The organism is Streptomyces sp. O3 (assembly GCF_054788135.1).
The window spans coordinates 1-56,171 of sequence record NZ_JBTVYK010000042.1; the positions used below are offsets into that span (position 1 = coordinate 1).

54 protein-coding genes and 1 pseudogene (1 of these 55 running past the window's edge) are annotated in these 56,171 nt (G+C 71.9%); 20 read left to right on the forward strand and 35 right to left on the reverse strand.

The window, feature by feature from the left end; genetic code table 11:
* Positions 1–1,124, reverse strand: a 1,124-nt coding sequence (locus ACX6XY_RS21080; protein ID WP_460332849.1) for a helix-turn-helix transcriptional regulator, incomplete at its 3' end; no start/stop codon positions are given.
* Positions 1,125–1,288: 164 nt separating this feature from the next.
* Between ACX6XY_RS21080 and ACX6XY_RS21085 the strand changes: the two genes are divergently transcribed.
* From ACX6XY_RS21085 to ACX6XY_RS21100, 4 genes are all read left to right on the forward strand, one after another.
* Positions 1,289–1,492, forward strand: a complete 204-nt coding sequence (locus ACX6XY_RS21085; RefSeq protein WP_460332851.1) for a hypothetical protein — start codon at positions 1,289–1,291, stop codon at positions 1,490–1,492.
* Between the two features lie 543 nt (positions 1,493–2,035).
* On the forward strand, positions 2,036–2,935 hold the full coding sequence (locus tag ACX6XY_RS21090) for a radical SAM protein (protein WP_460332854.1): 900 nt from the start codon (positions 2,036–2,038) through the stop codon (positions 2,933–2,935).
* Positions 2,936–2,961: 26 nt separating this feature from the next.
* Entirely contained in the window at positions 2,962–3,309 is a 348-nt protein-coding gene (locus ACX6XY_RS21095) for a hypothetical protein (protein WP_460332856.1), read from the forward strand.
* A 306-nt stretch (positions 3,310–3,615) separates the two neighbouring features.
* The gene (locus tag ACX6XY_RS21100) at positions 3,616–4,875 is read left to right on the forward strand and encodes a cytochrome P450 (RefSeq protein WP_460332859.1); all 1,260 of its coding nucleotides are present in this window, start codon (positions 3,616–3,618) and stop codon (positions 4,873–4,875) included.
* A 37-nt stretch (positions 4,876–4,912) separates the two neighbouring features.
* Here ACX6XY_RS21100 and ACX6XY_RS21105 read toward each other — a convergent pair whose 3' ends face one another.
* The 6 genes from ACX6XY_RS21105 to ACX6XY_RS21130 form a co-directional block, all read right to left on the reverse strand.
* A complete protein-coding gene (locus ACX6XY_RS21105; RefSeq protein ID WP_460332862.1) occupies positions 4,913–5,596 on the reverse strand; it encodes an MBL fold metallo-hydrolase in 684 nt (227 codons plus the stop codon).
* 386 nt (positions 5,597–5,982) lie between these two features.
* Positions 5,983–6,654 carry a response regulator transcription factor gene (locus tag ACX6XY_RS21110; protein WP_460332865.1) on the reverse strand — a complete coding sequence of 224 codons (672 nt, stop codon included), beginning with the start codon at positions 6,652–6,654 and terminating at the stop codon, positions 5,983–5,985.
* A complete protein-coding gene (locus tag ACX6XY_RS21115; protein ID WP_460332868.1) occupies positions 6,651–7,958 on the reverse strand; it encodes a sensor histidine kinase in 1,308 nt (435 codons plus the stop codon). Before ACX6XY_RS21115 ends, ACX6XY_RS21110 begins: the two co-directional genes overlap by 4 nt.
* Entirely contained in the window at positions 7,955–8,980 is a 1,026-nt protein-coding gene (locus tag ACX6XY_RS21120; protein ID WP_460332871.1) for a hypothetical protein, read from the reverse strand. Before ACX6XY_RS21120 ends, ACX6XY_RS21115 begins: the two co-directional genes overlap by 4 nt.
* A 123-nt stretch (positions 8,981–9,103) precedes the next feature.
* A complete protein-coding gene (locus ACX6XY_RS21125; protein WP_460332997.1) occupies positions 9,104–9,574 on the reverse strand; it encodes a GNAT family N-acetyltransferase in 471 nt (156 codons plus the stop codon).
* Positions 9,575–9,582: 8 nt separating this feature from the next.
* Complete coding sequence (locus tag ACX6XY_RS21130; protein WP_460332874.1) at positions 9,583–10,356, reverse strand: IclR family transcriptional regulator; 774 nt, start codon at positions 10,354–10,356, stop codon at positions 9,583–9,585.
* A gap of 140 nt (positions 10,357–10,496) precedes the next feature.
* On the opposite strand from ACX6XY_RS21130, the gene ACX6XY_RS21135 reads away from it, so the two are divergent.
* On the forward strand, positions 10,497–12,038 hold the full coding sequence (locus ACX6XY_RS21135; RefSeq protein ID WP_460332877.1) for an aldehyde dehydrogenase (NADP(+)): 1,542 nt from the start codon (positions 10,497–10,499) through the stop codon (positions 12,036–12,038).
* A gap of 21 nt (positions 12,039–12,059) precedes the next feature.
* Here the strand turns inward: ACX6XY_RS21135 and ACX6XY_RS21140 are convergent, their stop codons facing one another.
* The 8 genes from ACX6XY_RS21140 to ACX6XY_RS21175 form a co-directional block, all read right to left on the reverse strand.
* Positions 12,060–13,535 carry an NCS2 family permease gene (locus ACX6XY_RS21140; RefSeq protein ID WP_460332880.1) on the reverse strand — a complete coding sequence of 492 codons (1,476 nt, stop codon included), beginning with the start codon at positions 13,533–13,535 and terminating at the stop codon, positions 12,060–12,062.
* A 93-nt stretch (positions 13,536–13,628) separates the two neighbouring features.
* A complete protein-coding gene (locus tag ACX6XY_RS21145) occupies positions 13,629–14,393 on the reverse strand; it encodes an MBL fold metallo-hydrolase (RefSeq protein ID WP_460332882.1) in 765 nt (254 codons plus the stop codon).
* A 63-nt stretch (positions 14,394–14,456) separates the two neighbouring features.
* Entirely contained in the window at positions 14,457–15,089 is a 633-nt protein-coding gene (locus ACX6XY_RS21150) for a TIGR03086 family metal-binding protein (protein WP_460332885.1), read from the reverse strand.
* A gap of 147 nt (positions 15,090–15,236) precedes the next feature.
* Positions 15,237–16,535, reverse strand: coding sequence for an MFS transporter (locus tag ACX6XY_RS21155; protein WP_460332888.1), 1,299 nt, complete (start codon positions 16,533–16,535; stop codon positions 15,237–15,239).
* A complete protein-coding gene (locus ACX6XY_RS21160; protein WP_460332891.1) occupies positions 16,535–17,281 on the reverse strand; it encodes an ATP-binding cassette domain-containing protein in 747 nt (248 codons plus the stop codon). Before ACX6XY_RS21160 ends, ACX6XY_RS21155 begins: the two co-directional genes overlap by 1 nt.
* Entirely contained in the window at positions 17,278–18,417 is a 1,140-nt protein-coding gene (locus ACX6XY_RS21165; RefSeq protein WP_460332895.1) for an ABC transporter ATP-binding protein, read from the reverse strand. The genes ACX6XY_RS21160 and ACX6XY_RS21165 overlap by 4 nt, the downstream gene beginning before the upstream one ends.
* Positions 18,414–20,237 (reverse strand): ABC transporter permease subunit, encoded by a 1,824-nt coding sequence (locus tag ACX6XY_RS21170; protein ID WP_460332898.1) that lies wholly within the window; start codon positions 20,235–20,237, stop codon positions 18,414–18,416. The genes ACX6XY_RS21165 and ACX6XY_RS21170 overlap by 4 nt, the downstream gene beginning before the upstream one ends.
* Positions 20,234–21,742: an ABC transporter substrate-binding protein gene (locus ACX6XY_RS21175; protein WP_460332901.1), complete on the reverse strand. Its 1,509-nt coding sequence runs from the start codon at positions 21,740–21,742 to the stop codon at positions 20,234–20,236. Before ACX6XY_RS21175 ends, ACX6XY_RS21170 begins: the two co-directional genes overlap by 4 nt.
* Positions 21,743–21,873: 131 nt before the next feature.
* Here ACX6XY_RS21175 and ACX6XY_RS21180 point away from each other — a divergent pair, with 131 nt between their 5' ends.
* Positions 21,874–23,076 carry a TerD family protein gene (locus ACX6XY_RS21180; protein ID WP_460332904.1) on the forward strand — a complete coding sequence of 401 codons (1,203 nt, stop codon included), beginning with the start codon at positions 21,874–21,876 and terminating at the stop codon, positions 23,074–23,076.
* Between the two features lie 463 nt (positions 23,077–23,539).
* On the opposite strand, the gene ACX6XY_RS21185 is transcribed toward ACX6XY_RS21180, so the two are convergent.
* Both ACX6XY_RS21185 and ACX6XY_RS21190 read right to left on the reverse strand, forming a co-directional pair.
* Positions 23,540–23,707, reverse strand: a complete 168-nt coding sequence (locus ACX6XY_RS21185) for a hypothetical protein (protein ID WP_460332907.1) — start codon at positions 23,705–23,707, stop codon at positions 23,540–23,542.
* On the reverse strand, positions 23,674–24,345 hold the full coding sequence (locus ACX6XY_RS21190; RefSeq protein ID WP_460332910.1) for a hypothetical protein: 672 nt from the start codon (positions 24,343–24,345) through the stop codon (positions 23,674–23,676). Before ACX6XY_RS21190 ends, ACX6XY_RS21185 begins: the two co-directional genes overlap by 34 nt.
* A 154-nt stretch (positions 24,346–24,499) precedes the next feature.
* On the opposite strand from ACX6XY_RS21190, the gene ACX6XY_RS21195 reads away from it, so the two are divergent.
* Genes ACX6XY_RS21195 through ACX6XY_RS21205 form a run of 3 tightly spaced genes read left to right on the forward strand, consistent with a single transcriptional unit; the run spans position 24,500 to position 26,139 of the window.
* Positions 24,500–24,757 carry a hypothetical protein gene (locus tag ACX6XY_RS21195; RefSeq protein WP_460332913.1) on the forward strand — a complete coding sequence of 86 codons (258 nt, stop codon included), beginning with the start codon at positions 24,500–24,502 and terminating at the stop codon, positions 24,755–24,757.
* Positions 24,732–25,265, forward strand: a complete 534-nt coding sequence (locus ACX6XY_RS21200; RefSeq protein ID WP_460332916.1) for a DUF6879 family protein — start codon at positions 24,732–24,734, stop codon at positions 25,263–25,265. The genes ACX6XY_RS21195 and ACX6XY_RS21200 overlap by 26 nt, the downstream gene beginning before the upstream one ends.
* Positions 25,266–25,287: 22 nt before the next feature.
* Positions 25,288–26,139 carry a helix-turn-helix domain-containing protein gene (locus ACX6XY_RS21205; protein ID WP_460332919.1) on the forward strand — a complete coding sequence of 284 codons (852 nt, stop codon included), beginning with the start codon at positions 25,288–25,290 and terminating at the stop codon, positions 26,137–26,139.
* 36 nt (positions 26,140–26,175) lie between these two features.
* Here ACX6XY_RS21205 and ACX6XY_RS21210 read toward each other — a convergent pair.
* Positions 26,176–26,823: pseudogene (locus ACX6XY_RS21210) on the reverse strand (SDR family NAD(P)-dependent oxidoreductase); the annotation flags it as partial.
* 128 nt (positions 26,824–26,951) lie between these two features.
* Here ACX6XY_RS21210 and ACX6XY_RS21215 point away from each other — a divergent pair.
* Entirely contained in the window at positions 26,952–28,439 is a 1,488-nt protein-coding gene (locus tag ACX6XY_RS21215; RefSeq protein WP_460332922.1) for an alkaline phosphatase PhoX, read from the forward strand.
* A 193-nt stretch (positions 28,440–28,632) separates the two neighbouring features.
* Here the strand turns inward: ACX6XY_RS21215 and ACX6XY_RS21220 are convergent, their stop codons facing one another.
* Positions 28,633–30,138: a hypothetical protein gene (locus ACX6XY_RS21220; protein ID WP_460332925.1), complete on the reverse strand. Its 1,506-nt coding sequence runs from the start codon at positions 30,136–30,138 to the stop codon at positions 28,633–28,635.
* Between the two features lie 306 nt (positions 30,139–30,444).
* On the opposite strand from ACX6XY_RS21220, the gene ACX6XY_RS21225 reads away from it, so the two are divergent.
* The gene (locus ACX6XY_RS21225; RefSeq protein WP_460333000.1) at positions 30,445–32,313 is read left to right on the forward strand and encodes an endonuclease/exonuclease/phosphatase family protein; all 1,869 of its coding nucleotides are present in this window, start codon (positions 30,445–30,447) and stop codon (positions 32,311–32,313) included.
* Positions 32,314–32,361: 48 nt separating this feature from the next.
* Here ACX6XY_RS21225 and ACX6XY_RS21230 read toward each other — a convergent pair whose 3' ends face one another.
* The 4 genes from ACX6XY_RS21230 to ACX6XY_RS21245 form a co-directional block, all read right to left on the reverse strand.
* On the reverse strand, positions 32,362–33,072 hold the full coding sequence (locus ACX6XY_RS21230; RefSeq protein WP_460332928.1) for an antibiotic biosynthesis monooxygenase: 711 nt from the start codon (positions 33,070–33,072) through the stop codon (positions 32,362–32,364).
* A gap of 180 nt (positions 33,073–33,252) precedes the next feature.
* Positions 33,253–34,242, reverse strand: a complete 990-nt coding sequence (gene dapD, locus ACX6XY_RS21235; RefSeq protein ID WP_460332931.1) for a 2,3,4,5-tetrahydropyridine-2,6-dicarboxylate N-succinyltransferase — start codon at positions 34,240–34,242, stop codon at positions 33,253–33,255.
* A 201-nt stretch (positions 34,243–34,443) separates the two neighbouring features.
* The gene (locus ACX6XY_RS21240; protein ID WP_460332934.1) at positions 34,444–35,004 is read right to left on the reverse strand and encodes a TetR/AcrR family transcriptional regulator; all 561 of its coding nucleotides are present in this window, start codon (positions 35,002–35,004) and stop codon (positions 34,444–34,446) included.
* On the reverse strand, positions 35,004–35,324 hold the full coding sequence (locus tag ACX6XY_RS21245; RefSeq protein ID WP_411058768.1) for a DMT family transporter: 321 nt from the start codon (positions 35,322–35,324) through the stop codon (positions 35,004–35,006). Before ACX6XY_RS21245 ends, ACX6XY_RS21240 begins: the two co-directional genes overlap by 1 nt.
* A 266-nt stretch (positions 35,325–35,590) precedes the next feature.
* Between ACX6XY_RS21245 and ACX6XY_RS21250 the strand changes: the two genes are divergently transcribed.
* Complete coding sequence (locus tag ACX6XY_RS21250; protein ID WP_460332938.1) at positions 35,591–36,658, forward strand: DUF7847 domain-containing protein; 1,068 nt, start codon at positions 35,591–35,593, stop codon at positions 36,656–36,658.
* A 99-nt stretch (positions 36,659–36,757) separates the two neighbouring features.
* Here the strand turns inward: ACX6XY_RS21250 and ACX6XY_RS21255 are convergent, their stop codons facing one another.
* From ACX6XY_RS21255 to ACX6XY_RS21290, 8 genes are all read right to left on the reverse strand, one after another.
* A complete protein-coding gene (locus ACX6XY_RS21255; RefSeq protein WP_460332941.1) occupies positions 36,758–37,186 on the reverse strand; it encodes a metal-sulfur cluster assembly factor in 429 nt (142 codons plus the stop codon).
* Complete coding sequence (sufU, locus tag ACX6XY_RS21260) at positions 37,183–37,659, reverse strand: Fe-S cluster assembly sulfur transfer protein SufU (RefSeq protein ID WP_460332944.1); 477 nt, start codon at positions 37,657–37,659, stop codon at positions 37,183–37,185. Before sufU ends, ACX6XY_RS21255 begins: the two co-directional genes overlap by 4 nt.
* 31 nt (positions 37,660–37,690) lie before the next feature.
* Positions 37,691–38,947, reverse strand: a complete 1,257-nt coding sequence (locus ACX6XY_RS21265) for a cysteine desulfurase (protein WP_460332947.1) — start codon at positions 38,945–38,947, stop codon at positions 37,691–37,693.
* Positions 38,944–39,708 (reverse strand): Fe-S cluster assembly ATPase SufC, encoded by a 765-nt coding sequence (sufC, locus tag ACX6XY_RS21270; RefSeq protein WP_460332949.1) that lies wholly within the window; start codon positions 39,706–39,708, stop codon positions 38,944–38,946. Before sufC ends, ACX6XY_RS21265 begins: the two co-directional genes overlap by 4 nt.
* 7 nt (positions 39,709–39,715) lie before the next feature.
* Positions 39,716–40,033: a non-heme iron oxygenase ferredoxin subunit gene (locus ACX6XY_RS21275; protein WP_411058776.1), complete on the reverse strand. Its 318-nt coding sequence runs from the start codon at positions 40,031–40,033 to the stop codon at positions 39,716–39,718.
* Entirely contained in the window at positions 40,033–41,211 is a 1,179-nt protein-coding gene (gene sufD, locus ACX6XY_RS21280; protein ID WP_460332953.1) for a Fe-S cluster assembly protein SufD, read from the reverse strand. Before sufD ends, ACX6XY_RS21275 begins: the two co-directional genes overlap by 1 nt.
* Positions 41,212–41,272: 61 nt before the next feature.
* On the reverse strand, positions 41,273–42,697 hold the full coding sequence (gene sufB / locus ACX6XY_RS21285; protein WP_460332956.1) for a Fe-S cluster assembly protein SufB: 1,425 nt from the start codon (positions 42,695–42,697) through the stop codon (positions 41,273–41,275).
* Positions 42,694–43,446, reverse strand: coding sequence for a helix-turn-helix transcriptional regulator (locus tag ACX6XY_RS21290; RefSeq protein WP_460332959.1), 753 nt, complete (start codon positions 43,444–43,446; stop codon positions 42,694–42,696). Before ACX6XY_RS21290 ends, sufB begins: the two co-directional genes overlap by 4 nt.
* A 148-nt stretch (positions 43,447–43,594) precedes the next feature.
* Here ACX6XY_RS21290 and ACX6XY_RS21295 point away from each other — a divergent pair, with 148 nt between their 5' ends.
* The 3 genes from ACX6XY_RS21295 to ACX6XY_RS21305 all read left to right on the forward strand — a co-directional run bounded on the left by ACX6XY_RS21295 (position 43,595) and on the right by ACX6XY_RS21305 (position 46,538).
* Positions 43,595–44,527: an ABC transporter ATP-binding protein gene (locus tag ACX6XY_RS21295; protein WP_460332962.1), complete on the forward strand. Its 933-nt coding sequence runs from the start codon at positions 43,595–43,597 to the stop codon at positions 44,525–44,527.
* A gap of 186 nt (positions 44,528–44,713) precedes the next feature.
* Complete coding sequence (locus ACX6XY_RS21300) at positions 44,714–45,481, forward strand: ABC transporter permease (RefSeq protein ID WP_460332965.1); 768 nt, start codon at positions 44,714–44,716, stop codon at positions 45,479–45,481.
* Positions 45,482–45,542: 61 nt separating this feature from the next.
* Positions 45,543–46,538: a COX15/CtaA family protein gene (locus tag ACX6XY_RS21305; protein WP_460332968.1), complete on the forward strand. Its 996-nt coding sequence runs from the start codon at positions 45,543–45,545 to the stop codon at positions 46,536–46,538.
* On the opposite strand, the gene ACX6XY_RS21310 is transcribed toward ACX6XY_RS21305, so the two are convergent.
* The 3 genes from ACX6XY_RS21310 to ACX6XY_RS21320 all read right to left on the reverse strand — a co-directional run bounded on the left by ACX6XY_RS21310 (position 46,527) and on the right by ACX6XY_RS21320 (position 49,048).
* Complete coding sequence (locus tag ACX6XY_RS21310) at positions 46,527–47,615, reverse strand: amidohydrolase family protein (RefSeq protein WP_460332970.1); 1,089 nt, start codon at positions 47,613–47,615, stop codon at positions 46,527–46,529. The genes ACX6XY_RS21305 and ACX6XY_RS21310 overlap by 12 nt on opposite strands.
* A gap of 80 nt (positions 47,616–47,695) precedes the next feature.
* Entirely contained in the window at positions 47,696–48,052 is a 357-nt protein-coding gene (locus ACX6XY_RS21315) for a hypothetical protein (protein ID WP_460332973.1), read from the reverse strand.
* Between the two features lie 54 nt (positions 48,053–48,106).
* Positions 48,107–49,048, reverse strand: a complete 942-nt coding sequence (locus ACX6XY_RS21320) for a heme o synthase (RefSeq protein WP_460332975.1) — start codon at positions 49,046–49,048, stop codon at positions 48,107–48,109.
* 404 nt (positions 49,049–49,452) lie between these two features.
* Between ACX6XY_RS21320 and tkt the strand changes: the two genes are divergently transcribed.
* From tkt to pgl, 5 genes are read left to right on the forward strand one after another with little or no spacing between them, the layout of a single operon-like run.
* The gene (gene tkt, locus ACX6XY_RS21325; protein WP_460332977.1) at positions 49,453–51,540 is read left to right on the forward strand and encodes a transketolase; all 2,088 of its coding nucleotides are present in this window, start codon (positions 49,453–49,455) and stop codon (positions 51,538–51,540) included.
* A gap of 35 nt (positions 51,541–51,575) precedes the next feature.
* Positions 51,576–52,694 (forward strand): transaldolase, encoded by a 1,119-nt coding sequence (gene tal, locus ACX6XY_RS21330; protein WP_460332979.1) that lies wholly within the window; start codon positions 51,576–51,578, stop codon positions 52,692–52,694.
* Positions 52,695–52,699: 5 nt separating this feature from the next.
* Positions 52,700–54,238: a glucose-6-phosphate dehydrogenase gene (zwf, locus tag ACX6XY_RS21335; protein ID WP_460332982.1), complete on the forward strand. Its 1,539-nt coding sequence runs from the start codon at positions 52,700–52,702 to the stop codon at positions 54,236–54,238.
* Positions 54,235–55,296 carry a glucose-6-phosphate dehydrogenase assembly protein OpcA gene (gene opcA, locus ACX6XY_RS21340; RefSeq protein ID WP_460332985.1) on the forward strand — a complete coding sequence of 354 codons (1,062 nt, stop codon included), beginning with the start codon at positions 54,235–54,237 and terminating at the stop codon, positions 55,294–55,296. Before zwf ends, opcA begins: the two co-directional genes overlap by 4 nt.
* On the forward strand, positions 55,293–56,078 hold the full coding sequence (gene pgl, locus ACX6XY_RS21345) for a 6-phosphogluconolactonase (protein ID WP_460332988.1): 786 nt from the start codon (positions 55,293–55,295) through the stop codon (positions 56,076–56,078). The genes opcA and pgl overlap by 4 nt, the downstream gene beginning before the upstream one ends.
* A gap of 76 nt (positions 56,079–56,154) precedes the next feature.
* Here the strand turns inward: pgl and pgi are convergent, their stop codons facing one another.
* Positions 56,155–56,171, reverse strand: the 3' end of a protein-coding gene (gene pgi, locus ACX6XY_RS21350; protein WP_460332991.1) for a glucose-6-phosphate isomerase. It continues 1,603 nt past the right edge of the window; the window shows 17 of its 1,620 coding nt (coding positions 1,604–1,620); its start codon lies off the right edge, out of view; its stop codon occupies positions 56,155–56,157.

Sequence of the window (56,171 nt, forward strand, 5' to 3'; positions counted from 1 at the left end):
CGCGCCCGCCACCGACCCGAACAACCGAAACGGCCCGCCGAAGAAACCGACGGACCGTCACGAAAGATCGAGGCTAGTCGGTCACCGCCAAGCAATGCCAGCGCCAAATCAATGTTCGCGGACGCCACCCGGCGCGGCCATTTCTCCTCATCGTCAGCGGGAGCGAGTCGCGCGATTACCTGTCGCGCGTAGTCCTCGGCTGCGGGATCTCCGACCCATGCCAGCGTCGTAGCTGTGTAGGCCAATGCCTTACCGGGGTCGTACTGGTAGTGATGCTCAGTCCCCTTCCGAGGAACCATCGCGCCCGCCATGCGTTGAACACGCTCAATGGCCGCGTAGGTTTCGGGACCTTCCCCAAGTCGTGCCCGCGCTCGCCCTTCCTGTGCGGTGGCCTGGATTGCAGCCGAGGTTCCGGCCGGTGCCAACTCCTGTGCAGCCTGGGAGAGTTCCAGCGCGCGGGCATAGTCGCCATCCGTGAGCACTCGCCAAGCGTCAGTCTCGTAACACCACGCCTCAATTTCTCGGTGGTCTGCGTGCTGCGCGAGGGTGGCCGCTGTCTGCAAACGGGCCGTCGCCGCGTGTTCCTGTTTCAGGTCGATATGCAGCGTGGCCCCCAAGAGTTGGAACCATCCGCCGACCACGTAAAGGCGGCGCTGTTCCGCAAGGGTCATACGCGCATCCATGAGATGCGAGACGTAGGCAGAATGCTTCCTCACTCTTTCGAGCAAGTCTTGCGGGGGTGACACCGGGTATTTCATGGCCAGTTCATCGAATGCAAGTTCGAGACGGCTTAGCGTTTCCCTGCCCACGTCGCTAGCGGATACGCGCCGCGCCAATTCGAGGGCGTCGAATTCGTCGTCACTACCTGACGGAGCGTCAGAAATCCATGCGGTGCGAGACTGCGGCGGGGCGTATGCGTCCGGAACTAGCAGCGCGTCGAGTTCCGCCGAGGTGAGCGCCAATGCCTTTGCGATCTTCGGGCGCTGCCAGGGTTGCGGGTCAGTCTTCCCGCCTTCCCAGCGCTGGACTGTTGAGCGATCTACGCCGACCGCTTCCGCGAATTCCTCTTGATTGAGCCCGCACGCTTTCCGGCGCTCCGCCAACCTCCGCCGCCTGCTGGTCATCGTGGCCGGTCTCCTCTCGGGAATGCGTCTTCCCTGGTCAGCGTAGCCAGTGCGGCCAGCGTGCGGCAGGAGTGCGGCCTTTCTGCTGTGGTGCGCGGCCCGCTGTGGCGTTTCTCTGAGGCATCACACGCAGCGGACGAGACGTACCGAGCGGGACGGTGACCATGACGACCACGACACAGACGACGCAGGAGACCCCCGTAGACCTCCCCGTGAGGCTCGACGCGGACCCCATGCCGGAACCGGGCTGCGCGCACTGCGACAACGTGGCTATGGACCGAGACCGCGCCAAGGCGAACGGCAACGCGTCCGGCGTGAGTGACTGCAACGTGCGCTTGCGCCGACACCTTGAGGACGTGCACGCATGAGCGTCCCTGTGAAGCCACAGAAGCGCCGTACGCGGCCTCTCCCGCCCCCGGAGTTGGTGAGCCTCATAGATGAGCCGGGGAGCCCGTACGCGGACTCTCCGGCCGGTTGGTGGGATCAGTACGGCGGTGCGCTGGATCAGCGGTCGGGAGTGGTCTACCTTCCCGGCCCGACTCACCCGCCGAACCGCCGACACCAAGACTGCCCGAACTGCGTTCCCTTGCAAGGGAATTCGTGAGGCACGCGCGCCGGTTCGGCTGGTCCGTGTTCGTCTTCACAGTCGCCGCGCTGAGTACGGCGATTCTCACGCTGGCCGCTACCGGCCACCTCTAAGCCCCCGTCCCCTCTCAGTGCCGCACAGCTCCCCCCGTGCTGATTGCACAGGCACGGGAGGGGACGGGTTCAAGCCCCCACCCTCGGTGACTCCTCAATGGACGGTCGAGTCACCGGGGGTGGGGCAAGATCCCGCCCCGGTGGTGGAAACCCTGGACAGGTCGAGCGGCCGGGGCGGGTTACCAGACACCCCAGGTGCAAGGAGACGCACAATGAGCGCTGCCGAAAACCGTCTCTTATTCGCATGGCTTGAGATCACAGGACTCTGCAACGAGTTCTGTGATCACTGCTACGCGGACAGCGGGCCCAAGGGAACGCACGGCACCATGACCGTGCAGGACTGGTTGAACGTGATTGACCAGCTTGCCGACATGGGCACCCTGGACGTGCAGTTCATCGGTGGTGAGCCGACGCTTTACCCGAGCCTCCCCGCGCTGATCAAGCACGCTCACGGGCGGGGCCTCGGTATCGAGGTGTTCTCGAACATGACGCACATCCGCCCGGAACTGTGGGACGCATTCGGGGAGTTCGGCGTCAAGCTCGCCACGTCGTACTACTCGGACAGCGCCGAGGAACACGACGCGGTGACGCAACTCCGAGGTGCCCACAAGAAGACGCGCGCCAACGTGCAAAAGGCGCTGTCCCTCGGTATTCCGCTGCGGGGCGGAGTCGTCGCCGTGCGGGACGGACAGCGGGTACAGGAAGCGGCGCAGGACCTTACGGCGCTCGGTGTCGGAACAGTCGGCGGAGACCGTACCCGCGCATTTGGGAGGGCCAGTCAGGGGGCCGCGCCGACCATCGCTGATCTGTGCGGGCATTGTGCCCATGAGAAATGCGCCATCGGCCCGACCGGCGATGTGTGGCCGTGCGTCCTCGGTCGGTTCCTGACTCTCGGCAACGTGCTGGAAAAGCCGATCTCCGATATCTGGGGTGGCGCGCAGATGGCCGAGGTTGCGGCCGATATCGCGTCGGTTCACGGGGATGGTGTCCAGTCGTGCACTCCTCCGCAATTCCTGCCCATGTGCGGGCCGTGCGGTCCGTGCGTTCCCTCGGTCGGGCACTGCGACCCCAGGGAAGCGGAGAGCGCCGCTACGATCGGCGCACCGGCCTAATCCGCTGATCATGAGGGAGCGCACACATGGACGATCACGGGGACGACTTCGGCCCGTGGGGGTGGGAAGGCGACGGAAACGCCATTCGGCGGACCGAGGATGAATGGCTGACCATCGCTCGGTACGTCCGGCACGCAGCGAACAAGCTCGGGCCGGAACTCCCGCTGTGCCTCCCTGGTGAACCGCAGGAATGCGGGCGGACGGCTCAACAGCACGTGATCGCTTGGGCCGCCCACCTCCGGGCGGTGTCCCATCACCTGATCGAGCAGGCCACCCCGAGTGAGGCCAGGGGCGCGCACGCTATCGGCCCGCTGTACCAACGTCGTCTCGCGGATTTGCGCGCTCAGACGGCCACGGTGCGGGCCCCCGGCTGACCGGCTGCACCCCGTTGACGGCCCCGCTTGTGCGCTTCCCCCCGTGGCGCTTGGGCGGGGCCTCTACGTGCATCTATGCAGGTCAGACCGGGCGCGCTAACGTATGGCTCTGTTGGTCCAGGGGCAGGCGATGTCGCTCCAGATCTCGACGCGCATCGGTGGCTTCTCTCTCCAGTCAGACGGTTACGGAGGCGCCCTCCGCTCCCTGCCCAACACCGCACAGCCACGAGGCATTCCCGCCGGAAGACCTCCCCCCTGGCCGGATCTCCCCTGTCCCCCAGCGCACCGCTGCTGCACGATGGCCCGATGGCCGACACCCCGGACCTCGACGCCGCGGACCTCGACGCCCCGGACCTCGAAGCGCTGCAACGCGACCCCTACCCGGTGTACGCGCGCGCCCGCGCCGCGCAGGGGCTCACCTTCGTACCGGAGCTGGACGCCTGGCTGGTCAGCCGGTACGCGGACGTCCGGGAGGTGCTGCGCAGGCCGGAGGACTTCTCGTCGGCCGCCGCGCTGCGCGCCGACGTGCTCCCGGCCCCCGAGGCGCTGGCCGTGCTCGGCGCGGGTCCCGGCGGCGGCCCGGTGGTGATCACCTCCGACGGGGCGGCGCACCAGCGGCTGCGGGCCCCGCTGCTGCGCGGGCTGAGCGCGGCGCGGGTCGCCGAGGCCCGCGAGTTCCTGGCCAAGCGCGCGAACGCCCTGGTGGACGGCTTCGCGGCCGACGGCCGGGCCGAACTGATGGCCGACTTCGCGGCGCGGCTGCCCGGCGAGGTGATCGGCCATCTGCTGGGCCTGTCCCCCGACGAGGCGGCGGTCGCGGTGCACGGCAGTCGGCGCACCGAGGAACTGCTGTTCCGGCCGCTGCCGGTCGAGGAGCAGGTGCGGGCCGCGCGGGACGTGGTGGCGGGGCAGGAGCTGCTCGCCGCGCACGCGGTACGCCGGTGGGCCGAGCCGGGTACCGACCTGACCTCCGAGATGACGCGGGCGCTGGCCCCGGACGGCCCCGAGCCGTCCGGCGAGCGGCTGGCCGAGATCGTGTCGAACCTGCACAACCTCCTGATCGCCGGCCATACGACCACCACAGCCCTGCTCGGCACCGCTCTCCACCAACTCCTGTCGCACCGTGAGCGGTGGGAAGCGCTGTGCGCCGACCCGGATTCGATCCCCTCAGTGATCACGGAGGCGGTCCGCTGGGGCTCTCCGGTGCAGGGGTTCCGCCGGGTCACCACGCGCCCCGTGACGCTGGCGGACACCGCGCTTCCGGAGGGAACCACGGTGTTCGTCTCCTACGCCGCGGCCAACCGGGACCCGGCCCTCACTCCGGACCCGGACAGCTTCGACCCTTCCCGCGGCCCCACCCGCCACCTCGGTTTCGGCCACGGCCCGCACGGCTGCCCTGGGGCGGGCCTCGCCCGCGAGGAGCTGCGGATCGCCCTCACGGCCCTGGCCCACCGGCTGCCGTCGCTACGCCTCGCGCCCGGCGCGCGGGTCGAGATGACGCCCACACTGATCCACTGGTCGCCGCGGGCGCTGCCGGTGGTCTGGACGACCGGCGACACACCCTGAGCCCTGCCCGTCCTGGTCCCGGCGGGGCCGTGTCCGGTCAGGCGGTCCACGTCGCGTGGTCATGGGCGAACAGCGCACGGCTCACGTCCTGTTCGGCCATCCTCGTCAGCCATGGCCGCCACAGGCCCGCGCCCTCGGCCACGCCCGTACGCCGGGCCAGGTCCGCGCAGGCGTACTCGCTGGCGAAGTCGTAGGCCTGGCCCGCCAGCAGAGTGGTCCCGCCTCCGGCTTCGACGACCAGGGACTGGTGACCGGCCGTGTGACCGGGGGTCGGTACCACCCGGACGCCCGGCCAGATCTCCGCCTCCCCGTCGAGCCGCTCGTACACCGCGCCGGCGAAGTCCACCAGCGCGTCGATCGTGTAGCCCCCGGCCCGTGCCGCCGCCAGCTCGGCGGCCTGGACCAGGACCGGGCGGCCGGCGAGCGCCGGGTTCGCGCCGCAGTGGTCGAAGTGCAGATGGCTGTTGACGACCAAGGCGATGTCCTCGGGCGTGGCGCCGACGGCGGCGAGGGCCGCGTTCAGCGGCCGCCGCACCGGACGGTAGTGGGCATCCGTGTCGGAACTGCCCTCGCCCATCCCCGAGTCGAAGAGCAGCAGCCCCCGGTCATGCCGGACCAGGTACGCCAGCGCGGCCTCCACCCGCGCCAGCCCCGTACCCGTCTCGGACGCGGGCCGGACGAAGTGCCCCAGGTCGAGCCGATGGATCACAGGTTCGCTCATGGCGTCATCGTCACAGCCGCCGCGCACGCCGGTCCGGGGAGCTCGCTCACCGCGAACGCCGAACACCGAACACGCGTTGACGGCCTTCTGCGCCGTCTCCCGCTCCGGATACGGGGCCTCGGCCCTGACGACCAGAAGGGAGAGCCGCTCGACGGTCCCCGCCTGGACGACAGTCCCGTGACTGCCCCCGGATATCTGGTTACGGAACACGCCCACGGCCCCCCGTCCGCGCACGCCTCGCTGCCCAAGGCCTCCGCCCTTTGGGCTGTCGGCCGTCCTGCGAGGAGCGTAGAGCAAAGACCCGGTATGCGCCTCGCGCATCATGCGCCCCTGACTTCATGCTTCATGCGCACCGCGCGGGACCGCGGCCGGACTGATCCGGCTCGTCAGCGTCCGGCGCCCACGAACCCGGCCTCGTACGCCGCGATCACCGCCTGGGTGCGGTCCCGCGCGCCCGTCTTGGCCAGCACCGAGGCCACATGGGTCTTCACCGTCGCCGGGCCGACCCCCAGCTCCTTGGCCAGCTCCGCGTTGGTCAGCCCGGTGGCCATCAGGCGCAGTACGTCCGCCTCGCGCTCGGTCAGCCGGGACACCCACCGCGGAGGCGGCGCCGGGCGGCCGCGGGCGTGCGCGGCGGCCAGGGCGCGTACGGCGGCCGGGAACAGCAGCGAGTCGCTGCGCGCCACCAGCCGTACGGCCTGCACGAGTTGATCGGCGTCGGCGCGCTTGAGCAGAAAGCCGGAGGCTCCGGCGCGCAGCGCCTCGTACACGTACGCGTCGTTCTCGAAGGTCGTGACGACGACGACGCGCGGCGGCGCGGCCATCGACCGCAGGATCTGCTCGGTGGCCTGGATGCCGTCGATCTCCGGCATCCGCACGTCCATGAGGACCACGTCGGGCCGCAGTTCACGGACCACGGCCACCGCCTCCGCGCCGGTGGCGGCCTCGCCCAGCACGTCGATGTCGGGTTCGGCGTCGAGGATGGCGCGCAGCGCGGTGCGCACCATCCGCTCGTCGTCGGCGAGTACGACCGTCACCGACGGCGGGGCGCCGCTCATCGGAGGTCACCACCGGTCGGCGTGCTCGACGTGCCTTCGGGCACGGGCAGTCGTACGGACAGGGTCCACCGGCCGCCGGTCAGGCCCGCCCGTGCGCTGCCGCCCAGCAGCCGGGCCCGCTCGGTGATGCCGCGCAGGCCGCGGCCGCCACCGGCGCGGGTGCGCGTCGTACCGGACACGGGGTTCTCCACGATGATCTCCAACTCCTCGTTCCGCAGGGCGATCCGCAGGGTCGCCTGGGAATGCCCGGCGTGCCGCAGGGCGTTGCTGAGGCCTTCCTGAACGATGCGGTAGGCCTCGCGGGACATCAGGTCGGGCAGGGCGGCCGGGTCGGCGGCGACGGTCGCGTCGACGGACAGCCCGGCCGCCTCAGTGCGGGCCAGCAGGCCGTCCAGGTCGGCGGCGAGCGTGGGCGCGGGCGCGGTGGCGACGGCTCCCGCCTCGTCGTCGCCGGTGCGCAACAGGCCGAGTACCGCGTCGAGTTCGCCGACCGTGCGCCGGGTGGTGTCCTCGATGGCCCGCAGGGCCTCGCGGACGAACTCCGGGTCGCGGTCCAGGACCCTGCGGGCGGCGCTCGCCTGGAGCGTGACGGCGCTCAGCGCGTGCCCCACCGAGTCATGCAGCTCGCGCGCGAGCCTGTTGCGCACGGCGAGCTCGGCGGCCCGCGCCTCGGCCGCGGCCAGCCGGTCCGCGGGGGTCGGCCCCAGCAGTACGGGCGCCCAGCGGGCCAGCAGCGCCCCGGCGGACGCGGCGCACGCCGCCAGGAACGCCAGGAGGACGACCGCCGCGACGGGGGCGAGCACCAGCCCCCACCCTCCCTGGCCGAAGACCGGCAGGGCGACCCGCGACTCCCCCACCGTCGCCGACACCGGCGTCAGAAGCAGGACGACCGCCATCGGCACCCCGGCCAGGGTCGCCCCGCTGACCAGCGCGCCGACCCCCAGGTGCAGCGTGAACCACGCGACGGTACGCCCCTTCGCCGCCCGCGACCGCGCGGGCCCGTCGGCCAGCGCGCCGTCCGGCACCCCGCACAGCGCCCGTACGGCCGCCGCCGACAGCGGCCTGGTCAGCGGGGCGAGCGCGGCGACGGCGGCCATCGGCAGCGCCAGGGCGTACGCGGCGAACTGCTGCCCCACGGAGGCGAAGACGTTCGTGCCGCCCAGGGCCACACTGACCGCGACCGAGCCGACGAGCCAGAACGGCATCAGCAGCGCGCCGCCGAGCACCAGGTGCGTCCAGCGCAGCCACCACCGCCGCCCAGGCCACCGCCGCCCGGACCGCCACCGCCCGAACAGCGGCCTCACGCGCGGCGCTCGGCCGCGGCGCGCCCCGCGAGGAAGGAGGCGCCGACGGTCACCACGAGCGTCCCGACGATCATCTGCACAGAATAGGTCAGGTTCATGACCTGGGTGGGGCGGGCCGCCGGGTCGTCCCCGGAGATCAGCGAGGCGAGCGCCAGCCAGCCGCCCCAGCAGGCCGTCGCCCCGGAGCCCACCCAGGCCAGGGCGAGCGGCACGCTCAGCGGCAGCGTCCCGCCGAAGCGGAAGCGGAAGGCGAGCAGCAGCACGCCCGCGGCGGCGCAGAGCGCGAACAGCGCGTTGTTGGCCTGCAGAATGAAGAAGTCGCTCGTGCGCTCGGCGATCCGGCCCGCGTCGAGGCCCGCGGTCGACCCGAAGGCCCAGGTCAGATACAGGGTCGCGGGGAGCAGCGCGAGCACCGCCGCGGCGACGGCGGCGATCCGCCGCGCGGGCGGCACGGCACCGGCCCGCAGGTCGCCGACCCGGCCGCGCCAGAGGTGCCCCCAGCGGTCTCGCGCGTACCGGACGAACAGGGGGCCCAGGGTGAGGGCTTGGAGGATGAACCCGCCGTAGACGACCCCGAAGACCCACTCGTCGAGGAACGGCTCACCGCCGCTGTCCGCGGCGGTGTTCCGGGAGCCGCCGACCGCGCCGACCAGCAGCTGGAGCGGAAAGCCCAGCACGATCGGGGCGAGCAGGCCGGTCGCGACCCACATCGGCAGGGCCAGCAGCCAGGCGCTGACCCGCCTGCCCCAGGCCTGGGTCAGCAGCAGGGCCAGCACGATGACGGCGCCGTCCATCAGCACGGTCACGGCGTTGGCGACCGCCATGGTGACGCGGTGGTCGAGCAGCGTGCTGCCGTCGGGAATGCCGATCCGGCTGCCGAAGATCCAGGCCGCCTTGAGGCCGAGGTACGGGACGCAGGAGACGATCGCGAGGGCGCGCAGGGCCCTGCGGGTCCGGCTGAGGGGGCGGGGCGCGGCCGTGCTGGCGGGCGACGCCGGGGCCGCCACGGGGGTCGGTGTCATGCCGTCTACGGTCCCGGCTCGCGGCCGCGCGGACCTCCTGCGCCGCGATGATCCGCCTCCGCCGCACGGGGGAGGCGACCCCCCGCCCCACGGAGGAGCGAACTCGCCCCCTGCCCCGCCCGCTCAGCCGCTCAGTGTGAGGAGCGCCTCGTCCGTCTCCTCGCCCCGCGCGTGCGCGAATCCCCGGTCCCGGCCGGTCACCACGAACCCGCACTTCTCCAGCACCCGCAGCGACCCCGCGTTGTCCGCCGCGGCGCGGGCGTACAGCGGGCGCTCGGGGGCCAGTTCGAGCAGCGCCCGCAGCGCCGCCGTGGCCAGGCCGCGCCCCCAGTGCGGGCGGTCGATCCAGTACGTCACCTCGCGCTTGTCCGGCGGCCCGTACACCGCCGCGTGACCGACCACGTCGCCGTCCGCCAGGACGGTGCGGACGATGTCGCCCGAGGCCCGCACGCGCGCCCAGTGCGCGTCGAAGCGGGCCCGGTCGGAGGGGTCCTCGGCGGTGAAGGCGGCCACGCGGTTCGCTTCCGGGTCGTTCATCTGCCGGAAGAACACCGGCAGATCGCTGTCGTGCACGGGCCGCAGCGTCACGGTCACGTCCATGTTCAGAGCCTCCTGGTCGCCAGGGTCAGCCGGTCCCGCGCGTCGAACAGCGCGTCCTTGAGGAGCTGTTCATGCGCGGGCGTCAGCCGCGCCACCGGCACCGAGCAGCTGATCGCGTCCCGCGCCGGGGTGCGGTATGGGATCGCGACGCCGAAGCAGCGCAGCCCGACGGTGTTCTCCTCGCGGTCCACGGCGTACCCCTGTTCGCGTACCGCGTGCAGTTCCTCGATGAGTTGCTCGCGGTCGGTGATGGTGTGCTCGGTCACCTGGGCCAGGGTCTCGGGCAGCAGTTCACGGACCTGCTCGTCGGTGTGCGTGGCGAGCAGTGCTTTGCCGAGCGCGGTCGAGTGCGCGGGCAGTCGGCGGCCGACGCGGGTGAACGGCCGCAGGTAGTGCTGCGATTGCCGGGTCGCGAGGTAGACGACGTTCACGCCGTCCAGGCGGGCCAGGTGGATGGTCTCGGCGGTGTCGTCGGCGAGCCGGTCCAGCGTCGGCCGGGCGGCCGCCACCACCTCGTCGCCGTCGACGTACGAGGTGCCCACCAGCAGGGCGCGTACGCCGATGCCGTACCGGGTGCCGGTGGCGTCCGTCTCGACCCAGCCGAGTTCCACCAGGGTGCGCAGCAGCATGTAGAGGCTGGACTTGGGATAGCCCATGGCCTCCTGGACCGCCGCCAGCGCGTGCATGCCCGGTCGGCCCGCGAAGTACTCGAGCAACTCCACGGTCCGCACAGCGGACTTGACCTGCGATCCGCCGCCCGTCTCGGCAACCGGCATCCTCTTGACCCCTTCGTTCGCCTGCGCATAGCCTCCGAGGCGGTTCAGCACCAGAGACAGCGTTCAGCATATCGAACACCCTCGGTGCCTGACATCGGTGTGTGAACATCGGAAGATCTCGAAGATCTCAAGGAGCGGTTGTGGCAGCTGTACCAGTCTGGAGTGTCGACCCCCGCACCGGGAAGCAGCGCGCGCAGGTCGCGGTCGAGGCCACGGCCGCGGACGTCGACCGGGCGGTCGGCGCCGCGCACGCCGTACGGGACGCGCTGGCCGACCGCGCGGTGCGCGCCGCCTTCCTGCGCACCGCCGCGGATCTGCTGGAGGAGGCCGGGGACGACCTGGTCGCGGCCGCCGACGCGGAGACCGCGCTCGGCACGGCCCGGCTGACCGGTGAACTCGCCCGCACCTGCTACCAGTTGCGGTCCTTCGCGGACATCGTCGACGAGGGGGCCTTCCTCGGCATCGTCATCGACCACCCGGATCCGTCGGCCACGCCGCCCATTCCCGACCTGCGCCGCTACAAGGTGCCGCTGGGCGTCATCGCGGTCTACGCCGCGTCCAACTTCCCGTTCGCCTTCTCGGTACCGGGCGGCGACACCGCGAGCGCGCTGGCCGCTGGCTGCCCCGTGGTCGTCAAGGCGCACCCGGACCACCCGGACACCTCCGAGCGGGTCGCGGCGGTGCTGCGGCGCGCGGCGGCGCGGCACGGCGTCCCCGAGGACGTCGTCGGCCTGGTCCACGGCTTCGACGCGGGCGTCGAGCTGGTCAGGCATCCGCTGGTCTCCGGTGCGGGCTTCACCGGCTCGGTCCGGGGCGGGCGGGCGCTCTTCGACGCGGCGGCGGCCCGGCCCGTGCCGATCCCGTTCCACGGTGAACTCGGCTCCCTCAACCCCGTCGTGGTCACCGAAGAGGCGGCCGCCGAGCGCGCCGAGCAGATCGGCGCGGGGCTCGCGGGCTCGATGACCCTGGGGGTCGGCCAGTTCTGCGTCAAGCCGGGCCTGGTGCTCGCGCCGTCCGGCGCGGGCGGCGACCGGCTCGTCAAGTCGCTCGCCGACGCGGTCTCCGCCACCGATTCCGGGGTGCTGCTCGACCGCCGGATGCGGGACACCTTCGTCGCGGGCGCCGCCGAACGCGCCGAACTGCCGGACGTGGACGCCCCGGTAGCGCCCGGCGCGGGCGACTCGGGCGACTCGGGCGACGCGCATACGGTGCGCGCGGGCTTCCTCACGGTTCCGGCCGCGCGGCTCGCGTCGTCCGGGGAGCACGATCTGCTGCTTGAGGAATGCTTCGGCCCGCTCACGGTGGTCGCCCGCTACGACTCCGACGCCCAGGCGGCCTCGGTGCTGGCGCGGCTGCCCGGCAACCTCACGGCCACCGTGCACCTGTCCGCCGCCGAGGAGACCGGTCAGGGCCGCGCCGCCGAGCTGCTGGCCTCGCTCACCCCGCTCGCCGGGCGCGTCCTGGTCAACGCCTGGCCCACGGGTGTGGCCGTCGCCGCCGCGCAGCACCACGGCGGTCCGTACCCGGCCACGACCTCCACCTCCACCTCGGTCGGCGGCACGGCCATCGAGCGCTGGCTGCGGCCGGTCGCGTACCAGAACACGCCAGAGCCCCTGCTCCCGCCCGAGCTTCGGGACGCGAACCCGCTGAACCTGCCGCGCCGGATCTCCGGAGCCGCCTGACCGCTACTTCACGCCGAGCGGCTACTTCACGCCGAGCAGCTGCTCCACGGGGTCGATGGCGAAGTACACCAGGAACAGCGCCGCGGTCCCCCACAGCAGCCAGTGCACCCCGCGCGCCCTGCCGGTCGCGGTGCGGATGACGACGTACGCGATGAAGCCCGCGCCGATGCCGTTGGTGATCGAGTACGTGAACGGCATCACCGCGATCGTCAGGAACGCCGGGACGGCGATGTCCCAGCGCTCCCAGTCGATGTGCCGCACCTGCCCCATCAGCAGGAAGCCGACCGCGACCAGCGCGGGCGCCGCCGCCTGGGCCGGGACGATGGTGGCGAGCGGCGTGAAGAACAGCGCGAGCGCGAACAGCCCGCCGGTGACCAGGTTGGCGAAGCCCGTACGGGCGCCCTCGCCGACACCGGCCGCCGACTCGATGTACGAGGTGTTGGACGAGCCGGACGCGGCCCCGCCCGCGACCGTGGCGAGACCGTCCACGAACAGCAGCCGCCCGAGCCGCGGCACCCGGCCGTGCTCGTCGAGGAGACCGGCCTCGCTGGTGACGCCGACGGCCGTGCCCATGGTGTCGAAGAAGTCCGTGAGGAACAGCGTGAACACCAGCAGCACCACGGTGATCGCGCTCACCTGACCGAACGCGCCGAACAGGCTGAACTGGCCGAGCAGTCCGAAGTCGGGGGCGGCGACGACCTCGTCCGGGATGCGCGGCACGGTCAGGCCCCAGGCCGCGTCGTCGATGTCGGCGATCTCGTTGACGACGACGGCCAGCACGGTCGTCACCACGATGCCGATCAGGATGGCGCCCTTGGCCTGGCGCGCCAGCAGCGCGACGATCAGCAGCACTCCGAGGCAGAACACCAGCACCGGCCAGCCCGACAGCGACCCGGACGCGCCGAGCTGGACCGGTACGGAACCGGTCTCGCCGGGGATGCGGGTGGCGAAGCCCGCGTTGATGAAGCCGATGAAGGCGATGAACAGTCCGATGCCGACGCTGATGGCCTGCTTGAGGCCGAGCGGGATGGCGTGCATCACGGCCTCGCGCAGCCCGGTCGCGGCCAGCAGGCAGATCACGATGCCCTCGAGCACCACCAGGCCCATCGCGTCCTGCCAGCTCATCAGCGGGGCGATCTGGAACGCGACCATCGCGTTGAGCCCGAGCCCGGCCGCGAGCGCCAGCGGCAGGTTGGCGGTGAGCCCCATCAGCACGGTCATCACGGCCGCCACCAGTGCGGTGACGGTGACCAGCTGGGCCCCGTCCAGGGTGTTGCCGAACTTGTCCTCGACGCCGCCCAGGATGATCCGGTTCAGGACCAGGATGTAGGCCATGGTGAAGAACGTGGCCAGGCCGCCGCGCGTCTCGCGGCCCAGCGTCGAGCCCCGCGCGGTGATCTGGAAGAAGCGGTCCACGGCGTTGCCCGCGGCCGGAGCCGTCTGAGGAGACGGCTCCGTGGGCGGTCCGGGCGGCTGGTCCGCGGTCTGTCCTGGCATGGCGCTCCTCGGGGCGGTGATCCGTTCGGGGTAGCCGGATTCTGCCCTGAGACGGGTCCGTTCAGGTTGTGGGCATGTTACGTGTCGCGCCGCTCACGGCACATAGGTGGCGCCCTCACGGGCCCGTACCGTGGGCCCGCCGAACGCCGCGGCGGCGCGCGCGGCCGCCGCGTCGGGCGTGAGCGTGGGGCCGACATGGGTGACGAGCAGCTTGCCGACGCGCGCGGTGCGGGCCAGCTCCCCCGCGTCCTCGGGCGTGAGGTGCCGCCGCGGCGTGCCGTCCGCGGGGGCCCGGTCGACGTCCGCCTCGCACAGCAGCAGGTCCGCCCCCTCGGCGAGCTCGCGGAGCGCCGGGCAGGGGCCGCTGTCCCCGGAATAGGCCAGCACCTCGGCTCCGGCCTCCGCGCGCAGCCCGTACGCCTCCATCCCGCCGTGACGTACGGCCCTGCTGGTCAGCCGGAGCCCGTCCAGGTCCAGGTGCAGCCCGTCGGAGAGCTCCCGGAAGTCCATGACCGCGGGGTCCAGCTCCCCCGGATCGCCCGCTCCGAAGAATCCGGCCAGCCGCTGGGCGCAGCCCGCGGGCGCGTACACCGGGATGGGGCGGGGGACGCTGAGTCCGCCGTCCGCGATCCCGGCCTCCGCGGCGATCAGGTCGGCCCAGTGGTCGGAGTGCAGATGCGAGATCCAGATCGCCGACAGCTCGTCCGGCCGCACATGCCGCAGCAGCTCCGCGAAGGTGCCGGGCCCGGCGTCCACCCATACGCGGGTGTCGCCCGCCGACAGCAGGTATCCCGAGCAGGGGTGGCCCGGCCTGGGGTGAGGCGACGCGGTGCCGAGTACGGTGACGGTGAGAGCCATGGGGACGAGCGTACGACCACGGGCCACCGCCCGAGCTCCTCGTCCCCACCCACTCCCTGGACGTCAGGCCTGCTCGGCGCTCCAGTCCAGCCGACGGCCGCTGAGCCCCACCACGCGGTCGAGCAGCGGCGCGTCGTCGGGCACGGCGACGATCGGTCCGAACAGGCCCTCGCGTTCCGGCCCGTCGGGGGACGCCGCGAGCAGGTCGTAGGCGACCTGGAGACCGGCCGGGTCGGGTGCGTAGTCCTGTCCGGTGGCGCGTGCCAGGTCCCAGCCGTGGACGACCAGTTCGTTCATGGCGACCTGGCCCGCCACGGGGGCCGGGAGGTCCACGCCGCCCGCACGTGTGTCGCCCTCCCACGCCTTGGGGTCGCGCCACGCCTCGGCCAGCTCCGCCAGTTGCCGGGGCAGGACGTCGCGCCAGTCGGCGTCGACGTCCGGCCGGGGCGCGGTGGCCGGGTCGGTGTCCGTGGTCGGCCCGAGATCCTTGCGCCCCGCGTCCCGGAAGGCGGCGGTCAGGCCGACGATGTGGCCCAGCAGATGGCGTACGGCCATGGTCTCGCAGGGGGTGGGCCCGGCGAGCTGGTCGTCGCGTACGTGCTCGGCGAGCTGCGCGAACAGACGGGTCTGGGGCGCGAAGTCGAGGGTCTCGGCCATGTCGGCGGGCTCCGTTCGGTCGTATGCGTCATGCGTCATGCGTCATGCGTCTCTGTGTCCGCGGGTATGACTCCCCCGCCCCGCGGAACTCATCGCACCTCCCAGCGGATCTCACCGAAATCACCGACCCGCCGACCCGCCGACCCGCCGACCCGCCGAGCCGCCGAGCCGCCGAGCCGCCGAGCGCTACGGAACCCGGTTCCCGCCCTTCCGCACCGCCAGCAGACCCGCGAGCGGTACGAGCGCCAGCGCCGCCCACGGCAGCGCCCCGCCCCGTTCCAGCAGCGCGCCCGCCGGGGCGCCGCCCAGCAGCACCACCGCGCCGGACACCGAGGACAGCGCGCCCGTGCCCAGCCCGAGGCGGCGGTCGGGCACCAGGTCCGGCAGCCAGGCGCGGGCGGCGGGCACGACCAGCATCTGCCCCACGGTCAGCGGCACCACGAACGCCAGCGCGGACGCCAGCCCGCCCACCGGCAGCAGCGCACCCGCCGCCAGGAAGCCCCCGGCGATCAGGCCGAGACCGCAGCGCAGCGCCGCCGGGTGCGTCAGCCGTGCGGCCGCCCAGCGCGACAGCGGCAGCTGACCCGCGATCACCAGCGCCGAGGAGAGCGCGAAGAGCCAGCCGAGCGCCGCCTGGGAGCCGGTGGACCGGTCCAGTTCGGCGGGCAGCGCGAGATAGAGCTGGTTGTAGGCGAGCAGGTAGGCGCTGTACGCGAGGCAGAGCGCGCGGAAGGCCCGGTTGCGCGCCAGGTCCCGCAGGCCGCCGCCGGACGTGGACCGGGTGTCTCTCGGACCGCCGCCGGGCGGGTTCGGGGTGGCGTCCTCGCGCGCGGCGGGCGCGGCGGGCGTGGCAGGCGCGGCAGGCGCGGTGCGCGGCATCAGCCGCCAGTGCCCGGCCAGGATCAGGACGAACATCCCGGCGCCCGCCAGGCAGGCCGCCCGGAACCCGCCCGCGAGCAGCGCCGCGCCGAGTACGGGGCCGAGCAGGGCGCCCGCCTGGCCTCCGGCCGAGAACAGGCCCAGCACACGGGTGCGGGCGACACCGGTCGCCTCCTCGTGGCGTACGGCCTGCCGGGCGATCTCCGACTCGACGGCCGGTGAGAACAGCGCGGCGGCGAACCCGACCAGCAGCACCGCGCCCAGCACGGCCCAGGTCGCCTCGGCGAACCCCAGCCACACGAAGCCCAGGGCGCGCAACGCGCACCCGGCGAGCACGACCGGCCGGGGCCCGTACCGGTCGGTGAGCGCCCCGCCGACCACGAACAGCCCCTGCTGGCTGAAGGTGCGCAGGCCGAGCACCAGGCCCACCAGCCAGCCCGCGAGCCCCAGGGTGCCGCTGAGGTGCGCGGCGAGATACGGCAGGACGGCGAAGAAGCCGACGTTGAAGGCGCATTGGGTGACGATCAGCAGCCTGGGCAGGGCGGGCAGCTCCCGCAGCAGGCGGGCACGCGCGCGTGGCGCGCGGTCGGGTGCGGTGGTGCGCATCAGAGGGAGGCTCCCGCTGTGACGTCGAGGAGTTCGCGGGTGTGCGGGTGCCGGGGCGCGGTGAACAGGTCGCGCACCGGCGCGGTCTCCACGATCCGTCCGTCGGCCATGACGGCGACGCGGTGTGCGGTGTGCCGGACCAGGGCCATGTCGTGGCAGATGAACAGATAGCCGAGGCCGAGGCGTTCCTGGAGCTCGGTGAGGAGGTTGAGGATTCCGGCCCGTACGGAGGGGTCGAGCGCGGAGACGGGTTCGTCGAGCACCAGCAGGCGGGGGCCGAGGGCCAGTGCCCTGGCGATTCCGGCGCGCTGGCACTGGCCGCCGGACAGCTCGTGCGGCATCCGGTCGGCGTGCGAGGCGTCGAGTCCGACCAGGTCCAGCAGTGCGGCGACCCGCCCTTCGACAGGGCGGCGGTGGACCCGCAGAGGTTCGGCGATGGCGGCGGCGATGGTACCGCGCGGGGCGAGTGAGCCGTACGGGTCCTGGAACACGGGCTGGAACCGCGCCCGCAGCGGCCGCAGTTCCCGCTCCCGCAGCCCGGTCAGCTCCCGCCCGGCGAAGCGGACGCTGCCGGAGTCCGGGCGGCGCAGGGCGAGGGCGGCCAAGGCCGTGGAGGACTTACCGCAGCCGGACTCGCCGATGAGGGCGAGGGTTTCGCCCTCGTCAACGGTGAACGAGACGCGGTCGACGGCGGTGTGGTCGCCGTACCGTACGACGAGGTCGGTGACTTCGAGCAGCGGGCTCATACGGGGTCCTCCCTGGCGAAGAGCTCGGTGGCGGGCACGGGGAGTTCCCCAAGACGGTGGCAGGCGACCGCGCGCCCGTGGCCGATGTGCGGGTCCGTTCCTGCGTCCACTGCCCCCGCCCCACCCGTTCCCGTGGCGGTGGGCTCCGTCCAAGGGGAGCCCGTCCGGCGATTGAGGACTTCTGTGAGCCCGGCCGGGGAGGCCTTTCGGGAAGGGGCGGGGTGGGGGACAAGTCTCAGCTCAGGCTCCACGGACCCGCACTCCTCCCCCACCGCCGGACACCGCGGACCGAACGCGCACCCACGCGGCAACGCGCGCGGCGACGGCGGCCCGCCCCCGATCACCGGCAGCGGCCCGCCGCCGAAACCCGCACCCGGCAGCGAGGCTGCCAGACCCGCCGTGTACGGCGCGCGGGGCGACCCGAACACCTGGGCCGCCGGGCCGACTTCGCACGCCCGGCCCGCGTACAGCACGACCGCGCGGTCCGCGTGGCCCCTGGCCACCTCCAGGTCGTGCGTGATGAGGAGCAGCCCGGCCCCCGCGGCCTCCCGCGCTTCGGCCAGCACGGCGAGCACCTGCGCCTGGACGCGCGGGTCGAGCGCCGTCGTGGGCTCGTCGGCGACGACCAGGTCGGGCGAGTTGACCAGCGCCATGGCGATGACCGCGCGCTGGCGCATGCCGCCGGAGAACTCGTGCGGGTAGGCCCGCGCCCGCCGTCCGGCGTCGGCGATCTGGACCCGGTCGAGCGCGGCGACGGCCCGGCGGCGCGCCTCGGCGCGGGACACCCGCGCCACGGACCGTACGGCCGCCGCGAGTTGGCTGCCGACCGGGTGCACCGGGCTGAGCACCGTGAGCGCGTCCTGCGGGACGTAGGCGATCCGCCGCCCCCACAGCCGCCGGTACACGGAAGGCGACGCCCCCGCGACCTCCTCTCCGGCCAGCCGTACGCTCCCCGACACGCGCGCGCCCCGTGGCGCGAGCCCGAGCACGGCGCGGGCGGTGAGGGACTTCCCGGCCCCTGACTCGCCTACCAGCGCGGTGACCTCACCGGCGTGTACGTCGAAGGAGACACCGCGCACGGCGGGCGTCTCATCGACGGAGACCCACAGGTCCCGCACTTCCAGCACAGCGCTCATCGCACGGCTCCCCTGTCCGCGGGGCGGGCGGAGACGGCGACCGCGACGGAACGAGACCGCCCCGCGCCCGGCCCCGACCGCGGGCGTGGTCTCGGTCGCAGCTCCGCCGACGTCACCGCCAGCGCCGCGAGCAGCGCCAGCGCGACGGCCGGTGCGAGGGCCGCGAGCGGCGCGCGCTCGACGTACAGGCGGGACTCGTCGAGCAGCAGTCCCCACTCGGGCGACGGCGGCCGCGCGCCGAGCCCGAGGAAGCCGAGTGCCGCCAGGGCGAGCGCGATGCCGGGCAGCCGCAGCACCGCGTGCCGGGCGACGGGTCCGGCCACGGCGGGCAGCACATGCCGGGTGAGGATCCAGCCCCGCGAGGCCCCGATGGCGCGTTGCGCGGTGAGATGGGCGCTCGCGCGGACTTCCAGGACCAGCGCCGAGGCGTGCGCGGCGAGCGGCGGCCAGGAGACCAGGGCGACCGCGAGGGACGCGCCGAGGGTGCTGGGCCCGGTGAGCGCGGCGACCAGGACGCCGACGACGACCGGCGGCAGCGCGTTGGCGATGTCCGAGACCCCGGCGCAGGCGTGCGGCAGGAAGCCGAGGGTGAGCGCGATGAGGCAGGACACGGCGCACACGGCGAGGGCCACGCCGACCGTGGCCGCGGCCCCGTGCCCGAGCCGGGCCAGCACATCGCGGCCGAGGCCGTCGGTGCCGAGCGGATGGGCGAGGGACGGGCCCGCGAGGCGGGCCGTGGTGTGCACGGTGTACGGGTCCTTGAGCAGGCCCCACCCGACGGCGGCGGCGAGTACGGCGGCGAGCGCGAGCGGCACCGCGCCGCGCACCCGTCCGGGCGCGGGGGCGGGCAGCGTGAGCGCCGCGTCCTTCAGTCCGGAGCCGAGCAGCGCGCGCCGGGCGAGGGCCGCGCAGCCGCCCGCCGTGAGGGCGAGCAGCAGCAGGGCGAGCACGGCGCCCTGGAGCAACGGCAGGTCCTGCGACTTGGCGGCGCCGAGCGCGGTGCGGCCGAGGCCGGGTACGGCGAAGACGGTCTCGACGGCGACCGCGCCGCCGGTCAGGCCGACCACGACCAGGCCCAGTTGGGGGATGAGCGCGGGCAGCGCGCGGCGCAGCGCGGCGGCGACCGTACGGCCGGGGCTGACTCCCGAGGCCCGCCACACGTCGGTCCAGCGTTCGCGGAACACGGCGGGCAGCGCGTCGTCCACCAGGCGGCCGAGCAGCCCGCCCGCCGGGATGCCCATCGCCAGGGCGGGCAGCACGAGGTACGCGGGCCCCTGCCAGCCGGAGACGGGCAGCAGCCGCCACCACACACCGAGCACGATCAGCAGCACGGTGGCGAGCAGGAATTCGGGGACGGCGGTGAGCATCGCCCCGGCCGCTCCCCCGCCGCCGCGCAGGGTGCCGCGCGCCCCGCGCACCAGGGTGCGGGCGCACAGCGCGGCGGCCACCAGGAGCGCCACGGCGAGCGCGGCGCCCATCAGGGTGAGCGAGACGCCGAGCCCGAAGAGCACGGACGGCAGGACGTCGGCCCCGGAGACCCAGGAGGCGCCGAGGTCGCCGCGGGCCAGGCCGCCCGCCCAGTCGCCGAGCAGGCCGAGCGGTCCGGCGTCCAGGCCGAGGTCGGCGCGTATGGCGTCCAATGCCTCGGCGGTGGGCTCCTGTTCGGCTGAGCGGGCGCGCAGCACGGTGAGCGCGGGGTCCCGTCCGGACAGCCAGGGCAGCAGCCCGACGGCGGCGAGTACGGCGGCCAGTGCGGCCGCCCGCGCGAGGCCCGCCCGGAGCGCGGGCCCCGGCACGCGCCGTTTCGTATGGGTCTTCACTTGATGTGGGTGTCGACAGTGATCAGCTCACGCTCACGCGGGTCCTTCGCCGATCCCACCACATGCGTGGCATCGCCCTGGATCACCCGCTCGTGCAGCATCGGAACGGCGCCGTCGGTGTTGAGGATCGCGGTCTCGGCGTCGAGGATCGCCGTGCGGCGGGCGGCACCGGCCTCGGTCGCCTCGGCCTTGCGCACGGCCTTGTCCACGGCCGGGTCGGCGAGTTGGGCGATGTTGAAGGAGCCGTCGCTCATGAAGTCGCTGTGCAGATAGGCGGCCGGGTCGCCGGAGTCGAGGACGGTGGCGCGGGAGAGGATGAACGCGTCGAACTTCCCGTCCAGCGCGTCGGATTCGATGTTCGCGTACTCCCTGACGTCCAGCTTGACCTTGAACCCCGCGTCTTTCAGCTGCTGCTGGAGCGCGGCGGCGACTTCGGGGAGTTCAGCGCGGTCGGTGAAGGTCCCGATGGTGACGGTCTCGCCGGAGGGCTTGGCGGCCTTGGCCGCCTTGGTGCGTCCGGCGCGCTCGGCCGCCCAGGGCAGGGCGGGCCCGAGCAGCCCTTCGGCGACGTCGGCGCGGCCCTCATAGATGCCGTCGACCAGGGCCTTGGCGTCGATGGCGGAGCGGGCGGCGGCGCGCTGGCCCGCGTCCTTGAACACGCCTCTCTCGGTGTTGAGGTAGAGGGTGTTGGTGCGCGGCATCGGCACCTCGGTGATCTGGTCCTCGTCGAGCAGCGAGGCCTGCGACACGGGTACGGCCTCGACGACGTCGGCGGCGTCGCTGCGCAGTGCGGCGGCGCGGGCGGCGCCGTCCGGGATGTAGGCGGCGTCGATGCCCGCGGCCTTGGCGCGGCCGCCCCAGTAGTCCTCGTTGCGGTCGAGGGTCGCGGTGCTGGTGCCGTCGGCCTTCTTCAGGACGAAGGCGCCGGTGCCTGCGCCGACGGGGTCGACGGTCTTCCCCCGGTAGGCCTTGGCCGCGAGGATCGACAGCTGCGGCGAGGAGAGCCGCTGCGGTACGAGCGGGTCGGGCTCGGCGGTGGTGACGGTGACGGTGTCGCCCTCGGCCGTGACGGTCAGCTCGACGCCGTCGAGGATGCGCGGCTTGGGCGCGGCGGTGGCGGCCCGGTCGAGGGAGCGCTTGACGGCCCGCGCGGTGAACGGCGTCCCGTCGTGGAACGTCACGCCCTCACGGAGTGCGAAGGTCCACGTCTTGTCGCTGGTGCGCTTCCACCGGGTGGCCAGCGCGGGCTGGGGGTCGCCCTCCTTGTCGAGGGTGACCAGGGTTTCGGCGGTGGACCAGCGCGACAGCTTGAAGGCGTCGTCGCTGAGCGGCGAGAGGCCGGAGCGGGGCGGCTGCATCATGGCGACGCGTATCCGCTTGCCGTCGGACCCCTCGGCGGACCCGGAGCCGGAGCCCGAGTCGGCGTCGGAGGCGAAGCAGCCGGAGACGGTGAGCGCGGCGGCGAGGGACAGGGCGGCGGGAGGCAGGAGCTTGCGGGGGCGCACAGGACTTCTTCCACGAGCGGGACGGGACGGAGCATCGCCGACCTTAGCCAATGACAATCATTTTCATCAACTCACACCGAAGGTAAGGGAACGGCAAAGCGGGGTCGCTCGTTACCTCTGGCATGACAGTGATGACCCCTGGCTCGAACATCCCCCTCTCCGCCGCCCGCGTCGCGGTGGACGTCGCCGCCCCGGTGCGGCTCGACGTGTCGGGCCTGCTGCTCACCGCCGACGGCAAGGTGCGCTCCGACGACGACTTCATCTTCTTCAACCAGCCCACCGGACCCGGTGTGTCCTACCGCTCGGGCGGCGGCTCGACGCCCGACGTGATCACGGTCGACACCGCGGCCGTGCCGCCCGGCATCGAGAAGATCGTCGTGACCGCCAGCCCGGACGCGGCGGGCCAGACCTTCCAGGGCATCGAGCCCACGGCCACCATCCGGAACGCCGACGACGGCACCGCGCTCGCCGCCTTCACGCCGCCCCAGCTCGGCGCCGAGACCGCCCTGGTGGTCGTCGAGATCTACCGGCGCGGCGGCGCGTGGAAGGCCCGCGCGGTCGGCCAGGGGTACGCGAACGGCCTGGCCGGAATCGCCACCGACTTCGGCGTGACGGTCGAGGAGCCCGCCCCGGCGCCGACCCCGGCCCCGGCCTCCGCGCCCCCTGCCCCCCAGACCCCGCCGCCCTCCGCCCCGGCCGTCCAGCCGCCCCCGCCGCCCGCCGCTCCCCCGGCCGCGGCGCCCGCGCCCGGCACCGGGAAGATCAATCTGGACAAGGGCCGGGTCAGCCTCCAGAAGAACCAGACCGTGTCCCTGGTCAAGGGCGGCCGCCCGCTGCTGTCGCGCGTCAAGATGGGCCTCGGCTGGGAGCCCGCGTTCCGCGGCAAGGACATCGACCTGGACGCCTCGGTCATCGCCTACGGCCCCCAGCGCAACCACCTCGAAAGCTGCTACTTCGGCAAGCTCTCGATCCTGAACGGCGCGATCAAGCACTCCGGCGACAACCTCACCGGCGAGGGCGCGGGCGACGACGAGATGATCGTGGTCGACCTGGGCCGTCTCCCCGCCGAGGCCACCGGCCTGGTCTTCACGGTCAACTCGTTCTCCGGCCAGAAGTTCACCGAGGTCGCCAAGGCCTACTGCCGCCTCATGGACGCCGAATCCGGCGAGGAACTCGCCCGCTTCGACCTGACCCACGCCGAGGCGCAGACGGGCGTGATCATGGCCAAGCTGATCCGCCAGTTCTCCGGCGAATGGGAGATGACGGCGGTCGGCGAGTTCATCAAGGCCCGCACCGTACGCGGCATGGTCAAGCCCGGAGCGCAGGCGCTGTAGAAGACGCGCACACTCGCCCGCGAGTAGCCCCGGCCGGGGGGCAAGAGGGGGATGACCGGCCGGGGCGGTCACGGGCTAGCCGGGCGAGGCCCGTCGCTTCACTCGTCCCTTGGGTGCGGCGCCACCGCAGTCCGAGCACGAGACGACGACCACGCCCAGGTACACGAGGCCGTCCGTGTTCGTCGTACGGGAGCACTCACGGCACGGGGTGCGCCCGAACCGCTGCCGCACCCGCGCGAAGATCGCGTTGCCTGCTGGCCTTGCGCCAGTGCAGGCCGGGGGCGGTCACGTTCCCGTACGGCTGGGTCGTGCGCCCATTGCTGATGGTTCCCACGGCGGGGTTTCCTCTCTGTAGGGGTGTGCATCGCACGGTCTTTGCGACCCGCCCCGGCCGTGGCCCTGCCAGAGGTACCGACCAGGGCGGGGGCTGTGCGCGGTGATCCGGGCGCGGCCCCGAGGGGGCTCAGCGGCGCCGGGCGCAGGCCTCGCGGTCGCGGTGACTGTAGGTGGTCAGCGGCACTCCGGTCGCCCGGTCGTGGATGTGACGGTCGTAAGGCTCGCCGGGCTTGATCGCCCGGTCGCAGCGGCAGCAGAACGTCAGGGCCTCCAGGCGCGGCGGGCGGTCTTCCACGCGTCCTCCGTCCCGGCGCGGCTGCTGCCGACAGCGCCAAGGCGGGCGACATTGAGCGGGTCGCACAGGACGCCCGCGGACTCCATCGGCACCGACCAGTACGACCGCCACGCACGCGGGTCCAGGGTCGTCTGGTCGAGGCGGGGTACACCGAGGTAGTGGTCACGGCCCAGGCATGGCGCGTCCGGCATCGACCACCACGCCAGGACGCTGGCCGGGACGAGTGGGTAGTAGCGGTGCCCCCGCGGGTCACAGATCACCGGGCCCCCGCCGAGCGCCTCGGCCAGGAACACGTCCAAAGCGGCGCGGTCGTCCACATCCGCGGCGGCGGCCACCACGTACTGGGGGATGCGGACCGCGGCGAACAGCCCGCCGAGCGGCAACAGGACCATCCCGTCGGGACAGTCCCACCCGCGGCGGGCCCGGCCGGGTCTCGGGTGCGCGGCCAGCAGCCAGTGACCGGCCGCCAGCCGCCGCTCCGCCCTCGTGTGCACCACCGCTCCCGGCCCTGGCCCGACGGGCGGGAGTACTCGCGGTCTGCTGACGGTCGCCATCCGGATGCCTTCCGGTGAAGTGGTCCGCCCGGCCTGGGTGTGCGGCATGCCCGCGGGCGGATGGGCGGGGCTGCCGCTGGTCACGACGCTAGAGGGGGGATGTGCGCCACGGCCAGCAATGTGCACTGATGTGCGGGTAGCAATCTCAGCCGGTACATATCTGGTTTACGTTCTTGACGACATGGACCGTCAGCGTCAAATTAATGCACATTGACGCACGGCTACCTTGGAGTCAGACGTGGACCTACAGTTCATCGGAATCGATCCCGACACAGGCAAGAACGGGTCACCCACGGTCTGGGTGGACCAGGGGAACGCGGACATCGTGATCCAGAGCTACACCGCTGATGAGGCGACCCGGACCGAGTGCGCTCAGAACACGTCGCCTGGACATGTACCGGGCATCCCGGCCCACGAGACCGTCATCCGTATCCCGGTCCGCGTCGCATCGATCCTGAGGGAGGCGTGCGATGCCGCAGAACGCGCTCAGCTTTGACGACCTCTTCGAGGCGGCACAACGCTCGGCCGTGCACCTCGAAATGCGCGATCAGTACGCCGTTGGCGACGAGGCCGACGACTTCAACACCTGGCAGGCCACAGGGAAGAGGGACATCGATCCCTCCTCGGAGTACTGGGCACCGTGGGTAGGCATGATCTCCCAGGCGGTCGCGCGCGGCGTTACCGTGCGTCGGGCCCGCATCGTCTCCGAGCCGGTCACTGACTACATCCGCTACGAGCACGCCGGAACCGTCGTCAACGTCACGGCCGGGGAACAAGTCCGGTGGCTGCCCCGCCCGGAGGCGGTTGACCTCATGTTGCCGGGCGCAGACCTGTGGATCTTCGACGGGGCGCAGGTCCTGTTCAACCACTTCACAGGCGATGGCAACTGGGCGACCCCGGACATGGAGTTGAGGGCCGAACCTCATATTGTCAAGCAGTGCGTGGATGCCTTCGAAGCCGTCTGGGACCGCGCCATCACCCACGACCAGTACGCGATCCACTGACAGAAAGCACCGTTGGCAGCTCATGTCCTTCTCTCCGTCCTCCTCGGCCCAAGCCGCCCGCGAGAATGTGGCGCGGCAGCTCCGCGGCTTGCGGAGGAACGCTGATCTGACAGTCACCGAGCTCGCCTCCCAGTGCGGCTGGCATCACGCCAAGACGTCCCGCATCGAGAACGCCCGCACCCCGCCGTCGCCGACGGACATCCGCTTGTGGTGCCGTGTGACGGACGCCGTCGGCCAGACAGAGGACCTGATCGCGGCGTCGCAGCATGCCGAGTCTCTGTACCGGGAGTGGCGGCAACGTGTCCGGTCCGGCCTCAAGAAGCTTCAGGACAGCTATGTTGAGCTGTACCGGTCAACTGGGCTGTTGCGTGTGTACTCCCCCGTCCTGATACCTGGCCTACTCCAGACGCAGGGTTACGCAAGGGTTCTGCTGTCGATGAACGCCCGATTCCTCGACGTGCCCGACGACGGGGCGGAGGCCGCCGCGGCACGTCTGCGGCGGTCGCAGGTCATCCATGAGCCGGGCCATCGCTTCATGTTCCTCATCGAGGAAGCGGTGCTCCACTACCAGCTCGGCGACTCGGACGTGATGGCCGCGCAACTGGGCTACCTGCTCACCGCCGGCGCACTCCCCCAGGTGTCGTTGGGCATCGTCCCCATGTCGACGCACGACCGGACACTGTGGCCGCAGGAGACGTTCGACGTGCACGACGACACATTGGTATCAGTCGAGTTGCTCTCCGCGGAGGTGAACATCACCCAGCCCTCTGAGGTCGCCTTGTACCTGAAGGCGTTCGAGCAGCTGCGCAGCATGGCGGTATACGGGGCTGACGCGCGGGCCTTGGTCTTGAAGGCGATCGAAGCGCTGCACTGACTCCGGGTGAGACGAGAGCCCCGCCGCGCGGAACGGTCAGGTGCGCAGATACGACGCGCCGTTGACGTCGAGTACCGTGCCCGACGACCACTCGGCAGCCGGTGAGGCGAGCCACAGCACCGCCGCGGCGACCTCGTCGGCGTCCGCGACGCGGCCGAACGGGCTCTGCGCCCGGATCGCCTCGCCCTCCGCGCCGCTCAGCCGATGCGCCACCCGCTCGGTCTCGAAGAAGCCGGGCGCGACGGACGCCACGCCGATCCCGTACGGCGCCAGGGACACGGCCAGCGACTGCCCCAGCGCGTGCACGGCCGCCTTGGTCGCGCCGTAGGCCGGGTGGTCGGGTTCGCCGCGGAAGGCGCCGCGCGACCCGATGTTGACGATGCGTCCGGCACTGCCCTGGTCGATCATCCGCCGCCCCGCGAGATGGCTGAGGTGCGCCGTGGCGAGCAGGTTGACCGCGACATGCTGCTGCCACAGCGCCGTCCACTGCTCGTACGACGTCTCCGGCAAGGGGTGGCGCAGATTCACGGCCGCGTTGTTCACCAGGATGTCGATCCCGCCCAGCGCGTCGGCGGCCTGCCCGGCGACCCGCTCGGCCCCGGCCGGGTCGGCGAGGTCCCCGCCGACCAGCGCATGCCCGGAGCCGTCCAGCGAGGCCAGGGTCCGCTCAGCCGCGTCGCGGCGCGGGCGATGACATCGAAGCGGGCCTCTCGACGTGGGACAGAGTTCAACCGCCGTTTATACGCGGGCGGGACGGTAGGCACGAAATGGCGGCACCATCGCATGCCCTCCTCACCGCTCAAGGAGACCCGATGCCACTCACCCGCAGGGACTTCGCCACCCGGTCCGCGCTCACCGGCGCGGGAGTCGCCCTGACCGGAACAGCCGCGGTGCTGGCCACCGCCGAAGGGGCCCTGGCCGTCGAGGACATCGACGGCCAGGGCACGGACGTCGAGGGCACGGGCGTCGACGGCGGGGCCGGGCGCGCGAGGCGGCGGCCCGCCTGCCCCGGCTACGGCCCGCTGGTCCCCGACCCCGACGGCGTCCTCGCGCTGCCCGCGGGATTCTCGTACCGGATCCTCACCGAATCCGGCGGAACCAAGCTGGAGAGCGGCGAGTTCACCCCCGAGAAGCAGGACGGCACGGCCGCCTTCGAGGGCCGCGGCGGGGTGACCCTGCTGGTCGTCAACCACGAACTCAAGGGCGGCAGAGCGCGCTGGCGGCATCCGGTGCCGCTGGCCGAAGGGCTGGTCTACGACCCCGCCGCGTCCGGCGGCTGCACGGTCGTGGAGGTCCGCGGGGGCGGCGAGGTCGCCCAGTGGGTGGGCATCGCGGGCACCTCCACCAACTGCGCGGGCGGACGCACCTCCTGGGGCACCTGGCTGACCTGCGAGGAGAACTCCGACCTGGCCGGTGAGAACGGCATGACCAAGGACCACGGCTATGTCTTCGAGGTCGACCCCTACGACCGCCGCGCCAACCGCGGCCCCAAGCCGCTGAAGTTCTTCGGCCGATACGACCACGAGGCCGTGGTGATCGACCCCAAGCGCGGGCACGCCTATCTCACCGAGGACGACAAGCGGCCCAACGGCCTGCTCTTCCGCTGGGTGCCTCCGAAGGGCTTCCGGCACGGTCGCGGCCAGCTCCGTACCCTCGCCGACGACGCGGGCGTACTCCAGGCCCTCAGGTGCGTCGACTCCGGCGGCCGTTACGTCGACGACCTGTCGCGCGCCACGAAGATCGGCACGGTGTACGGCGTGGACTGGGTGGACGTGCCCGACCGCGACGCCCGCGAGGTCCCGGTGCGCAAGCAGTTCGGGCCCGGCGAGGTCACCCGCGCCCGCAAGCTGGAGGGCATGTGGTGGGGCGACGGCGGCGCGTACCTCGTCGCCTCCTACGCGCGCGACGACGACAGCCCCGGCGAACCGCACGACGGCCAGGTCTGGTTCTACGACCCGCGCCACCGCACCCTCACCCTGAAGGTGCGGCTCGGGGTACACCCGGACCCGTGGGAGCACGGCTCACTCGGCGGCCCGGACAACATCACCGTCTCGCCCTACGGCGGCCTGATCATCGCCGAGGACGGCGAGGGCCTCCAGCATCTCTTCGGCGCGACCGACAGCGGGCGCACGTACCCGATCGCCCGCAACCAGGTGAACATCGGCACCGAGGACGAGCCGGAGTTCAGCGAGTTCACCGGAGTCGTGTTCTCCGCCGACGGCAGGACCCTGTACGCCAACATCCAGGAACCGGGCTACACGCTGGCCATCACTGGCCCGTGGAAACGCCAGCGCCCCTGATCGACGGATGCCCCCTCGCCTCCGAGCGCCTGCGGAGCACCCCGCGGGCGTTCGGGCGGGCGTCCCGCGGGCCCTCGTACGGGAGCCCCGCGGGCGCTCGGACGGGGAGCCCCGCGGGCTCCGGCGGGAGCCCCCGCGCACCGGCTTGGCGCGCCGCTGGGAAGCGCCGCGCCGCCGCGCGTACGTGCGCCCCCTACTCGCCCCGCAGCGACCGGGCCTTGAACGCCGCCTTGCGGGCCTCCTTGGCCACCTGCTTGTCGGGGTGCAGTCGCCCCATCGCCTCCAGGACGTCGGCGGTCGCCGGGTGGTCGACCCGCCAGGCCGTGTCGAAGAAGCCGCTGTGCTGCTCGGCCAGACCCTCCACCAGGCCCTGGAGTTCGTCGGAGTTGCCCTCGGCGGCGAGCTGCGCGGCGATGGTGTCGACGGTCAGCCAGTAGACCATCGCCTCGCTCGGCGCCGGCACGTCCGCGGCCGCGCGTTCGGTGAGCCAGACGCGGGCCAGGCCGCCGAGTTCCGCGTCGTCGAGCACCTCGCGCAGCGCGGGCTCGGCCTGGTCGTCCACCAGGGACAGGGCCTGCTGGCAGTGCAGGCGGCGCAGCGGCGCACGCTCGTCGCCGCCGCGCGCGGCGGCCAGCAACTCCCGTGCGGCGGCGAGGGGTTCGCGCCTGGCGAGCCACTGCTCGGTCTCGGCGCGGGCCGCGGACTGCGGGAAGTCGGCGGTGAGGTCGAGGAGGGTGTCGGCGCCCTTGTCCGCGAGGTCGCCCACGGCGGGCGCGTCGATCCCGGCCTCCAGCATCCGGGCGCGTACGCCGTACAGGCCGAGCGGGGTCAGCCGCACGAGTCCGTAGCGGGAGACGTCCTCCTCGTCGGCGGGCGTGTCCAGCGGCTCGGGCTCCGTACCGGCCTCGGCCATCAGCGTCTCGTCGACGGGCTGGAACTCGACGAGACCGATCGGCTCCAGCGTCCGGAACTGGTCGTCCAGGCGCATCATCGCGTCGGAGACCTGCTCCAGGATGTCGTCGGTGGGCTCGCCCATGTCGTCGGGCACGATCATCGACGCGGCGAGCGCGGGCAGCGGCACCGGCTCGCCGCCGGCCCCCGGGCCCCCGGCGTCCGGACCGCTCGTGGCGACCTCGCCGACGGTCAGCAGATAGAGGTTGCCGAGTACGCCGTCCAGGAAGTCGGCTTCGGCGTCCGGGTCCCAGTCCAGCTCGTCCAGGTTGAGGTCGCCGCCGTTGTGCAGCGCGTCGACGATGCCGTCCAGGTCGGGCACGGTGGCGTCGGCGAGTACGGTCTCCAGGGCGGCGAGCCAGAGCGCGAGGATGTCCTGCGGGCTGCCCGACGTGACGAGCGCGAGGTCCTCCCCGGCGGTGACGGCGCCTTCGGCGTCGTCCGACTCGCCCGAGCCGGCCGGGTCGCCGTCAACGATGTCCACCAGGCCGGTGTCCACCGCGACCCGCCAGGCCTCGCTGGCGTACGCGGGGCCGTCCTCGTCGTCCGCGTCGTAGCCGAGGTGCGCCGCCGCGTCCGGCAGTTGGGCGTCGACGAGTTCGCCGCCTGCGCCGACCCGCGTGTGCGGACCCGCCCAGCGGGCGAGCCGCACGGCGCGGGCGAGCAGCGGGCTGGCGAGCGCGTCCCGCGCGAGCTCCGCCTCGGAAGTCAGCCGTACCGGCGGCAGGGTGGAGCGTTCTGAGGACATCGGCTGGTTCTCTCCTCGGGCGGACTCAGAGGTCTCGGTGGATCCGGGTTCGGTCTGGGCGGGTATGAGGGGGATCGCGGTGGATCTCGGGGGATCCCGCGGGTCTCGGTGGTTCTGGCCCAGACCCAGCGTAGACGGATTTCGCCCCCTGCCGCCCGGTTCATGTACTCGTCAGAAGCCGTCCATCGATGAACCCTTGACAAGTTCCTTGACGACAGAAGAGATTGACGCGCGTAGAACTCCAGGGCCTTCCGGCCGCTCTCCCCTCATCCAGCACGGAGTCCGTCGATGCCACCGCGAATAGCGATGCCTTCCTCCCCCGCTTCCCACCGCACGGTCCGCCGCTCCGCGGCCGTCTCCGCCGTCGTGGCCACCGCACTGGCCGCGGGGCTCCTCTCCGCCACCACCGCCAGCTCCGCCCCGGCCGACGCGTACGGGAGCGCCGGGGCCGTCCGCATCCACGACATCCAGGGCGGCACCCGCCTCTCGCCGCTCGCCGGGCAGCGGGTCAGCGATGTCTCCGGCATCGTGACCGGGGTCCGCACCTACGGCTCGCGCGGCTTCTGGATCCAGGACCCGCGGGCCGACGCCGATCCCGCCACCAGCGAAGGCGTCTTCGTCTACACCGGGTCCGCGCCCACCGTGAAGACGGGCGACGCGGTACGGGTGTCCGGCCTCGTCGGCGAGTACATTCCGGGCGGCGCCAAGTCCGGCAACCAGTCGGTCACCCAGATCTCCAAGCCGACGGTCACCGTGGACTCCTCGGGCAACGCGCTGCCCGCCCCCGTGGTCATCGACGCCGGGGCCGTGCCCGACGCGTACGTACCCGACGGCGACCCGGCCGACGGCGGCAGCGTCAACGGGCTGGAACTGCGGCCCGACGCCTACGCCCTGGACTTCTACGAGTCGCTGGAGGGCATGAACGTCGCCATCGGCACCTCTCGTGTGGTCGGCCCCAGCACCAAGTACGGGGAGCTGTGGGTCACGGTCGAGCCCGAGCAGAACGCCAGCCCGCGCGGCGGGACCGTCTACGGTTCGTACACCTCGCAGAACGGCGGGCGGCTGAAGGTCGAGCAGCTCGCCCCGTTCTCCGAGCGGCCGTTCCCGCAGGCTGACGTCGGGGACGAGCTGACCGGCCGGACCGAGGGCCCGCTGGACTTCGACCAGTACGGCGGCTACAACCTGGTCGCCCGCACCCTGGGCACGGTCGCCGGCAACGGGCTTGAGCCGGAGAAGACCCGCAAGCAGCGCCGCAAGGAGCTGGCCGTCGCCACGTACAACGTGGAGAACCTCAGCGCGGCCGACTCGCAGGAGAAGTTCGACGCGCTCGCCGGCGCGGTGGTGGACAACCTCGCGAGCCCCGACATCCTCACGCTGGAGGAGATCCAGGACAACAGCGGCCCGGAGAACGACGGCACGGTCGCCGCCGACGAGACCCTGAAGCGGTTCACGGACGCGATCGAGGCCGCGGGCGGGCCCGCCTACGACTGGCGCTCGATCGACCCCGAGAACAACCAGGACGGCGGCCGGCCGGGCGGCAACATCCGCTCGGTGTTCCTGTTCAACCCCGCGCGGGTGTCGTTCACCGACCGGCCGGGCGGCGACGCCACCACCGCGACCGGTGTGGTCAAGCGGCGGGGCAAGGCCGCGCTGACCCACTCGCCGGGCCGGGTCGACCCGACGAACGACGCCTGGGACAACAGCCGCAAGCCGCTCGCGGGCGAGTTCACCTTCCGCGGCCGCACGGTGTTCCTGATCGCCAACCACTTCGGCTCCAAGGGCGGGGACCAGTCGCTGACCGCGCACCTCCAGCCGCCGAACCGCAAGTCCGAGGCGAAGCGGCTGCGGCAGGCGCAGGCCGTCAACGGCCTGGTGAAGGACATTCTGGCGATCCAGAAGAAGGCCGACGTCATCGTGCTCGGCGACATCAACGACTTCGAGTTCTCGGCGACCACGAAGGCGCTGACCGACTGCGGGGTGCTCTACCCGGCCGTCAAGTCGCTGCCCCGCGAGGAGCGGTACTCGTACGTCTACCAGGGCAACAGCCAGGTCCTCGACCAGATCCTGACCAGCCCGTCGATTCGCCGCTTCGAGTACGACAGCGTGCACATCAACGCGGAGTTCGCCCAGCAGAACAGCGACCACGACCCGCAGGTGCTGCGCTTCCGGCCGTGACTCCCCGTGAGCCGGGCCGGGTTCCTGGCGCCAGGAGCCCGGCCCGGCTCACGCCGCGGCGGCGCTGAGGCTGATCGCGGGCAGGTAGCGCCGTACGCCGCCGCCCGAGGTCAGTCCAGGGAAGTTCCGCACCCGGTGCCACTGAGGCGTGGGGCTGCCGATGCCGTCACCGGGGGCCGCGAGCGCCTCGATATGGGCCTGCTCGCTCTCCCACTCGGCGTAGTTGAGCACGCGGGCGCCGTCCAGGCTGGTGTGGAAGTGGCCGGAGACGCCGCCGGGGTGCGGCTTCTCGTCGGAGTCCAGCGCGTCGAAGACGGCGTCGACCCAGTCCTGTTGCCGCCGTGCGTCCGGTCCTTCGAACTCCACGTCGACGATCACGATGGCGCCGGGGGTACGAGGCTCGTCGTGCGGCGTCGTGCTGCGGTAGAGCTCGTACTTGTCGAGCGCGACGCGCTCGATGCCGGGCACGGCGGCGTCGATCTCCGCGTTCCGCTCATCGCGGTGCTCCCGTACGAACGCGTCGAACGCCTGGACGTCGCGCCATTGCGAGTAATGCAGCAGGGTGTCCCCGTCGGTGCCGGTGAGGACGCTGTACCCGACGAGGTCGGCGGTCGGCCAGGGCCTGCGCTCCCACGTCGCGCGGATCGCCTCCACCGCCGCCCGCTGACGCTCGGGGGCGCCGACCCGCCAGGTGCTGACGAGTACCGCGCCGACGCCGGGGCGGGTGATCCGGGGCAGGGTGTCGATGCGCACGTTCATGCCGAACTCCTCAGTTCAGGAACCCCGTTCGGGGTGCTGTGACTCCATGATCAAACCTCAACCAAGGTTGACGTCAAGGACGGTCTGAGGACGGGGGCCCGGGACTGGCCGGGTGAACGCGGCGCGGCCCGCGCCGGACGGTGTCCGGTGCGGGCCGCGGCGTCGACTCTCGGCGTCCGCTCAGTCGTTGCTGTGCAGGATGTCGTTGAGCCCGCCCCAGACGGCGTTGTTCGGGCGGGCCTCGACGGTGCCGCTCACGGAGTTGCGGCGGAAGAGGATGTTGCTCGCGCCGGACAGCTCGCGGGCCTTGACGATCTGGCCGTCGGGCATCGTCACGCGCGTACCGGCCGTGACGTAAAGCCCCGCCTCGACCACGCACTCGTCGCCGAGCGCGATGCCGACACCGGCCTCGGCGCCGATCAGGCAGCGTTCGCCGATGACGATGCGCTCCTTGCCGCCGCCGGAGAGGGTGCCCATGGTGGAGGCGCCGCCGCCGATGTCCGAGCCGTCGCCGATGACGACGCCCGCGGAGATCCGGCCCTCGATCATGGAGGTGCCCAGGGTGCCCGCGTTGAAGTTCACGAAGCCCTCGTGCATGACCGTGGTGCCCTCGGCGAGGTGCGCGCCGAGCCGGACCCGGTCGGCGTCGGCGATCCGTACGCCCTTGGGGGCCACGTAGTCCGTCATCCGCGGGAACTTGTCGACGCTGGTGACCTGGAGGTGCAGTCCGGCGGCGCGGGCGTTCAGCCGCACGGTCTCCAGCTGGTCGACGGCGACCGGACCGAGCGAGGTCCAGGCGTTGTTGGAGAGCAGCCCGAAGACCCCATCGAGGTTCTGACCGTGCGGACGGACCAGGCGGTGGCTGAGCAGGTGCAGACGCAGATAGGCGTCGTGGGCGTCCAGCGGCTTGTCGTCGAGCGAGGCGATGACCGTACGGACCGCGACGACGTCCACGCCCCGGAGCGCGTCCGTCCGGATCGCCTTGGCCGCGCCCTCGCCGAGCAGCTCGACGGCGCGCTCGGCGCTCAGCCGCTCGGTACCGGCGGGGCCGGGCTCGGCGGCCAGTTCGGGGGCGGGGAACCAGGTGTCCAGGACGGTGCCGTCGGCGGCGAGCGTGGCGAGCCCGGCGGCGACGGCGCCGGTGGTGCGGAAAGCAGTCGTATCGGTCATGGCAGAAACCTAACCGGCACCGGACCACAGAGGCGAACCGGTCTCAGCCACCGAGCGCCCCGAAGGGGCACGGGGCCGTACCCCTATGCGGCTTCCGCCGCGTGGGCGCGACAAGCCACAACGCACCCGCAGGTGACGTACCAGCCCTCGCGGCGCTGGCGAGCGTGGACGCCGCGCGGGCGGCGCGAGCCGACCGTCACCTCACCCGCGGCCACCCGCAGCCGCACCATGAATGAGGCGGGCGAGCATCTCGCGTGTGTACTCCTCGTCGTACTCACCGCCGGTGAGCAGCACCTGGAGGCAGACGCCGTCGATGAGCGCGGCCAGGGCCCGCGCGGTCACCGGGTCGGTGCGGCGGGCCAGTACGTCGGCGACGCCGCACCACTCCGCGGCGACCGGACGCAGCGCGGGCCTGCGCAGCGCCGCGAGGTACAGCTCGTACTCCAGCTCGACGCCGGTGCGCTCACCGGAGATCCACTCCCCCGTCAGCTGGGCCAGCTCCGCGGCGAGATCGGTGCGCGGGTCGTCCAGGCCGGGATGCTTCTGCGCGACCTTGGTGAAGCCCTCGTTGGTCTGCCGCAGCGCCGCGACCATCAGGTCGTCGAGGTTCTTGAAGTGGTACGTGGTCGAGCCGAGCGGCACATCGGCCTCGGCCGCGACCGACCGGTGGCTGAGCCCGGCGATGCCCTTGCGGCCCACCACGCGGATCGCGGCGTCGATGATGCGCTGGCGGCGCTCGGGGTCGTAGCGGCGGGCTGCCATCAGTGCGCCCCGCCCAGGTTGAGCAGCACCACGCCGCCGACGACGAGGGCGATCCCGGCCAGCCGCGCGGCGCTCGCCGCCTCGCCGAGGAACACCATGCCGATCGCGGCGACCGCCGCGGTGCCGACCCCGGCCCAGATCGCGTAGGCCGTACCGACCTGCATGGTCTTCAGGGTCTGCGCGAGCAGCGTGAAGGCGAGCAGATATCCGGCGACGGTCACCAGGGACGGCCAGAGCCTGGTGAACCCCTCGCTGTACTTCATGGCCGTGGTTCCGGCCACCTCCGCCGCGATGGCCGCGGCCAGCAGTCCGTATCCCATGCGTACGAGCGTACACAACGTTGTGTACGACTGTACACAGTCGTCGCGCACCACCGGGTGCCCACGTGCGGGCGGCGGGGGATATCGTGTCGCGACCTCCCGGTCATCCGGGACGCACAGGAACAACGGAGTAAAAAGCGATGGCGAACACATCGGGGTGGGGACCTCAGGGCTGGGGACCTCCAGGCCCCCCAGGCTGGGGGGCTCCGGGCTGGGGAGCTCCGGGCTGGGGACAGGGCTGGGCGGCGCAGCCGCCGAAGCCCGGAGTGGTCCCGCTGGCACCGCTCACCGTCGGAGACATACTCGGCGGCGGGTTCTCCGCGCTGGGGCGCAACCTCAAGCCGCTGGTCGCCATGGCCGCGGCGATCCTGCTCAGCGCGGGCCTGCTGACCGGCGCCGCCTTCGGCATCGCGGCGTACACGGTCTTCGACCATCTGCGGACGCTCTTCGACCTGCCGGCCGGCGAGTCGGCGGACTCCGCCGACGTCATCCCGGTGCTCGGCGCCTTCGGCGGCGCGGGGCTGGCCTCGCTGCTGGTCTTCGTGGTGACGCTGGCCCTGATGAACGCCGCCTGCCTGGTCGTCGTCCAGGACGCGGTGCTCGGCCGACGGCCGTCCTTCGGCGAGGTCTGGCGGCGCGCGTCACCCCGGATCCCGGCGATGCTCGGCACGCAGCTCCTCTACTCGCTGATCGTCGCCGTGCCGTTGCTCCTGGTCGGGCTCGTCGCGTTCCTGACAGGCACGGTGGCCGACAGCGACGGGACGTCGTTGGGCACCGCCTTCGCGGTCTTCCTGATCGGCATGCTGGCCCTGTGGCCCCTGGCGACCTGGCTCTATGTCCGCTACAGCCTCGCCCCGGCCGCCGTGGTCTTCGAGAAGCAGGGCCCGGTGGGGGCGCTGCGCCGCTCGGCGGAGCTGGTGCGGGGCGCGTGGTGGCGGACCTTCGGCATCCAGCTGCTGGTCATGGTCATCGCCGGCGTGATCGGCTACTTCGCCAGCATGCCGTTCAGCTACGGCGGCGTGTTCGTCTCCCTGGCCATGATGCCGGGCGGCGATCCGGCGGGGGGCGAGCTCGTCGTCCCGCTGGCGGCCCTCGGAGTGCTCTATGTGCTCGGCATGGTGGTCCACCAGTTCATCACCACCGTGCTGCCCCAGCTGTCGGTCGGCCTGCTGTACGTGGACCGCCGCATCCGGGTCGAGAACCTCGCCCCGGCGCTGGCCGAGGCGGCCGGGGTGCAGCCGCCCCCGCCGCCGTACCCAGGCCAGCCGTACGGCGGTGAGCCGCACCCGGCCCAGTCGCCCCAGTCGCCCTACGGCCAGCCGTACACGGGCTGAGCGCCGCCGCGCGGCACACCACGCCGAAGGACGAAGGGCCCCGTGCGGGAAGCACGGGGCCCTTCGGGCGTTCAGCGGTGTCGGCGTGCGGCGGCTCGCTCAGACGTTGAAGCCGAGCGCGCGAAGCTGCTCGCGGCCGTCGTCCGTGATCTTGTCCGGGCCCCACGGCGGCATCCAGACCCAGTTGATCCGGAGCTCGTTGACGATACCGTCGGTCGCGGACTTCGCCTGGTCCTCGATGACGTCGGTCAGCGGGCAGGCCGCGGACGTCAGCGTCATGTCGACGGTGGCGATGTTGGCGTCGTCGACGTGGACCCCGTAGATCAGTCCGAGGTTGACGACGTCGATGCCCAGCTCGGGGTCGACGACGTCCAGCAGCGCCTCGCGGACCTCCTCCTCGGAGGCGGGCTTGGCGACGGCCGCGGCGGCACCGTCGGCGGCGGGCGCCTCGGGGCTCTCCGCCGCCGTGCTCTCCGCCCCGGCGGTCTCCGCCGCCGCGTCCGTCTCGGTTACGGCGTTGTCAGTCATGCGATCTTCCTCACAGCACTCTCGCGGTCGTCCTCGCCCAGCGCCTGCGCCGTCGCGTCCTTCCACGCCATCCAGCTCAGCAGAGCACACTTCACGCGCGCCGGGTACTTGGAGACACCGGCGAACGCGACCGCGTCCTCCAGCACCTCCTCCATGGCGTCGTCCGGCTCCAGCTTGCCCTTGGACTGCATCAGCTCCAGGAACACCTCCTGGATGCGACGCGCCTCGGCCAGCTCCTTGCCGACCAGCAGGTCGTTCAGCACCGACGCGCTGGCCTGGCTGATCGAGCAGCCCTGCCCCTCGTACGACACGTCCGCGATGCGCGAGCCGTCGTACTTCACGCGAAGCGTGATCTCGTCGCCGCACGTCGGATTGACGTGGTGCACCTCGGCGTCGCCGTCCCGCAGGCCACGCCCGTGGGGGTGCTTGTAGTGGTCCAGGATCACTTCCTGGTACATGGAATCAAGCTTCACCAGTCAACCCTCAGCCGCTGCCTCGTCGTCCTCAACCGAAAAAGTTCCGTACGTGCTCCAAGCCGTCCACCAGCTGGTCGACCTCGGCCGGCGTGGAGTACAGATAGAACGACGCTCGCGTGGTCGCGGGAATTCCATACCGCAGGCAGACCGGCCGCGCGCAGTGGTGGCCGACCCGGACCGCGATGCCCTGTTCGTCCAGAACCTGGCCCACGTCGTGCGGGTGGATGTCGCCGAGTACGAAGGAGATCGCGGCGCCGCGGTCCTCGGCCGTCACCGGGCCGATGATCCTCAGGTCCGGGACCTCCCGCAGCCGCTGGACGGCGTACTCGGTGATCGCGTGCTCGTGCCGCGCGATCTTGTCCATGCCGATCGCGCTGAGGTAGTCCACGGCCGCGCCGAGCGCGATGGCCTGGGACACCGGGGGCGTACCGGCCTCGAACTTGTGCGGGGCGGGCGCGTAGGTCGAGGAGTTCATCGAGACGGTCTCGATCATCTCGCCGCCGCCGAGGAACGGCGGCAGGTCCTCCAGCAGCTCCTGGCGGCCCCACAGCACGCCGATGCCGGTCGGGCCGCACATCTTGTGGCCGGTGAAGGCCACGAAGTCGGCGCCCAGCGCCTGCACGTCCAGCGGCATGTGCGGGGCGGCCTGCGAGGCGTCGATCAGGACCAGCGCGCCGACCTCCTGGGCGCGGCGGACGATCGCCTCGACCGGGTTGAGGGTGCCCAGGATGTTGGAGACCAGGACGAAGGAAACGATCTTCGTCTTCTCGGTGATGACCTCGTTGATGTCGGACAGGTCGAGACGGCCGTCGTCGGTGAGGCCGAACCACTTCAGCTTCGCGCCGGTGCGCTGCGAGAGCAGCTGCCACGGAACGATGTTGGAGTGGTGCTCCATCTCCGTGATGACGATCTCGGTCTCGTGGTCCACGCGGTAGGGCTCGTCGGCCCAGCCGAGCATGTTGGCCACGAGGTTCAGCGACTCGGAGGCGTTCTTGGTGAAGATCACCTCGTCCCGGCTGGGCGCGTTGACGAACTCCGCGACCTTGTCTCGGGCGCCTTCGTACAGCGCCGTGGCCTCCTCGGCGAGGACATGCACGCCGCGGTGGACGTTGGCGTTGTGCTGCTCGTAGTACTCGGAGATCACGTCGAGCACCTGGCGCGGCGTCTGGGAGGTCGCCGCGTTGTCCAGGTAGACGAGTTTCTTGCCGTCGTGGAGCACCCGGTCCAGGATCGGGAAGTCCTTGCGGATCGCCTCAGTGTCGAGGAGGCCCGGCAGCTGTGTCACTCGGATGCGCCACCCTTCGTGTATGCCTCGTAGCCCTCGGCCTCCAGCTTGTCGGCGAGCTCCGCGCCGCCGGACTCGGCGATGCGGCCGTTCGCGAACACGTGCACGAAGTCGGGCTTGATGTAGCGCAGGATGCGCGTGTAGTGCGTGATCAGCAGGGTGCCGACCTCGCCGGTCTGGTGGACGCGGTTGACGCCCGCGGAGACCTGGCGCAGGGCGTCCACGTCCAGGCCGGAGTCGGTCTCGTCGAGGATCGCGATCTTCGGCTTGAGCAGCTCCAGCTGGAGGATCTCGTGGCGCTTCTTCTCACCGCCGGAGAAGCCCTCGTTGACGTTGCGCTCCGCGAAGGAGGGGTCCATCTGGAGGTCCTCCATCGCGGTCTTGACCTCCTTCACCCAGGTACGCAGCTTGGGGGCCTCGCCGCGGACGGCGGTGGCGGAGGTGCGCAGGAAGTTGGAGACCGAGACGCCGGGGACCTCGACCGGGTACTGCATGGCCAGGAACATTCCGGCGCGGGCGCGCTCGTCGACGGACATCTCCAGGACGTCCTCGCCGTCGAGGGTGACGGTGCCGCTGGTGATGGTGTACTTCGGGTGGCCCGCGATGGAGTACGCGAGGGTGGACTTGCCGGAGCCGTTGGGGCCCATGATGGCGTGGGTCTCGCCCTGCTTCACAGTCAGGTCGACACCCTTGAGGATCTCCTTCTCGGCGTTGTCCGCCTCGACGGTGACGTGCAGGTCTCGGATTTCAAGCGTTGCCATGGGTGCCTCAGGACTCCTGGGAGAGGGAGACGAGCACATCGTCCCCTTCGATCTTTACGGGGTATACGGGGACGGGGCGCGTCGCGGGAAGGCCGGACGGCTTGCCGGTGCGGAGGTCGAAGCTGGAGCCGTGCAGCCAGCACTCGATCTGGCAGTCCTCCACCTCGCCCTCGGAGAGCGAGACGTTCGCGTGCGAGCAGATGTCGTAGATCGCGAACACCTCGCCCTCGGTGCGGACGACCGAGACCGGCGTGCCGTCGAGTTCCACCCGCTTGGGGGTGTCCCCTTCCAGCTCGCTGAGGCCGCAGGCGCGTACGTACGTCATCAGACCGACGCCTCCAGCTCGGCCTCGATCTTGGCGAGCAGGCGCTCTTCGATGTCCGGGACGCCGATCTGCTGGACCAGCTCGGCGAAGAAGCCGCGCACCACGAGGCGGCGGGCCTCGGTCTGCGGGATGCCTCGGGACATCAGGTAGAAGAGCTGCTCGTCGTCGAAGCGGCCGGTCGCGCTCGCGTGCCCGGCGCCGACGATCTCGCCGGTCTCGATCTCCAGGTTCGGCACCGAGTCGACCCGCGCGCCGTCGGTGAGGACGAGGTTGCGGTTCATCTCGTAGGTGTCGGTGCCCTCGGCGGCGGCCTCGATGAGGACGTCGCCGATCCAGACGGCGTGCGCGTCGTCGCCCTGGAGCGCGCCCTTGTAAGCGACGTTGGACTTGCAGTGCGGGACGGCGTGGTCGACCAGGAGGCGGTGCTCCTGGTGCTGGCCGGCGTCGGTGAAGTACAGGCCGAACAGCTCGGCCTCGCCGCCGGGGCCCGCGTAGTCGACGCGCGGGTGCAGCCGTACGACGTCGCCGCCGAAGGTCACCACGACCGACTTGAAGGAGGCGTCCCGGCCGACCAGGGCGTTGTGCTGGGAGACGTGGACGGCGGTGTCGTCCCAGTCCTGCACGGAGACGACGGTGACCTTGGCGCCGTCGCCGATCAGGAAGTCGACGTTGGCGGCGCGGACGGCGTCGCCGGTGTGGTCGATGACGATGACGGCCTCGGCGAAGGCGCCGACGTCGAAGACGGTGTGCCCGAAGGTGGTGCCGCCCTCGCCGTGCAGGCTGACCCGCACCGGCTCGGTGAGCACCCGCTCCTTGGGCACCGAGACGACGGTCGCCTTCTCGAAGGACGAGAACGCCTGGGCGGCGACCCGGTCGACCGGCTTGCCGGCCTTGCCGACGCGCGCGTCGTCTCGGGTCACGGCCTCGACGGTGACGCCTTCGGGGGCGTCGATCTCGGCCTTGAGGACGCCGTCGGCCTTCGCGGTGCCGTCGTGCAGACCCTTGAGGCGCTCCAGCGGCGTGAACCGCCACTCCTCCTCGCGGCCGTGCGGGACCGGGAAGTCCGCCACGTCGAAGGACGGGGGCGCACTCATACGGGTGGCGACGGTGGACTCGGCGGCCACCGCGATGGATCCGGCGGTGGTGGATCCCACCGGGATGTTCTGAGCCTCAGCCATGGCTGTCGTAGTGCTCTCTCTCTGGGTCAAGACGTGTAGCTGCGGGATGCGGGCGGTGGCGTCAGCCGACCGCGCCTTCCATCTGCAGCTCGATCAGCCGGTTGAGCTCCAGCGCGTACTCCATGGGCAGCTCCTTGGCGATCGGCTCGACGAAGCCGCGCACGATCATGGCCATCGCCTCGAACTCGGTCAGGCCGCGGCTCATCAGGTAGAACAGCTGGTCCTCGGAGACCTTGGACACGGTGGCCTCGTGGCCCATGGACACGTCGTCCTCGCGGACGTCCACGTACGGGTACGTGTCCGAGCGGGAGACGGTGTCGACCAGCAGCGCGTCACAGAGCACGTTGGACTTCGCGCCCGGAGCGCCCTCGCCGATCTCGATCAGGCCGCGGTAGGAGGTGCGGCCGCCGCCGCGCGCCACCGACTTGGAGACGATGTTCGACGAGGTGTTCGGGGCCATGTGGACCATCTTGGCGCCGGCGTCCTGGTGCTGGCCCTCGCCCGCGAAGGCGATGGACAGGGTCTCGCCCTTGGCGTGCTCGCCCATCAGGTAGACGGCCGGGTACTTCATGGTCACCTTGGAGCCGATGTTGCCGTCGACCCACTCCATGGTCGCGCCCTCGTAGGCCACGGCGCGCTTGGTGACCAGGTTGTAGACGTTGTTCGACCAGTTCTGGATGGTCGTGTAGCGGCAGCGGCCGCCCTTCTTGACGATGATCTCGACGACCGCGGAGTGCAGCGAGTCCGACTTGTAGATCGGCGCGGTGCAGCCCTCGACGTAGTGGACGTAGGCGTCCTCGTCGACGATGATCAGGGTGCGCTCGAACTGGCCCATGTTCTCGGTGTTGATCCGGAAGTAGGCCTGCAGCGGGATCTCGACGTGCACGCCCTTCGGCACGTAGATGAAGGAGCCGCCGGACCACACCGCGCTGTTCAGCGAGGCGAACTTGTTGTCGCCGACCGGGATGACCGTGCCGAAGTACTCCTTGAAGAGCTCCGGGTGCTCCTTGAGCGCGGTGTCGGTGTCCAGGAAGATGACGCCCTGCTCCTCCAGGTCCTCGCGGATCTGGTGGTAGACGACCTCGGACTCGTACTGGGCGGCGACACCGGCGACCAGGCGCTGCTTCTCGGCCTCGGGGATGCCCAGCTTGTCGTAGGTGTTCTTGATGTCCTCGGGCAGATCCTCCCAGGACTCGGCCTGCTGCTCGGTCGACCGCACGAAGTACTTGATGTTGTCGAAGTCGATGCCCGAGAGGTCGGAACCCCAGGTGGGCATGGGCTTCTTCTCGAACAGCTTGAGGCCCTTGAGGCGGAGCTTGGTCATCCACTCCGGCTCGTCCTTCTTGGCGGAGATATCGCGGACGACGTCCTCGCTCAGGCCTCGCTTGGCTGCGGCGCCGGCCGCGTCGGAGTCGGCCCAGCCGTATTCGTACTTACCCAGACCCTCGAGCTCAGGGTGGGCAGTCTCCTCGATGGGGAGAGTCATGCGGGGTTCCTCCCGGCCGTGCTTGCAGTGGTGGACTTGCTGGGGTGCTCGGTACGGGGAATGTGCGTGGTGCACACGCCGTCCCCGTGGGCGATGGTGGCCAGCCGCTGGACGTGGGTGCCGAGCAGACGGCCGAAGAACTCGGTCTCCGCCTCGCAGAGCTGCGGGAACTGCTCGGCCACGTGCGCAACGGGACAGTGGTGCTGGCACAGCTGCTCACCCTGTTGCGGCTGGGGCGCGCTACGCGCAGTAGCAGCGTACCCGTCGGCCGAGAGTGCCTTGGCCAGTGCCTCGGTGCGCTCATCGGGGGCGGCGCCGTCGAGCATCTTGCGGTAGGCCTCGGCCTGCGCCGCGAACCGCTCCCTGGCGAAGGCCGCGACCGCGGCCTCGCCGCGCTCGCCGCCGCCCGCCGCCTGGGCGATCCAGTTGAGGGCCTCGACGGCCAGCTTGTCGTACGACTGGTCGAAGGCGTCCCGGCCGCAGTCGGTCAGTGCGAACGCCTTGGCCGGCCGGCCGCGGCCGCGTGTGCCGTAAACGCGCTGTTCACGGGGTTCCACAACGGCGTCGGCGACCAGCGCGTCAAGGTGCCGGCGGACGGCCGGCTGGGTGAGCCCCAGACGCTTCGCGAGCTCGGCCACAGTGGACGGGCCGTGGTCCAGGATGGAGCGCGCGACGCGGTTGCGCGTGGAGTGATCCGAACGCGAACCCGCCGCGAGTTCCTCCTGCGGAGCCTCGCCAACGTTTTTCACAACGCCATTGTTGCGTAATTCCTTCGGCCCCGACAAGCCGCACAGGAAACGCACCTAGGTGGCTTCAGTCACTAAGGGTTACCTAATTCCGCTGGTCGGAAGCGGCCCCCGCACCGGCCCTCTTCCCCTCGTCAATAGACTTCGCGACATGCGCGCAGACCCCGTCACCGAGGTAGTCCAGATCCGCGGCCTGGTGAAACGGTATGGATCGAAGACCGCCGTCGACGGCCTCGACCTGACGGCGAGAGCGGGGATCACCGCCGTGCTCGGGCCGAACGGCGCGGGCAAGACCAGCACCGTCGAGACCTGCGAGGGCTACCGCGCACCCGACGCGGGCACGGTGCGCGTGCTGGGCCTCGACCCGATCGGGCAGGCCGCCGCGCTGCGGCCCAGGATCGGCGTGATGCTGCAGTCCGGCGGCGTCTACTCGGGCGCCCGCGCCGACGAGATGCTGCGGCACATGGCCCGGCTGCACGCCCACCCCCTGGACGTGGACGCGCTGATCGAGCGCCTGGGCCTCGGCGGCTGCGGGCGCACGACGTACCGCAGGCTCTCCGGCGGCCAGCAGCAGCGGCTCGCCCTGGCCATGGCCGTGGTGGGCCGCCCCGAGCTGGTCTTCCTGGACGAGCCGACGGCGGGCCTCGACCCGCAGGCCCGCCGCGCCGCCTGGGACCTCGTACGAGATCTGCGCGCCGACGGCGTGAGCACCATCCTCACCACCCACTACATGGACGAGGCCGAGCAGCTCGCCGACGATGTCGCGATCATCGACGAGGGCCGGGTGGCCGCCCAGGGCAGCCCCGAGGAGCTCTGCCGGGGCGGCGCCGAGAACACCCTGCGCTTCACCGGGCGTCCCGGACTCGACGTCGCCTCGCTGCTCAAGGCCCTGCCGATGGACGCCGCGGCGGCCGAGCTCACTCCGGGCTCGTACCGGGTGACCGGTACGGTCAGCCCGCAGCTGCTGGCCACCGTCACCTCGTGGTGCGCCCAGCACGGCGTCCTGCCGGACCGCATCTCGGTCGAGCGGCACACGCTGGAGGACGTCTTTCTGGAGCTGACCGGTAAGGAGCTGCGCTCATGACTCGGGCTCGCGCCACTGCCCCCGGCCGGGGGTCCGGGGGTTGTCCCCCGGAAAGACACAGCCTGGAGCTGACCGGTAAGGAGCTGCGCTCATGACTCGGGTTCGCACCACCGCCCCCGGCCGGGGGTCCGGGGGTTGCCCCCCGGAAAGACACAGCCTGGAGCTGACCGGTAAGGAGCTGCGCGGATGAGCGCCGGTACGTACACGCCGAAGCCGGGGGCCGCCCCGGTCGGGCGCATGATCGCGGCGCAGACGGCGCTCGAGACGAGGATGCTGCTGCGCAACGGCGAGCAGCTGCTGCTGACCGTCGTCATCCCCTCGCTGCTGCTGGTGCTGTTCTCGACGGTCGACGTCGTCGACACGGGGGCGGGCGAGCCCGTGGACTTCCTGGCGCCGGGCGTCCTGGCGCTCGCCGTGATGTCCACCGCCTTCACCGGGCAGGCCATCGCCACCGGCTTCGAGCGGCGGTACGGGGTCCTGAAGCGGCTGGGGACCTCGCCGCTGCCGCGGTGGGCGCTGATGGCGGCGAAGACCCTGGCGGTGCTGGTCACCGAGGTGCTCCAGGTCGCCCTGCTGACGGCGATCGCGTTCGGGCTCGGCTGGTCGCCGCACGGCGGCCCGCTGTCCGTGCTGCTGCTCCTGGTGCTCGGCACGGCGGCGTTCTCCGGGCTCGGGCTGCTGATGGCGGGAACCCTGCGGGCCGAGGCGACGCTGGCCGCGGCGAACCTGGTCTTCCTGCTGCTCCTGGTGGGCGGCGGGGTGATCGTGCCGCTGGACAAGTTCCCGGACGGGGCCCAGTCGGTGCTCGGGCTGCTGCCGATCTCGGCGCTCAGCGACGGGCTGCGGGACGTGCTGCGGGACGGCGCCGGGCTGCCCTGGGGGAACCTCGCGATCCTGGCGGTGTGGGCGGTGCTGGGCCTGGGCGCGGCCGCCCGGTTTTTCCGCTGGGAGTGATCTCGCAGGGGTATGGCACCCCTCGTGAACGGATGCACAAGCCCCCTCCTAGGATGACCCCGTGCCGAACCTGAACCGGGCGGAACTCGCCCAAGCCGCGCGCAACCCGCTCGCCTACATCGCCGAGCGCTGGTCTCCGTCGCCCCGGATCGTCCAGCGCGCGATCCTGGCCTCGCTGGTGATGAGCGTGGCCATCGTGGTGACCGGCGGCGCGGTGCGGCTGACCGGCTCGGGCCTCGGCTGCCCGACCTGGCCCAAGTGCACCGACGAGTCGCTCACGGCGACCAGCGAGATGGGCCTGCACGGCGTCATCGAGTTCGGCAACCGCATGCTCACCTACGTGCTGTGCGCCGCCGTAGGCTGGGCGATCGTCGCGGCGCGCTCCGTCAAGCCGCGCCGCCGGGATCTGACCCGGCTCGGCTGGACGCAGTTCTGGCTGGTGATGGGCAACGCGGTGCTGGGCGGCATCGTGGTCCTGGTCGGTCTCAACCCGTACACCGTGGCGCTGCACTTCCTGCTCTCGACCGCGCTGATCACCGCCGCCACGGTGATGTGGCAGCGTGCCCGCGAGGGCGACGCCGCGCCGCGTCCGCTGGTCGGCGGGGCGGTGCGGAAGCTGGTGTGGGCGCTGCTGGCCGCCTCGGCGGCGCTGGTCGTCGCGGGTACCGCGGTGACCGGCTCGGGGCCGCACGCGGGCGACTCCAGCGACGTGCCGCGGATGTTCTTCGATCCGGAGTTCATCAGCAGGGTGCACGCGGCGGCCGCCTGGGTCGTGGTGGCCCTCACCCTCGCGCTGTGGCTGGTGCTGAAGGCGTTCGACGCGCCGCGCGGGCCGCTGGGCCGGACGCGGGAGCTGTTCGTGGTGCTGATGGCCCAGGGGGTGCTGGGGTACGTCCAGTACTTCACGGGGCTGCCCGAGGTGCTGGTCGGGCTGCATATGCTCGGCTCCTGCCTGGTGTGGATCGCGGTGCTGCGGGTGCTGCTGTCGCTGCGCGAGCGCCCGCACGGCGCCGTGAGCGTCCCGGCGCCGGCCGCGTCCCGGCTGTCAGCCGTCTGACAGTCCGTAGACCCGGCGGGCGTTGCCCGCCGCGATGAGGGCGGCCACCCGGTCCGCGTCCCCGCGCGACCAGGCGCCTTCGGCGACCCAGCCGCCCAGCACCCGCCCCAGCGCCTCGCGGAACAGCCGGGCCGCCACCACATGGAGTTCGGGCAGCCCCCGCGCGCCGCTGGAGAACAGCAGCTTGCCGAACGGCGCCAGCTCCAGCACTTCGGCGAGCAGGGCCGCCGCACGCGCCCCGGTACGGACCGGCGCGGGGCCCAGATCCGCGTACACATGCGGGAAGGTCCCGGCCAGCCGTGCGGCGTGCCGGTGGTACGGGTAGCCGTGCAGCAGCACCAGGTCGGTGCCGAGCCCGGCGGTGGCTCGTGCGAACGCGCCGAGGTACGTCTGCGGATCACTCGCGCCGGTGTGCAGCTGGAGCGGCAGCCCGCTGGCGACCGCGATCCACAGCAGATGCCGCAGCAGCACCGGATCGGTCAGCTGGCCGCCGACCTCGCGGGCGGCCAGCCAGCGGGAGGCGGCGCCGCGCACCTCGCCCGCGTCGGGCGGCTCGGGGGCCAGCGCGAGCCCGTGCCGCTGCCCGGCGACCGAGGTGAAGGCGACGGCGCCCGCGGCGGCGGCGTGCACCGACTCCGCGAGGTTGCCCAGGAAGGACTCGACGGTGCCCGAGGTGTCGGCCACCTGCTCGGCGAGCAGCTCCAGGCGGACGATCTCATGGGCTCGGGCCGCGCCCGCGGCGGCCAGCTCGGACGGTCCGGTGAGGTCGCCGGGGAGCCCGGTGTCGACCAGGTAGGTGGTGATGCCGGTGCCGCGCAGCAGCCGCCGGTCCGACTCGGCCACGCCGAGTTCGCGGCGTCTGGCCAGGTAGCGGGCGGGCGGGCAGTGCGGTTCGAGGCCGAGCAGCGGTGGGCACCAGCGGCGTACCGCGAAACCGGTCTGGGTGTCGAAGAACGTGGTGCCGGGGGCGGGCGGGCCCTGCCCCTGGCCGAGCTGCGCCTCGAAGGTGCCGAGGCCCAGCTCCGTACGGAGCACCCCGTGGCAGCACTGGTCCACCAGGGACGGCGTCTCGATCATCCGGGCTCCCCGCTCTGGACCGTCTTACGGCTCTCTTACCGTCCTAACGGATGAGCGGGGATTCAGGTGTCGCTTCGGGCTCAGCTGTTGCGGGGTCCGCCGATCTGGATGCCCGCCATGCGGCTCCACTCGTACGGGCCGGTCTTCACGCTGGCCGCGAAGTCGCCGTCGAAGGCCTCGTGCAGGGTGATGCCGGACGCCTCGGCGGCGCGCCGCGCGATCGGGTGGCTGGGCGCCACCAGGTCGCCCCAGGCGCCGTCGGAGCCGACGAGCACGATCCGGGTGCCGCGCTCGCCGATGTACGCGAGCTGCCCCTCGGCGCCGCCGTGCGCCTTGGCGAACGCGCCGATCTGCTTGGCGAGCTTCGCCGCCCGGCGCTGTGCGCGGGGGTCGGGGGCCTGGTCGGTGGCGTTCTGTTCCGCCTGGGTCTCTGCCATACACCCGATGCTACTCGCGGGTAATCGGTCGGGCAATCGATGGCCGCCCGCTGATCAGCGCAGGAACGGGTCCACGGCCACGGCCACGAAAAGCAGCGAGACATAGGTGATGGACCAGTGGAACAGCCGCATCTCCTTGAGCTTGGCGCCGGTGACCCCGGCCTTGGCACGGGCCTGCAGGGCGTGCGCCTCCCAGAGCCAGAAGCCGCCCGTGAGCAGCGCCACCGCGGTGTAGAACCAGCCGGTGTAGCCGAGCGGGGTCAGCAGCAGCGAGACCGCGACCATCACCCAGCTGTAGACGACGATCTGCCGGGCGACGACCCGGTTGGAGGCCAGCACCGGGAGCATGGGGACGCCCACGCGCGCGTAGTCGTCCTTCACCTTCATCGACAGCGGCCAGTAGTGCGGCGGCGTCCAGAAGAAGATGACCAGGAAGAGGATGACGGCGGCCCAGGACATGGAGTTCGTGACCGCGGACCAGCCGATCAGCACCGGCATGCATCCGGCGATGCCGCCCCACACGATGTTCTGCGCGGTACGCCGCTTGAGGATCATCGTGTAGACGACGACGTAGAAGAGCAGCGCGCCCAGCGCGAGTCCGGCGGACAGCCAGTTGACCAGCAGGCCGAACCACATCGTGGAGATCACCGCGAGCGCGGAGCCGAAGACCAGCCCCTCGCGCGGGCTGACCATCCCGGTGACCAGCGGCCGCTGGGCCGTACGGTCCATGAGCGCGTCGATGTCGCGGTCGATGTACATGTTGAGCGCGTTGGCGCCGCCCGCGGACAGATAGCCGCCGACGCAGGTGGCGAGCACCAGCCACAGGTTGGGCACGCCCTGCTCGGCCAGGAACATGACCGGAACGGTCGTGATGAGCAGCAGCTCGATGATCCTCGGCTTCGTCAGCGCCACGAACGCCATGACTCGGGCCCCGAGAGGCCGGCGGCCCGGGCTCGTACCGAGCACCCCCGCAGGACGGGATTCAACGGCCGTCACGCACACCCCTGACACAGACTCCCAGCGAGCCACAGGTCATGGACACGGGACGTGAAGACCCGGTAAAGGCTCGCGCGTACCACGCCACTGTAGACGTTGCCCATACCCGGCTCTTCGCGGGGGTGCGCTCGTGTTGGGCGGCCGTGCCGCGTTCGACGTACTCACCTCGGGAGGCTCACGCGCCTCACGCGCCTCACGCCGCCTCGGGAGGCGAAGACGGCCGACGCCCGGCAGGCTGGTTTGAGTCGGCCGGTGCTCGGATGAGTCGGCGGACGTCCAGGCACCGAGACGGGATCACGCGGAAGGGGACACCCCCTCGCACAACGGTAGGCTCGACAGCGCCCGGCGCGCGTTGTCGCCGGGGTTCGACATGTAGCACATGTGGAGAGGAGCCCTGACTCAGGGTGAGCAGCAAGCCGACCACTTCAGACCTCGAGTGGACCGATCTGGACCAGCGGGCGGTCGACACCGTCCGCGTCCTGGCCATGGACTCCGTACAGAAGGTCGGCAACGGCCATCCCGGTACGGCCATGAGCCTCGCGCCCGCCGCGTACACGCTTTTCCAGAAGGTGCTGCGGCACGACCCGTCCGACGCCGACTGGGTGGGCCGCGACCGGTTCGTCCTGTCCGCGGGACACTCGTCGCTGACCCTCTACATCCAGCTCTACCTGGCCGGGTACGGCCTGGAGCTGGACGACCTGAAGGCCTTCCGCACCTGGGGCTCGAAGACTCCGGGCCACCCCGAGTACGGCCACACCACCGGCGTCGAGACCACCACGGGCCCGCTGGGCCAGGGCGTCGCCAACGCCGTGGGCATGGCCATGGCCGCCCGCTACGAGCGCGGCCTGTTCGACCCGGAGGCCGCCGCCGGCGCCTCCCCGTTCGACCACACCGTCTGGGCCGTCGCCGGTGACGGCTGCCTCCAGGAGGGCATCTCCGCGGAGGCGTCCTCGCTGGCCGGGCACCAGAAGCTGGGCAACCTGGTGCTGCTGTGGGACGACAACCACATCTCGATCGAGGGCGACACCGAGACCGCGGTCTCCGAGGATGTGTGCAAGCGGTACGAGGCCTACGGCTGGCACGTCCAGCGCGTGGACCAGCTGCCGAACGGCGACCTGGACCCCGCGGGCCTGTTCCGGGCGCTGCTGGCGGCCAAGGCCGAGACCGAGCGGCCCTCGTTCATCGCGGTGCGCTCGATCATCGCCTGGCCCGCCCCGCACGCGCAGAACACCGAGGCCTCGCACGGCTCGGCGCTCGGCGACGAGGAGGTCGCGGCCACCAAGCGCGTCCTGGGCTTCGACCCGGAGCAGACCTTCGAGGTCTCCGACGAGGTCATCGGGCACACCCGCAAGGCCCTGGACCGCGGCCGCGAGGTGCGGGCCGAGTGGGACAAGTCCTTCGCCGCCTGGCGCACCGCCAACCCGGAGCGCGCCGCCGAGTTCGACCGGATCCACGCGGGCGAGCTCCCGGCCGGGTGGGAGGAGAAGCTTCCCGAGTTCGAGACCGGCAAGGCGGTCGCGACCCGTGCCGCGTCCGGCAAGGTGCTCCAGGCGCTCGGCGCGGTCATCCCCGAGCTGTGGGGCGGCTCCGCGGACCTCGCGGGCTCGAACAACACCACGATCGACAAGACGTCGTCGTTCCTGCCCGCGGACAACCCGCTGCCGGAGGCCGACCCGTACGGCCGGACGATCCACTACGGCATCCGCGAGCACGCGATGGCCGCCGTGATGAACGGCATCGCCCTGCACGGCAACACCCGTGTCTACGGCGGCACCTTCCTGGTGTTCTCGGACTACATGCGCAACGCCGTCCGGCTCTCCGCGCTGATGCACCTGCCGGTGACGCATGTGTGGACGCATGACTCGATCGGCCTGGGCGAGGACGGCCCGACCCACCAGCCGGTGGAGCACCTGGCCTCGCTGCGCGCCATCCCCGGCCTGAACGTGGTGCGTCCGGCCGACGCCAACGAGACCGCGATCGCCTGGCGCGAGATCCTGAAGCGGTACACCAAGACGTTCGGCGAGGGCACCCCGCACGGCCTGGCGCTGACCCGCCAGGGCGTGCCGACCTACGAGCGCAACGAGGACGCCGCCAAGGGCGGGTATGTGCTCTTCGACGCCGAGGGCGGCGACGCCGAGGTCGTGCTGATCGGTACGGGCTCCGAGGTGCAGCTGGCCGTCGAGGCCCGCGAGCGGCTCCAGGCCGACGGCATCCCGACGCGGGTGGTCTCGATGCCGTCCGTCGAGTGGTTCGAGGAGCAGGACCAGAGCTACCGGGACGCGGTGCTGCCGCCGTCCGTGAAGGCGCGGGTCGCGGTCGAGGCCGGGATCGGGCTCACCTGGCACCGGTACGTCGGCGACGCCGGACGGATCGTTTCGCTGGAGCACTTCGGCGCATCGGCCGACGGCAAGGTCCTGTTCCGCGAGTTCGGCTTCACTGGCGAAGCCGTGGCCGCCGCCGCGAAGGAATCTCTGACCGCAACCAAGCGCTGACGCTCATACCGAACCACGTAGGAGATGTAAATTCCATGACAGACGCACTCAAGCGCCTCTCCGACGAAGGCGTCGCGATCTGGCTGGACGACCTGTCGCGCAAGCGGATCACGTCCGGCAACCTCGCCGAGCTGCTCGACCAGCAGCACGTCGTGGGCGTCACCACCAACCCGTCGATCTTCCAGAAGGCGATCTCGTCGGGCGACGGCTACCAGCAGCAGCTCGCCGACCTCGCGGCCCGCAAGGTCACCGTCGAGGAAGCCATCCGCATGATCACCACAGCGGACGTGCGGGACGCGGCGGACATCCTGCACCCGGTGTTCGAGGCGACCGGCGGCCGGGACGGCCGGGTCTCCATCGAGGTCGACCCGCGCCTGGCGCACCACACCGCGGCGACCATCGCCGAGGCCAAGCAGCTGGCCTGGCTGGTGGACCGGCCGAACACCCTGATCAAGATCCCGGCGACCAAGGCGGGCCTGCCCGCGATCACCGAGGTCATCGGTCTCGGCATCAGCGTGAACGTCACGCTGATCTTCTCGCTCGAGCGCTACCGCGAGGTCATGGACGCCTACCTCGCGGGTCTGGAGAAGGCCAAGGACCGCGGCCTGGACCTCTCCAAGATCCACTCGGTGGCGTCGTTCTTCGTCTCGCGTGTGGACACCGAGATCGACAAGCGCCTGGACGGCCTGGGCACCGCCGAGGCCAAGGAGCTGCGCGGCAAGGCCGCCCTGGCCAACGCCCGCCTCGCGTTCCAGGCGTACGAGGAGGTCTTCGCCAGCGACCGCTGGGCGCCGCTGGACCGGGCGAACGCCAACCGGCAGCGTCCGCTGTGGGCCTCCACCGGCGTCAAGGACCCCGCGTACAAGGACACCCTGTACGTCGACGAGCTGGTCGCGCCGGGCACGGTGAACACCATGCCCGAGGCCACCCTGGAGGCCACCGCCGACCACGGCCAGATCACCGGCAACACCATCGCGGGAACCTACGAGCAGGCCCGCGCGGACCTCGACGCCGTCGAGAAGCTGGGGATCTCCTACGACGACGTGGTGCGGCTGCTCGAGGACGAGGGCGTCGAGAAGTTCGCGGTGTCCTGGAACGACCTGCTCAAGTCGACCGAGGCGGAGCTCGACCGTCTCGCCCCTTCGGAGGCCTGACCACCTTGTCACCCCTCTCCGCAAGCGGCGACAACCCGCTGCGTGACGCTCAGGACCGACGGCTCCCGCGTATCGCGGGGCCGTCGGGCCTGGTGATCTTCGGTGTCACGGGCGATCTGTCCCGTAAGAAGCTGATGCCCGCCGTCTACGACCTGGCCAACCGCGGACTGCTGCCGCCGGGCTTCTCGCTCATCGGCTTCGCCCGGCGCGAATGGCAGGACGAGGACTTCGCGCAGGAGGTGCACGACGCCGTCAAGGAGCACGCCAGGACGCCCTTCCGCGAGGAGGTCTGGCACCAGCTCATCCAGGGGATGCGCTTCGTCCAGGGCGACTTCGACGACGACGACGCGTTCGAGACCCTGCGGGCCACGATCGCGGAGCTCGACAAGGCGCAGGGCACCGGCGGCAACTTCGCCTTCTACCTCTCCGTGCCGCCGAAGTTCTTCCCCCAGGTCGTCCAGCAGCTGAAGAAGCACGGGCTGGCCGACCAGCAGGACGGCTCCTGGCGGCGCGCGGTGATCGAGAAGCCGTTCGGCCACGATCTGGCGTCCGCGCGGGAGCTCAACGCGATCGTGCACGAGGTGTTCGCCCCGGACCAGGTGTTCCGGATCGACCACTACCTGGGCAAGGAGACCGTCCAGAACATCCTGGCGCTGCGGTTCGCCAACACCCTCTTCGAGCCGATCTGGAACCGGTCGTACGTCGACCATGTACAGATCACAATGGCCGAGGACATCGGCATCGGCGGCCGGGCCGGGTACTACGACGGCATCGGCGCCGCCCGCGACGTCATCCAGAACCATCTGCTCCAGCTGCTGGCCCTGACCGCGATGGAGGAGCCCGCCTCCTTCGACGCGGACGCGCTCGCGGCCGAGAAGACCAAGGTGCTCGGCGCGGTGAAGCTGCCGAAGGACCTCGGCGCGGACACCGTGCGCGGCCAGTACGCGGCCGGGTGGCAGGGCGGCGAGAAGGTCATCGGCTATCTCCAGGAAGACGGCATCGACGCGAAGTCGAAGACCGACACCTACGCCGCGGTGAAGCTGGAGATCGACAACCGCCGCTGGGCGGGCGTCCCGTTCTATCTGCGCACCGGCAAGCGTCTCGGGCGCCGGGTCACCGAGATCGCGGTGGTCTTCCAGCGCGCCCCGCACTCCCCCTTCGACCAGACCGCGACCGAGGAGCTGGGGCAGAACGCCCTGGTCATCCGGGTGCAGCCGGACGAGGGTGTGACCATGCGGTTCGGCTCCAAGGTGCCGGGCACCTCGATGGAGGTGCGGGACGTGTCGATGGACTTCGCGTACGGCGAGTCCTTCACCGAGTCCAGCCCCGAGGCGTACGAACGGCTCATCCTCGATGTGCTGCTCGGCGACTCCAACCTGTTCCCGCGCACCGAGGAGGTCGAGCTGTCCTGGAGGATCCTCGACCCGGTCGAGGAGTACTGGGACACGCACGGCAAGCCCGCGCAGTACCCGTCGGGCACCTGGGGCCCCGCCGAGGCGGACGAAATGCTCGAACGAGACGGACGGAGCTGGCGTCGGCCATGAAGATCGACCTTACGGACACCACGGCCAGCAAGATCAACAAGGCGCTGGTGCAGGGACGCCGAGCCATCGGCTCCCCGGCCCTCGGCATGGTGCTCACCCTGGTCATCGTCACCGACGAGGAGAACGCCTACGACGCGCTGAAGGCCGCGAACGAGGCCTCCCGCGAGCACCCCTCGCGCACCCTGGTCGTCATCAAGCGCGTCTCGCGTTCGCCACGGGACCGTCAGAAGTCCCGCCTGGACGCCGATGTGCGGGTCGGCGCGGACGCGGGCACCGGCGAGACGCTGGTCCTGCGGCTGTACGGCGAGACCATCGACCACGCGCAGTCCGTGGTGCTGCCGCTGCTGCTCCCGGACGCCCCGGTGGTGGTGTGGTGGCCGGTGAACGCGCCGGCCGACCCGGCGAACGACCCGCTGGGCGCACTGGCCCAGCGCCGGGTCACCGACGCCTACGCCGCCGAACAGCCGATACGGGAGCTGGCCGCGCGCGCCAGCACGTACACGCCGGGCGACACGGATCTGTCCTGGACCCGGATCACGCCGTGGCGTTCCATGCTGGCCGCCGCCCTGGACCAGGTGACCTGCCGGGTCTCCTCGGTCGAGGTGGCGGGCGAGGAGCACAACCCGAGCTGTGAGCTGCTCGCGATGTGGCTCGCCGACCGGCTGGGGGTGCCGGTGGAGCGCACGGTCTCCGGCGGTCCGGGGCTCACCGCGGTGCGGATGGCGACCGACTGCGGTCCGATCGTCCTGCACCGGCCCGACGCCTCGCTGGCGACGCTGTCCATGCAGGGGCAGCCGGACCGGGCGGTGGCGCTGAAGCGGCGCGAGACGGCCGAGCTGATCGCGGAGGAGCTGCGGCGGCTGGACCCGGACGACACCTACGCGTCGGCGCTGAAGTTCGGCGTGGAGCGGCTGGGAACGGCGACGGACGCGGGCCCCGATGCCGGGCGGGCGGCCGGGGACGCGCGGGCGGCCGGGGACGCCAAGGCGTCTCAGGCGACTGCCGCCGAGGTGAAGAAGGCGCCCAAGGCCGTGACCAAGAAGGCGACGGCGAAGTGAGCGGCACCGCGCAGGTGGTCGTGCACCACGACAAAGAGCTGATGGCACAGGCCGCGGCGGCCCGGCTGATCACGAAGATCGTGGACGCCCAGGCCGCCCGCGGCACCGCTTCGGTGGTCCTCACCGGCGGCCGCAACGGCAACGGCCTGCTGGCCGCGCTCGCCTCGTCGCCCGCGCGGGACGCCGTCGACTGGGGGCGTCTTGACCTGTGGTGGGGCGACGAGCGGTTCCTGCCGGACGGCGACCCGGAGCGCAATGTCACCCAGGCCCGCGAGGCGCTGCTCGACCGCGTCCCGCTGGACCCGGCGCGGGTGCACGCCATGCCCGCGTCGGACGGCCCGCACGGCGACGACGCGGACGCCGCGGCCGCCGCGTACGCCGCGGAACTCGCCGCGGCGTCCCGCCCTGAGAACCACGCCGAGGTGCCGTCCTTCGATGTGCTGCTGCTCGGGGTCGGCCCGGACACCCATGTGGCCTCGCTCTTTCCCGAACTGCCCGCGGTACGGGAGACCGAGCGCACGGTCGTCGGCGTGCACGGCGCGCCCAAGCCGCCGCCGACCCGGATCTCGCTGACGCTGCCCGCGATTCGGGCGGCCCGTGAGGTGTGGCTGCTCGCGGCGGGCGAGGACAAGGCGAAGGCCGCGCATATCGCGCTGTCCGGGGCGGGCGAGATCCAGGCCCCGGCGGCGGGCGCGTACGGGCGCGGCCGCACTCTGTGGCTGCTGGACGACGCGGCGGCCTCGCAGCTGCCGCGCGCGCTGTACCCGCCCGCGTCGGCCTGAGCTCGCGGGACGTGGAAGCGCCGGGTGGACTGAGAGTTCGTCTCAGCCCACCCGGCGCTTCTCTGTCAGTACTGCCTCACCGGCCGCGCAGCT

Coding starts and splice junctions, on each gene's coding strand:
- ACX6XY_RS21310 (WP_460332970.1), bottom strand. CDS start 47,615: ATGATCGAGACGCCGTCCCTGGTGGACCAGTGCTGCCACGGGGTGCTC.
- ACX6XY_RS21230 (WP_460332928.1), bottom strand. CDS start 33,072: ATGAACGTGCGCATCGACACCCTGCCCCGGATCACCCGCCCCGGCGTC.
- ACX6XY_RS21120 (WP_460332871.1), bottom strand. CDS start 8,980: ATGACACCGACCCCCGTGGCGGCCCCGGCGTCGCCCGCCAGCACGGCC.
- ACX6XY_RS21145 (WP_460332882.1), bottom strand. CDS start 14,393: ATGGCTCTCACCGTCACCGTACTCGGCACCGCGTCGCCTCACCCCAGG.
- sufB (WP_460332956.1), bottom strand. CDS start 42,697: ATGACTCTCCCCATCGAGGAGACTGCCCACCCTGAGCTCGAGGGTCTG.
- ACX6XY_RS21225 (WP_460333000.1), top strand. CDS start 30,445: ATGCCTTCCTCCCCCGCTTCCCACCGCACGGTCCGCCGCTCCGCGGCC.
- ACX6XY_RS21295 (WP_460332962.1), top strand. CDS start 43,595: ATGCGCGCAGACCCCGTCACCGAGGTAGTCCAGATCCGCGGCCTGGTG.
- ACX6XY_RS21100 (WP_460332859.1), top strand. CDS start 3,616: ATGGCCGACACCCCGGACCTCGACGCCGCGGACCTCGACGCCCCGGAC.
- ACX6XY_RS21220 (WP_460332925.1), bottom strand. CDS start 30,138: ATGTCCTCAGAACGCTCCACCCTGCCGCCGGTACGGCTGACTTCCGAG.
- sufD (WP_460332953.1), bottom strand. CDS start 41,211: ATGGCTGAGGCTCAGAACATCCCGGTGGGATCCACCACCGCCGGATCC.
- ACX6XY_RS21110 (WP_460332865.1), bottom strand. CDS start 6,654: ATGAGCGGCGCCCCGCCGTCGGTGACGGTCGTACTCGCCGACGACGAG.
- ACX6XY_RS21155 (WP_460332888.1), bottom strand. CDS start 16,535: ATGCGCACCACCGCACCCGACCGCGCGCCACGCGCGCGTGCCCGCCTG.
- ACX6XY_RS21200 (WP_460332916.1), top strand. CDS start 24,732: ATGCCGCAGAACGCGCTCAGCTTTGACGACCTCTTCGAGGCGGCACAA.
- ACX6XY_RS21205 (WP_460332919.1), top strand. CDS start 25,288: ATGTCCTTCTCTCCGTCCTCCTCGGCCCAAGCCGCCCGCGAGAATGTG.
- ACX6XY_RS21240 (WP_460332934.1), bottom strand. CDS start 35,004: ATGGCAGCCCGCCGCTACGACCCCGAGCGCCGCCAGCGCATCATCGAC.
- ACX6XY_RS21300 (WP_460332965.1), top strand. CDS start 44,714: ATGAGCGCCGGTACGTACACGCCGAAGCCGGGGGCCGCCCCGGTCGGG.
- ACX6XY_RS21140 (WP_460332880.1), bottom strand. CDS start 13,535: ATGCCAGGACAGACCGCGGACCAGCCGCCCGGACCGCCCACGGAGCCG.
- ACX6XY_RS21095 (WP_460332856.1), top strand. CDS start 2,962: ATGGACGATCACGGGGACGACTTCGGCCCGTGGGGGTGGGAAGGCGAC.
- ACX6XY_RS21165 (WP_460332895.1), bottom strand. CDS start 18,417: ATGAGCGCTGTGCTGGAAGTGCGGGACCTGTGGGTCTCCGTCGATGAG.
- opcA (WP_460332985.1), top strand. CDS start 54,235: ATGAAGATCGACCTTACGGACACCACGGCCAGCAAGATCAACAAGGCG.
- ACX6XY_RS21315 (WP_460332973.1), bottom strand. CDS start 48,052: ATGGCAGAGACCCAGGCGGAACAGAACGCCACCGACCAGGCCCCCGAC.
- ACX6XY_RS21215 (WP_460332922.1), top strand. CDS start 26,952: ATGCCACTCACCCGCAGGGACTTCGCCACCCGGTCCGCGCTCACCGGC.
- sufC (WP_460332949.1), bottom strand. CDS start 39,708: ATGGCAACGCTTGAAATCCGAGACCTGCACGTCACCGTCGAGGCGGAC.
- ACX6XY_RS21090 (WP_460332854.1), top strand. CDS start 2,036: ATGAGCGCTGCCGAAAACCGTCTCTTATTCGCATGGCTTGAGATCACA.
- ACX6XY_RS21150 (WP_460332885.1), bottom strand. CDS start 15,089: ATGACGCATGACGCATACGACCGAACGGAGCCCGCCGACATGGCCGAG.
- dapD (WP_460332931.1), bottom strand. CDS start 34,242: ATGACCGATACGACTGCTTTCCGCACCACCGGCGCCGTCGCCGCCGGG.
- ACX6XY_RS21160 (WP_460332891.1), bottom strand. CDS start 17,281: ATGAGCCCGCTGCTCGAAGTCACCGACCTCGTCGTACGGTACGGCGAC.
- ACX6XY_RS21180 (WP_460332904.1), top strand. CDS start 21,874: ATGACCCCTGGCTCGAACATCCCCCTCTCCGCCGCCCGCGTCGCGGTG.
- ACX6XY_RS21255 (WP_460332941.1), bottom strand. CDS start 37,186: ATGACTGACAACGCCGTAACCGAGACGGACGCGGCGGCGGAGACCGCC.
- ACX6XY_RS21085 (WP_460332851.1), top strand. CDS start 1,289: ATGACGACCACGACACAGACGACGCAGGAGACCCCCGTAGACCTCCCC.
- ACX6XY_RS21130 (WP_460332874.1), bottom strand. CDS start 10,356: ATGCCGGTTGCCGAGACGGGCGGCGGATCGCAGGTCAAGTCCGCTGTG.
- tal (WP_460332979.1), top strand. CDS start 51,576: ATGACAGACGCACTCAAGCGCCTCTCCGACGAAGGCGTCGCGATCTGG.
- ACX6XY_RS21105 (WP_460332862.1), bottom strand. CDS start 5,596: ATGAGCGAACCTGTGATCCATCGGCTCGACCTGGGGCACTTCGTCCGG.
- ACX6XY_RS21245 (WP_411058768.1), bottom strand. CDS start 35,324: ATGGGATACGGACTGCTGGCCGCGGCCATCGCGGCGGAGGTGGCCGGA.
- ACX6XY_RS21275 (WP_411058776.1), bottom strand. CDS start 40,033: ATGACGTACGTACGCGCCTGCGGCCTCAGCGAGCTGGAAGGGGACACC.